This is a genomic window from Nocardioides sp. (assembly GCF_030019515.1).
Classification (GTDB): Bacteria; Actinomycetota; Actinomycetes; order Propionibacteriales; family Nocardioidaceae; genus Nocardioides.
The window spans coordinates 1-49,500 of record NZ_JASEEQ010000020.1; the positions used below are offsets into that span (position 1 = coordinate 1).

Annotated in this window: 44 protein-coding genes; 21 read left to right on the forward strand and 23 right to left on the reverse strand. The window is 73.6% G+C overall.

Annotation, left to right across the window (positions count from 1 at the left end; genetic code table 11):
* Window positions 1–190: 190 nt before the first annotated feature.
* Both QMC84_RS20755 and QMC84_RS20760 read right to left on the reverse strand, forming a co-directional pair.
* Window positions 191–1,429: a dihydrolipoamide acetyltransferase family protein gene (locus tag QMC84_RS20755; RefSeq protein WP_300378349.1), complete on the reverse strand. Its 1,239-nt coding sequence runs from the start codon at window positions 1,427–1,429 to the stop codon at window positions 191–193.
* Between the two features lie 19 nt (window positions 1,430–1,448).
* The gene (locus QMC84_RS20760; RefSeq protein ID WP_300378268.1) at window positions 1,449–3,629 is read right to left on the reverse strand and encodes an alpha-ketoacid dehydrogenase subunit alpha/beta; all 2,181 of its coding nucleotides are present in this window, start codon (window positions 3,627–3,629) and stop codon (window positions 1,449–1,451) included.
* A gap of 144 nt (window positions 3,630–3,773) precedes the next feature.
* Here QMC84_RS20760 and QMC84_RS20765 point away from each other — a divergent pair, with 144 nt between their 5' ends.
* From QMC84_RS20765 to QMC84_RS20785, 5 genes are all read left to right on the forward strand, one after another.
* Window positions 3,774–4,274 (forward strand): VOC family protein, encoded by a 501-nt coding sequence (locus tag QMC84_RS20765; protein ID WP_300378269.1) that lies wholly within the window; start codon window positions 3,774–3,776, stop codon window positions 4,272–4,274.
* Entirely contained in the window at window positions 4,267–4,908 is a 642-nt protein-coding gene (locus tag QMC84_RS20770) for a GntR family transcriptional regulator (RefSeq protein ID WP_300378270.1), read from the forward strand. Before QMC84_RS20765 ends, QMC84_RS20770 begins: the two co-directional genes overlap by 8 nt.
* Window positions 4,905–5,357, forward strand: coding sequence for a (2Fe-2S)-binding protein (locus tag QMC84_RS20775; protein ID WP_300378272.1), 453 nt, complete (start codon window positions 4,905–4,907; stop codon window positions 5,355–5,357). Before QMC84_RS20770 ends, QMC84_RS20775 begins: the two co-directional genes overlap by 4 nt.
* 22 nt (window positions 5,358–5,379) lie before the next feature.
* Window positions 5,380–7,392: a molybdopterin cofactor-binding domain-containing protein gene (locus QMC84_RS20780; protein WP_300378274.1), complete on the forward strand. Its 2,013-nt coding sequence runs from the start codon at window positions 5,380–5,382 to the stop codon at window positions 7,390–7,392.
* 62 nt (window positions 7,393–7,454) lie between these two features.
* Window positions 7,455–8,087, forward strand: a complete 633-nt coding sequence (locus QMC84_RS20785) for a carboxymuconolactone decarboxylase (protein ID WP_300378276.1) — start codon at window positions 7,455–7,457, stop codon at window positions 8,085–8,087.
* 221 nt (window positions 8,088–8,308) lie between these two features.
* Here QMC84_RS20785 and QMC84_RS20790 read toward each other — a convergent pair whose 3' ends face one another.
* Window positions 8,309–8,626, reverse strand: coding sequence for a dihydrofolate reductase family protein (locus QMC84_RS20790; RefSeq protein ID WP_300378278.1), 318 nt, complete (start codon window positions 8,624–8,626; stop codon window positions 8,309–8,311).
* A 26-nt stretch (window positions 8,627–8,652) separates the two neighbouring features.
* Here QMC84_RS20790 and QMC84_RS20795 point away from each other — a divergent pair, with 26 nt between their 5' ends.
* Window positions 8,653–8,814 carry a hypothetical protein gene (locus tag QMC84_RS20795; RefSeq protein ID WP_300378280.1) on the forward strand — a complete coding sequence of 54 codons (162 nt, stop codon included), beginning with the start codon at window positions 8,653–8,655 and terminating at the stop codon, window positions 8,812–8,814.
* Between the two features lie 192 nt (window positions 8,815–9,006).
* The gene (locus QMC84_RS20800; protein ID WP_300378282.1) at window positions 9,007–10,353 is read left to right on the forward strand and encodes an MFS transporter; all 1,347 of its coding nucleotides are present in this window, start codon (window positions 9,007–9,009) and stop codon (window positions 10,351–10,353) included.
* On the opposite strand, the gene QMC84_RS20805 is transcribed toward QMC84_RS20800, so the two are convergent.
* From QMC84_RS20805 to QMC84_RS20820, 4 genes are read right to left on the reverse strand one after another with little or no spacing between them, the layout of a single operon-like run.
* The gene (locus tag QMC84_RS20805; protein WP_300378285.1) at window positions 10,354–11,814 is read right to left on the reverse strand and encodes an NAD-dependent succinate-semialdehyde dehydrogenase; all 1,461 of its coding nucleotides are present in this window, start codon (window positions 11,812–11,814) and stop codon (window positions 10,354–10,356) included.
* Window positions 11,815–11,839: 25 nt separating this feature from the next.
* Window positions 11,840–13,087: a Xaa-Pro peptidase family protein gene (locus QMC84_RS20810; RefSeq protein ID WP_300378287.1), complete on the reverse strand. Its 1,248-nt coding sequence runs from the start codon at window positions 13,085–13,087 to the stop codon at window positions 11,840–11,842.
* Complete coding sequence (locus QMC84_RS20815) at window positions 13,084–14,046, reverse strand: NAD(P)-dependent oxidoreductase (RefSeq protein WP_300378289.1); 963 nt, start codon at window positions 14,044–14,046, stop codon at window positions 13,084–13,086. The genes QMC84_RS20810 and QMC84_RS20815 overlap by 4 nt, the downstream gene beginning before the upstream one ends.
* Window positions 14,043–15,146: a YqiA/YcfP family alpha/beta fold hydrolase gene (locus QMC84_RS20820; protein WP_300378291.1), complete on the reverse strand. Its 1,104-nt coding sequence runs from the start codon at window positions 15,144–15,146 to the stop codon at window positions 14,043–14,045. Before QMC84_RS20820 ends, QMC84_RS20815 begins: the two co-directional genes overlap by 4 nt.
* A 141-nt stretch (window positions 15,147–15,287) precedes the next feature.
* Between QMC84_RS20820 and QMC84_RS20825 the strand changes: the two genes are divergently transcribed.
* From QMC84_RS20825 to QMC84_RS20835, 3 genes are read left to right on the forward strand one after another with little or no spacing between them, the layout of a single operon-like run.
* Window positions 15,288–16,190: a hypothetical protein gene (locus tag QMC84_RS20825; protein WP_300378293.1), complete on the forward strand. Its 903-nt coding sequence runs from the start codon at window positions 15,288–15,290 to the stop codon at window positions 16,188–16,190.
* A gap of 20 nt (window positions 16,191–16,210) precedes the next feature.
* Window positions 16,211–17,383, forward strand: a complete 1,173-nt coding sequence (locus QMC84_RS20830; RefSeq protein WP_300378295.1) for an MFS transporter — start codon at window positions 16,211–16,213, stop codon at window positions 17,381–17,383.
* 1 nt (window position 17,384) lies between these two features.
* Window positions 17,385–18,425, forward strand: coding sequence for a LacI family DNA-binding transcriptional regulator (locus tag QMC84_RS20835; protein WP_300378297.1), 1,041 nt, complete (start codon window positions 17,385–17,387; stop codon window positions 18,423–18,425).
* A 55-nt stretch (window positions 18,426–18,480) separates the two neighbouring features.
* Here the strand turns inward: QMC84_RS20835 and QMC84_RS20840 are convergent, their stop codons facing one another.
* Complete coding sequence (locus QMC84_RS20840; RefSeq protein ID WP_300378299.1) at window positions 18,481–19,704, reverse strand: acyl-CoA desaturase; 1,224 nt, start codon at window positions 19,702–19,704, stop codon at window positions 18,481–18,483.
* A 21-nt stretch (window positions 19,705–19,725) separates the two neighbouring features.
* Window positions 19,726–20,844 (reverse strand): ferredoxin reductase, encoded by a 1,119-nt coding sequence (locus QMC84_RS20845; RefSeq protein WP_300378301.1) that lies wholly within the window; start codon window positions 20,842–20,844, stop codon window positions 19,726–19,728.
* Between the two features lie 105 nt (window positions 20,845–20,949).
* On the opposite strand from QMC84_RS20845, the gene QMC84_RS20850 reads away from it, so the two are divergent.
* Window positions 20,950–22,119: a PucR family transcriptional regulator gene (locus tag QMC84_RS20850; RefSeq protein WP_300378303.1), complete on the forward strand. Its 1,170-nt coding sequence runs from the start codon at window positions 20,950–20,952 to the stop codon at window positions 22,117–22,119.
* Window positions 22,120–22,146: 27 nt separating this feature from the next.
* Here the strand turns inward: QMC84_RS20850 and QMC84_RS20855 are convergent, their stop codons facing one another.
* The 10 genes from QMC84_RS20855 to QMC84_RS20900 all read right to left on the reverse strand — a co-directional run bounded on the left by QMC84_RS20855 (window position 22,147) and on the right by QMC84_RS20900 (window position 32,989).
* Window positions 22,147–23,166, reverse strand: coding sequence for a calcium-binding protein (locus QMC84_RS20855; RefSeq protein WP_300378305.1), 1,020 nt, complete (start codon window positions 23,164–23,166; stop codon window positions 22,147–22,149).
* A 239-nt stretch (window positions 23,167–23,405) separates the two neighbouring features.
* Window positions 23,406–24,191 (reverse strand): glucosamine-6-phosphate deaminase, encoded by a 786-nt coding sequence (locus QMC84_RS20860; RefSeq protein ID WP_300378307.1) that lies wholly within the window; start codon window positions 24,189–24,191, stop codon window positions 23,406–23,408.
* Window positions 24,191–25,144: an N-acetylglucosamine 6-phosphate deacetylase gene (locus QMC84_RS20865; protein WP_300378309.1), complete on the reverse strand. Its 954-nt coding sequence runs from the start codon at window positions 25,142–25,144 to the stop codon at window positions 24,191–24,193. The genes QMC84_RS20860 and QMC84_RS20865 overlap by 1 nt, the downstream gene beginning before the upstream one ends.
* Entirely contained in the window at window positions 25,144–26,073 is a 930-nt protein-coding gene (locus QMC84_RS20870) for an ROK family protein (RefSeq protein WP_300378311.1), read from the reverse strand. The genes QMC84_RS20865 and QMC84_RS20870 overlap by 1 nt, the downstream gene beginning before the upstream one ends.
* Window positions 26,070–27,464, reverse strand: a complete 1,395-nt coding sequence (locus QMC84_RS20875) for a glycoside hydrolase family 3 N-terminal domain-containing protein (protein ID WP_300378313.1) — start codon at window positions 27,462–27,464, stop codon at window positions 26,070–26,072. The genes QMC84_RS20870 and QMC84_RS20875 overlap by 4 nt, the downstream gene beginning before the upstream one ends.
* Entirely contained in the window at window positions 27,461–28,300 is an 840-nt protein-coding gene (locus QMC84_RS20880; RefSeq protein WP_300378315.1) for a carbohydrate ABC transporter permease, read from the reverse strand. Before QMC84_RS20880 ends, QMC84_RS20875 begins: the two co-directional genes overlap by 4 nt.
* Window positions 28,300–29,214: a sugar ABC transporter permease gene (locus tag QMC84_RS20885; protein ID WP_300378317.1), complete on the reverse strand. Its 915-nt coding sequence runs from the start codon at window positions 29,212–29,214 to the stop codon at window positions 28,300–28,302. The genes QMC84_RS20880 and QMC84_RS20885 overlap by 1 nt, the downstream gene beginning before the upstream one ends.
* Window positions 29,215–29,342: 128 nt before the next feature.
* A complete protein-coding gene (locus QMC84_RS20890; protein WP_300378319.1) occupies window positions 29,343–30,632 on the reverse strand; it encodes an extracellular solute-binding protein in 1,290 nt (429 codons plus the stop codon).
* Window positions 30,633–30,748: 116 nt separating this feature from the next.
* The gene (locus tag QMC84_RS20895) at window positions 30,749–31,882 is read right to left on the reverse strand and encodes an ROK family transcriptional regulator (protein ID WP_300378321.1); all 1,134 of its coding nucleotides are present in this window, start codon (window positions 31,880–31,882) and stop codon (window positions 30,749–30,751) included.
* Between the two features lie 150 nt (window positions 31,883–32,032).
* Window positions 32,033–32,989 carry a cation diffusion facilitator family transporter gene (locus tag QMC84_RS20900; protein WP_300378323.1) on the reverse strand — a complete coding sequence of 319 codons (957 nt, stop codon included), beginning with the start codon at window positions 32,987–32,989 and terminating at the stop codon, window positions 32,033–32,035.
* Between the two features lie 35 nt (window positions 32,990–33,024).
* Here QMC84_RS20900 and QMC84_RS20905 point away from each other — a divergent pair, with 35 nt between their 5' ends.
* Window positions 33,025–33,936 carry an SGNH/GDSL hydrolase family protein gene (locus tag QMC84_RS20905; protein WP_300378325.1) on the forward strand — a complete coding sequence of 304 codons (912 nt, stop codon included), beginning with the start codon at window positions 33,025–33,027 and terminating at the stop codon, window positions 33,934–33,936.
* Here QMC84_RS20905 and QMC84_RS20910 read toward each other — a convergent pair.
* The 3 genes from QMC84_RS20910 to paaN form a co-directional block, all read right to left on the reverse strand.
* A complete protein-coding gene (locus QMC84_RS20910) occupies window positions 33,919–35,445 on the reverse strand; it encodes an amidohydrolase family protein (protein ID WP_300378327.1) in 1,527 nt (508 codons plus the stop codon). The two genes, QMC84_RS20905 and QMC84_RS20910, sit on opposite strands and share 18 nt — an antisense overlap.
* Window positions 35,446–35,739: 294 nt before the next feature.
* A complete protein-coding gene (locus tag QMC84_RS20915) occupies window positions 35,740–37,221 on the reverse strand; it encodes a DHA2 family efflux MFS transporter permease subunit (RefSeq protein WP_300378329.1) in 1,482 nt (493 codons plus the stop codon).
* 91 nt (window positions 37,222–37,312) lie between these two features.
* On the reverse strand, window positions 37,313–39,001 hold the full coding sequence (gene paaN, locus QMC84_RS20920; protein ID WP_300378331.1) for a phenylacetic acid degradation protein PaaN: 1,689 nt from the start codon (window positions 38,999–39,001) through the stop codon (window positions 37,313–37,315).
* A gap of 86 nt (window positions 39,002–39,087) precedes the next feature.
* On the opposite strand from paaN, the gene QMC84_RS20925 reads away from it, so the two are divergent.
* Complete coding sequence (locus QMC84_RS20925; protein ID WP_300378333.1) at window positions 39,088–39,732, forward strand: hypothetical protein; 645 nt, start codon at window positions 39,088–39,090, stop codon at window positions 39,730–39,732.
* Window positions 39,733–39,784: 52 nt separating this feature from the next.
* Window positions 39,785–40,366: a TerD family protein gene (locus QMC84_RS20930; RefSeq protein WP_300378335.1), complete on the forward strand. Its 582-nt coding sequence runs from the start codon at window positions 39,785–39,787 to the stop codon at window positions 40,364–40,366.
* Window positions 40,367–40,495: 129 nt separating this feature from the next.
* Here QMC84_RS20930 and QMC84_RS20935 read toward each other — a convergent pair whose 3' ends face one another.
* Complete coding sequence (locus QMC84_RS20935) at window positions 40,496–41,968, reverse strand: serine/threonine-protein kinase (protein ID WP_300378337.1); 1,473 nt, start codon at window positions 41,966–41,968, stop codon at window positions 40,496–40,498.
* 115 nt (window positions 41,969–42,083) lie between these two features.
* On the opposite strand from QMC84_RS20935, the gene QMC84_RS20940 reads away from it, so the two are divergent.
* The 7 genes from QMC84_RS20940 (at window position 42,084) to QMC84_RS20970 (ending at window position 49,444) form a co-directional block, all read left to right on the forward strand.
* Window positions 42,084–43,004, forward strand: coding sequence for an ATP-binding cassette domain-containing protein (locus QMC84_RS20940; protein ID WP_300378339.1), 921 nt, complete (start codon window positions 42,084–42,086; stop codon window positions 43,002–43,004).
* Entirely contained in the window at window positions 43,001–43,828 is an 828-nt protein-coding gene (locus QMC84_RS20945; RefSeq protein ID WP_300378340.1) for an ABC transporter permease subunit, read from the forward strand. Before QMC84_RS20940 ends, QMC84_RS20945 begins: the two co-directional genes overlap by 4 nt.
* Window positions 43,829–43,889: 61 nt before the next feature.
* Window positions 43,890–44,456 carry an RNA polymerase sigma factor gene (locus QMC84_RS20950; protein ID WP_300378341.1) on the forward strand — a complete coding sequence of 189 codons (567 nt, stop codon included), beginning with the start codon at window positions 43,890–43,892 and terminating at the stop codon, window positions 44,454–44,456.
* Window positions 44,453–45,937, forward strand: coding sequence for a M1 family metallopeptidase (locus QMC84_RS20955; RefSeq protein WP_300378342.1), 1,485 nt, complete (start codon window positions 44,453–44,455; stop codon window positions 45,935–45,937). Before QMC84_RS20950 ends, QMC84_RS20955 begins: the two co-directional genes overlap by 4 nt.
* A gap of 58 nt (window positions 45,938–45,995) precedes the next feature.
* Window positions 45,996–46,988, forward strand: coding sequence for an NAD-dependent epimerase/dehydratase family protein (locus QMC84_RS20960; protein ID WP_300378343.1), 993 nt, complete (start codon window positions 45,996–45,998; stop codon window positions 46,986–46,988).
* Between the two features lie 90 nt (window positions 46,989–47,078).
* Complete coding sequence (locus QMC84_RS20965; protein WP_300378345.1) at window positions 47,079–48,572, forward strand: carboxyl transferase domain-containing protein; 1,494 nt, start codon at window positions 47,079–47,081, stop codon at window positions 48,570–48,572.
* Window positions 48,573–48,625: 53 nt separating this feature from the next.
* A complete protein-coding gene (locus QMC84_RS20970) occupies window positions 48,626–49,444 on the forward strand; it encodes an SDR family oxidoreductase (RefSeq protein ID WP_300378347.1) in 819 nt (272 codons plus the stop codon).
* Window positions 49,445–49,500 lie beyond the last annotated feature (56 nt).

The following is a 49,500-nucleotide window of genomic DNA, read 5'->3' on the forward strand; positions in this document are numbered from 1 at the left end:
ATCGTCGTACTCGGTCTTTCGGCGGTGACCACTGAAGGTCGACCACCGCCGACCGCGAGCCGGGCGCCGACCGTAGGCCACTGTCCCCTGTTACCACCGCCGACGGTGACCACGTCATCTCGTTCCCGCCACCGCAACCCGCCGCCGACCCGCAGGACGCAGGCGGTGTCGCCCGGGGCGATCAGCCTGCTCAGGCGAGGATGCGGGTGGGGTGCTCGAGCAGGTCGACGAGAGCGGCGAGCCAGCGGGCCGCGACGACGCCGTCGACGGGGCGGTGGTCGACGGAGAGGGTCACGGTCATCACCTGGCCGGGGACGACGGCGCCGTCCTCGACCACGGGCTCGTCGCGCACTGCGCCGACCGCGAGGATCGCGGCGTGCGGCGGGTTGATGATCGCGGCGAACTCCTCCACGCCGTACATCCCCAGGTTCGTGACGCTGATCGTGCCGCCCTCCAGCTCGTCCTGCTTGAGCCGGCCCTCGCGAGCGCGGGTGGCCAGGTCCTGGACCTTCGCCGCCACGGCGCTGACGGTCAGCGACGTCACGTCGCGCAGCACCGGGGTGACCAGGCCGCGGTCGGTCGCGACCGCCACCGCGACGTCGACCGAGGAGAACGACCGGACCGCGTCGGGGGTCCAGACGACGTTCATCTCCGGCACGCGAGCGTGCGCGGCGGCGACCGCCTTGACCACCAGGTCGTTGAGCGAGACCCGGGTCTCGGCGCCCTCGTTCAGCTCGGCGCGCAGCGCCACCAGGCGGTCGGCGCGCACCGTTGCGCGCAGGTAGAAGTGCGGCGCGGTCTGCTTGCTCTCCACCAGCCGGCTCGCGATCGCGCGCCGGAGGCGGGAGTGTGGGGTCTCGACCGGCTCGACCACCGGGCGGCCGCCCTGCGTCGGTGCGGGGGTCTCGACAGGCTCGACCACCGGGCGGGCCGCCACCGCGGCCTCGACGTCGCGGCGCAGGATCCGGCCGCGCGGGCCGGTGCCGGCGATCTGCTCGACCGGGATCTCCGCGAGGCGCGCGAGCTTGCGGGCCAGCGGGCTGGCGAAGATGCGGCCGTTCTGCGGCGTGGTTTCGAGGCTCGGCGCTGGCGCGCCTCGCACCTCAACCACCGGGTCCGGCACCGACCGCCGCTCGGGCACGACGTGCTCGACCGGTTCGGCGACCCCCAGCTCGGCGAGGACGGCGTCCAGGTCGCCGGCCGCCTCGCCGGGCACGCCCAGGACGGCGATCGGCGCACCGACCTCCACCAGCGCGCCGGGTGGCACCAGCGTCTTCAGCACGACGCCCGCGTCCTCGGCCTCGACGTCGACCAGCGCCTTCTCGGTCTCGACGGTGGCGATGGTGTCGAGGGCCGCGAACTCGGCGTTCTCGCCGACCAGCCACTCGGCCAGGACGGCCTCGGTCGCGTTCGCGGCGACCTCGGGCATGCGCAGCACCCGGGCCACGTCAGTACCTCGCGATCTCGGCGAGCTCGGCGATGACCTCGTCCTGCTGGGCGATCGCGGCCCGCTCGAGCACCTTGCTGATGCTCGGCGACGCCTCGGCGCCGGTGACCCGCCGCACCGGCGCGTCGAGCAGGTCGAAGAACCGGCGGTGGATCTCGTCGGCGAGCCAGCCGCCGTACGACGTCCCGACCGCGCCCTGCTCGGCGATCAGCACCTGGTTGGTCTTGGTGATGCTCGCCTCGATCGTGTCCCAGTCGATGCTCGCGCGGTCCAGCCAGCGCAGGTCGATCACCTCGGCGTCGACCTGCCCGAACTCCTCGACCGCGCCCAGCACGAACGACACCATCCCGAGGTAGGTGAGCACCGTGACGTCCGAGCCCTCCCGCCGGATCGCGGCCTTGCCGACCGGCAGGCAGTAGTCGTAGTCGTCGACCGGCCCCGGGCCGGTCGAGCCGTAGAGATCCACGTGCTCGAGCACGACCACCGGGTCCTCGCAGCGCAGGGCGGTGTTCATCAGGCCCACGTAGTCGTACGGCGTGGACGGCGCCACGATCCGCCAGCCCGGGTTCGTGGCGAAGATGCCGGCCGGGTCCATCGAGTGCTGCGACCCGTAGCCGGTGCCCATCGCCACCTTGCTGCGCAGCACCAGCGGCACGCCGGACTCCCCGCCGTACATGTGCCGGGCCTTGCCGATCTGGTTGAACAGCTGGTCGGCCGCGACCCACATGAAGTCGGCGTACATGAACTCCACGACCGGCGTGTACCGGCCGTCCAGGGCGATGCCGCCGGCCAGGCCGGTGAACGCGTTCTCGCTGATCGGGGTGCCGAGGATCCGCCCGGGGAACCGCTCGGTCAGGCCACGGGTGGCGCCGTTGGTCCCGCCGTTGAGCCGGTGCACGTCCTCGCCCATCACGACGATGGCGGGGTCGGTCTCCATCCGGCGACCCATCACGGCGGCGACGGCGTCGATGAACTTCGTCTCCTGCACGGGTACGGCGAAGCCGTCGGGCGCGACCACCGGGGCGCCGGCGAGCTCGCCGAGGTCGCCGCGGACGCCGACGTCGACCCAGTCCGGGTCGGGCCACTCCGCGGGCCGGATCCGTCGCTGCCCGGGCTTGCCGTCGGGCAGCGGCTCGACGAGCTCGTCGCCGATCTCGTCCAGCACGGCCTTGGCCCGGGCGACCGCCTCGGCCGTCTCGTCCGCGGTCATGATGCCGCGCCGCACGAGGTGGGCGGCGGTCCGGGTGAGCGGGTCGCGCTCGCGCCAGGCCCGCTCCTCCTCCTTGTCGCGGTAGCCGAACGCGCTGCCGGCGAAGCCGCCGTTCTGGTGGAAGAAGCGGTAGGTGTCGACCTCGACCACGGTCGCGCCACGGCCGCGGCGCATGTGCTCGACGGCCTCGGACATCGCGAGGTGGACGGCCAGCGGGTCCATCCCGTCGACCTTCCAGCTGGCGAGGTTGAAGCCGAGGCCGCGCGCGGAGAGCCGTGGCTCGGCGGTGGCCTCCTCGACCGACGTGGACACGGCGTACCGGTTGTTCTCGATGAAGAAGCAGACCGGGAGCGACCAGGCGCCGGCCAGGTTCATGGTCTCGAGCGTGGACCCGATGTTGACCGCGCCGTCACCGAAGTAGGTCACCGACACCGCGTCGGTGCCGGCCTGGCGGTGCGACCACGCGAAGCCGGCCGCCTGCGGGACGCCGCCGCCGACGATGGCGTTGGTGCCCATCGCGCCGGCCTCCTTCCACTGCAGGTGCATCGAGCCGCCGCGCCCGTGGCTCCAACCGCGGTCGAGGCCGCAGATCTCGGCGAGGGTGCGCACGAGCACGTCGCGGACCTGGTCCGAGGGCGCCTCGAGCGGGTCCATGCCCTTGGGCTCGACGTGGTGGAGCGCCTTGGCGAGGAACTGGTGGTGGCCGCGGTGCGACCCGTTGACCGAGTCCGCGCTGGTGAGCGCGAGCACCGACCCGACGGCGCCACCCTCCTGGCCGATGCTGGAGTGGGCGGGGCCGTGGATCAGCCCGGTCGCCGCCAGGTCGAGGACGTACTGCTCGAAGGTCCGGATCCAGACCAGCTGGGCGTAGATGGTCCGCAGCAGCTGCGGGTCGGCGGCGTCCCAGTCCGCCTCGGTCGCGACGAGCTCGACCCAGGGCGACGCGGGGGCGAGGGTGTAGTGCTCGGGCATCGGACGCTCCTTGACCGGCGGTTTGCTCCGGACCACGATGGCACAGGATTGGATCCAAAATCTACCCAATGAAGTGATGGACGCCACGTCGGTGGTCGTGCTTTGCTGACATCAGAAGGTGGATCGGATCCGAAAGGGGTGCTCATGGCGATGCCCGGCCTGCGCCGCCTGGACCACGTCGGCTTCACGGTGCCGGACCTGGAGGAGGCGCACCGCTTCCTGGTCGACGTGCTCGGCTGCGAGTACCTCTACTCCCTCGGCCCGTTCCGGCACGACGACGGCGAGTGGATGAGCGAGCACCTCAACGTGCACCCGCGCACCGTGATGGTCGAGAACCGGTGGTTCCGCTGCGGCGAGCAGGCCGTCTTCGAGGTCTTCCACTACACCGCGCCCGACCAGCGGCCGGCGATCCCGCGCAACAGCGACATCGGCGGGCACCACGTCGCGCTGTACGTCGACGACCTGGACGCTGCGGTCGAGCACCTGCGCGGCCACGGCGTACGCCTGCTGGCCGGGCCGACCGCGAGCCGGGGGCCGGCCGAGGGCAACCGGTGGATCTACTTCCTCAGCCCGTGGGGGATGCAGTTCGAGCTGGTCTCCTACCCCGACGGCAAGGCCTACGAGCGGGAGCAGGCCGATGGCTGACGTGAGCAGCGCCCGGGTGGCGGCGTACCTGCGCGAGGCCATCCTCGGCGGCGACCTGAAGCCGGGGATGCGGATCCGCCAGGAGGAGATCGCTGCGAAGCTCGGCGCCAGCCGGCTCCCCGTGCGCGAGGCGCTGCGGACCCTCGAGGCGGAGGGGCTCACCGAGAGCGAGCCGCACAAGGGGGCCCGGGTGCCGCGGCTGAGCCAGCACGAGGTCGAGGTGATCTACCGGATGCGCGAGCGGCTCGAGCCGTTGGCCCTGCTCGAGAGCCTGCCCCTCCTCGGCGCGACCGACCACGAGCGGCTGGAGGAGGTACAGCGCCAGATCGAGGCCAACGACGACCTGGAGAAGTTCCTCGACCTGGACCGCGAGTTCCACATGCTCACCTACAGCGGCTGCGCGATCGAGCCGCTCAACCAGAACGTCGTACGGCTCTGGAACTCCACCCAGCACTACCGCCGGGCCTACGTGGCGCTGGGCGGGCAGAACCGAATGTGGGTGGTCAACGCCGAGCACCGGCTGATCCTCGACGCCGTCGTGCGCCGCGACGCGACCGACGCCGAGCGCTTCCTCGAGGGCCACATCCGGCGCACCCGCAACGAGCTGGCGCACCACCCCGAGGTGTTCGAGTGAACCTCACGGTCAACGGCTCGCCCGTCTCGCTCACCAGCGACGGCGAGACCCCGCTGCTCACCGCGCTGCGCGACGAGCTCGGACTGGTCGGCACCCGGTTCGGGTGCGGCCAGGGACTGTGCGGCGCCTGCCACGTCAACGTCGACGGCGCCGTGCTGCCGTCCTGCCAGACGCCGCTGTGGCAGGTCGAGGGCCGGTCGGTGACCACCGTCGAGGGCCTCGGCCGCGACGGCGCGCCGCACCCGGTGCAGCAGGCGATCGTCGACCACCAGGCCGCGCAGTGCGGGTTCTGCATCTCCGGGATCGTCGTCACCGCCGCCGCGCTGCTCGAGCAGGAGCCGGACGCCGACGCCGACCGGGTCGCCGAGGCGCTGGACCGCAACCTGTGCCGCTGCGGCGCGCAGCGCCGGATCGTCGGGGCCGTGCTCGCGGCGAGGAGGCCGACATGAGGGCGAGCATGAGGACGGCGGCATGAGTGACCTGCCCGCCCACGTCGTCGCGAACCCGCGGCTCGGCACCTGGGTCACCGCGGCTCCCGACCGGCTCCACGTGGAGGTCCACGTCGGCAAGGTCGAGCTCGGCCAGGGCATCGTCACCGCCCTCGCGCAGATCGCCGCGGACGCGCTCGGCCTTCCGTTGAGCCGGATCCGGATGGTGCCTGCCCACACGACCCACGGCCCGGACCAGGGCCTGACCGCCGGCAGCCTGTCGGTGACCCAGACCGGCCCCGCGCTGCGCCACGTCGGCGCCGTCGTGCGCGCGCTGGCCGACCCGTCCGCGGAGGGGTACGTCGAGCGCATCGCGGCGCTCGACCCCGACACGGACTTGCGCGTCGCCCCGACCGCAGGCTCCGTCACGTCCGCGGCGGTCGGGTGCAGCACACCCCGGCTGGACCTTCCCGACAAGGTGCTCGGCCGGCCGCGCTACCTCGCCGACCTGCGCCCCGAGGGGCTGCTGCACGGACGGGTGCTCCGCCCGCCGTCGGTGGGCGCGACGCTCGCCGAGCTCGACCCGGACTGGAAGGCGCCGGGCGTCGAGCTGGTGCGCGACGGCTCGTTCGTCGGCGTGGTCGGCGAGCGCGAGGTCGACGTCGACCGGGCCCTGGAGCAGCTGCGCCGGGACTGCCGGTGGGACGAGCAGGACCTGCTCCCCGACGAGGACGACCTGCCCGCGTGGCTGCGGACCGGCCCGCACGAGGAGATCGCCGTACTCGACGAGGGCGGCCCGGAGACGGTCGCCCTGACCGCGTCGTACTCCAAGCCGTTCCTGGTGCACGCCTCGATCGCGCCCAGCGTCGGCCTCGCCCGGTGGGGCGACGGGACGCTGCGCGCGTGGAGCCACAGCCAGGGCATCCACCCGCTGCGCGCGGCGATCGCGCAGGCGCTCGCGCTCGACCCAGCGGCGGTCGAGGTGGAGCACGTCGAGAACGCCGGCTGCTACGGGCACAACGCCGCGGACGACGCCGCGTTCGACGCCGTGCTGCTCGCGCGGGCGGTGCCCGGCCGGCCGGTGCTCGCCCGCTGGACCCGCCCCGACGAGCTGGCCTGGGCGCCGCTGTCCTCGGCGATGACCGTCACCGTGTCGGCGGGTCTGGTCGACGGCCGGATCACCGGCTGGTGCTACGACGTGTGGAGCCAGGGGCACACCTCCCGGCCCGGGTTCCGCGGCACGCCGGGGCTGCTCGCCGGCGCCTCGCTCGCGACCCCGGTCCCGCTGCCGCCGCCGAGCGACCCGCCGCTCGCGACCGGGGGCGGCACCACCCGCAACGCCGTCCCGATCTACGACGTCGGCCCGCGCCGGATCGTCGGCCACCGCAAGGCCGAGACGCCGCTGCGCACCTCGGCGATGCGCGCGCTGGGCTCCTACCTCAACGTGTTCGCGATCGAGAGCTTCGTCGACGAGCTGGCGGACGCCGCCGGCGCCGACCCCGTCGAGTTCCGGCTCGCGCACCTCTCCGACCCGCGCGCCGCGCACGTGGTCGCGACCGCGGCCGAGCTGGCCGGCTGGTCCGACCCGCTGCCCGAGGACGTCGGCCGCGGCCTGGGCTTCGCCCGCTACAAGGACCGGGGCGCCTACTGCGCGGTGGTCGCCGAGGTCGCGGCCGCCTCGACCGTGGCGGTACGCCGGCTCACCGTCGTCGCCGACCTCGGCCTGGTGGTGAACCCCGACGGCGCCCGCAACCAGCTCGAGGGCGGTGCCACCCAGGCGACCAGCTGGACCACCACCGAGCGGGTCCGCTTCGACCGGCGCCGGATCACCAGCGACGACTGGGAGAGCTACCCGATCCTCCGCTTCGCACAGGCGCCCGCCGTCGACGTGCACCTCGTCGAGAGCACCGCACCGTCGCTGGGCTCGGGCGAGGCCGCACAGGGCCCGACCGCGGCCGCGATCGCGAACGCGGTCCAGCGCGCGCTCGGCGTACGCGTGCGCGACCTGCCGCTGGACGCCGACGCCGTCGTCCGAGCCATCGACCAGTCCGCATGACCAACTCCGCATGACCAAGCCCGCATGACCAAGCCCGCAGTGAACCAAGAGAGGGAACGACCATGACAAAGAAGCCCCGGATCTCCTACGTCCCGTTCGAGGACATGGACGAGCAGATGCAGGCCGAGATGCACCGATCCGCCCGCGAGGGCACTCCGCGCCCGGAGAGCAACGCGGTGCGCGCGCACGTGCCCGCGGCGTTCTGGGCGTTCGCCAAGCCGTGGGAGGAGATGTTCCGCAACGGCGTGTGCGACCACGCGATCAAGGAGCTGTGCCGGGTCTACATCTCGCGCACGGTGACCTGCGAGTTCTGCGGCAACCAGCGCTCGATCAAGGGCGGCCAGGAGGGCCTCGTCGAGGGGCAGTACGACGACCTGCTGAACTTCGAGACCTCCGACAAGTTCGACGAGCGGCAGAAGGCCGCGCTCGCCTACGCCCAGGCGATCGCCTGGAACGAGCAGGACCGCGACGGGCTCTGGGCACGGCTGCACGCGCACTTCAGCGAGCCCGAGCTGGTCGAGCTCGGCTGCTGCATCGCGCTGACCTTCGGCCAGCAGAGCTGGATCCGGCTGCTGGACATCGACCACCACCAGTACATGGCCGGCACCGACGGCTCGATGGCCCCCGGCTTCGAGAACGCCGAGGCGCTCGCCGAGTCGAAGTCGCGCGAGGACTACTGGGCCACGGCGAAGTAGCGCCCGGCTCGGGTCGGCGGGGACGTCATACGGACAGTGTGTCCGCCTGCACCGTCCGTATGACGTCCCGCGATCAGGTGGCGCATAGCCTCGGCGGCATGGACCTGCACTGGATCGCCACCGCGCCCGCCCACTACGTGGCCAAGGTGGAGAGGAAGGTGCGCACCCGGGCGGAGCTCGCCAAGGGCCGGCCGATGGAGAAGGTCCTGCGCGCCTGAGCGTCAGCCCCGCTTGACGGCGTACCGCACGTGGGTCGCGTACGGCGAGCTCCACGTCCCGAGCACCTCGAGGTCGAGGTCGTGCGCGAAGCCGTCGAACAGGCGCTTGCCGCCCCCGAGCACGACCGGCGCCGTGGAGATCGCGAGCTCGTCGACCACGCCGGCGGCGAGGCCCTGGCGGATCAGGTCTCCCCCACCGCCGAGCGAGACGGCGCCGTCGCCGGCGAGCTCGCGCGCCGTGGTCAGGGCGGCGTCGAAGCCGTCGACAAACACGAAGCCGGCGCTCGGGTCGGGCTGGTCCCCGGTGCGGTGGGTGAGCACGATCAGCGGGCCGGGGAACGGGGTTCGTGCCGCCCCAGGCGCCGGCGGCCTCGTACATGTTCCGGCCGACGATGCCGCAGCCCAAGTCCGCGGTGAGCGCCTCGAAGAACGCCCGGTCGGCGCCCTGCATCCCGTCGGTGTCGCGGCCGTCGTCGGCGTACGTCCAGGGCCCGCCCATCACCCAGTAGTGCAGCCGCTCTCCCCCGACCCCGAGGCCCTGCCCCGGCCGATCGTCCGGCCCGACGAGGTAGCCGTCCACCGAGGTGGTGATCGCTGCGATGACCTTGCCCATGTCAGGTGGACCCGACGCCGGTCGCGGACTCATCGGAGCCGGAAACTCGGACGACAGGTGTCGGTTCGGCGGGGGAGGATCTCCGGTGATGTTCACCGCCCTGAAGCGCCACGCCGAGCCGCCCACGCCGCTGGCCGGCCGGCTCGCCGTCCAGTCCCTGCTGTTCGCCCTCGGCGAGGGCACCTTCATGACCGGGTCCGCGGTGTTCTTCACCCAGATCGTCGGGCTGTCCGCGGCCCAGGTCGGGCTCGGCCTGACCCTCGCGGGTGCGGCCGCGTTCCTGGCCGCACTGCCGATGGGCAAGCTGGTCGACCGGTTCGGCCCGAAGCGGATGTGGGCGGTCAGCGCCACCGGGCAGGCGGCGATGTTCTCCCTCTGGCCGTTCATCACCGACTTCCGGGGCTACGTCCTGATGGCGGTCGGGATGGAGGTGATCGGCTCGCTCGGCGGCGCCGCGCACGGGGCGTACACGATCGACGTGCTCGCGGCCGACGAGCGGGTCCGCTCGCGGGCGTACATGTACTCCGCGCTCAACGTCGGGTTCACCCTCGGCTCGCTGCTCGGCGGCATCGCGCTGGCGTTCCACTCCAACCAGGTCCTGCACGCGCTGCCGTGGTTCACCGCGGCCGTCTTCCTCGTCAACGCCACCGCGATCAGCCGGCTGCCGCGGGCACCGCACGACGAGCGCACGCCTGAGGACCGCCGGACGAAGGTCCCCGGGCCCGGGCCGCTGCGCAACCCGGGCTGGCTCCTGACGATGTTCTTCACCGGCGTGTTCTGGACCAACCAGGTGCTGCTCAACATCGTGATCCCGCTGTGGCTGGTCGAGGAGACCGACGCCCCGCGGGTGCTGCTGGCCTTCCTGTTCGGCACCAACACGGTGATGTGCATCTTCCTGCCGATGGCCGCGGCCCGGGGGGTCAAGGACGTCCCGACCGCACTGCGAGCGGTCCGGATCTCGTCCACGTTCTTCGTGGTCTCCTGCCTGATCACGCTGGCGACCCACGACACCATCGGCTGGACCACGATCGCGCTGGTCTGGCTGGGGCACGTGACGGTCACCGGGGCCGAGCTCTACCTGTCGGCGGCCAGCTGGGCGTTCGAGGCCGAGCTGATGGACCCGCGCCAGCGCGGCGCGTACAACGGCGCCGCGGAGCTCAGTGGCACGCTGGGCCGGGTGTGGGCGCCGGCCGTCTACACGTTCCTCGCGATGAGCTGGGGCGCCGCCGGCTGGCTGGTCATCGCCGCCATCATCGTGGTGGCCACGCTCGCCATCCACCCGTCGACCCGGCTGGCCCGGCGCTTCCTGGAGCAGCACGTCCCGGCGGACGTGCTGGCCGACGCCCGGGCCTCCACCCCCGAGGCCGAGGACGCGATCGCCACGGCGCCGCCCTCGCTCATCGACACCGACGAGCCGGTCACCCGGCTCTCGTGACTACCAGGTGACGGCGACGTACTTCGACTCCAGGTAGTCGAGCATCCCCTCATGGCCACCCTCGCGGCCGACGCCGGACTGCTTGGTGCCGCCGAACGGCGCGGCGGGGTCGGAGACCAGGCCGCGGTTGAGGCCGACCATGCCGGCGTCGAGCCGCTCGCTGACCCGCATCCCCCGGGCCAGGTCGCGGGTGTAGACGTAGGAGACCAGGCCGTACTCGGTGTCGTTGGCCATCCGGACCGCGTCGTCCTCGTCGGTGAACGTCACGACCGGGGCGACCGGGCCGAAGATCTCCTCGCCCAGGATGTCCGCGTCGACCGGTACGTCGAGCAGCACGGTCGGCTCGTAGTAGAAGCCCTCCCGCTCCGGGCGGCGGCCGCCGGTCACGACCCGCGCGCCGGCGGTGACCGCACCCCGGACCAGCTCGTCGACCTTGGCGGCCGACTCGTCGTTGACGAGCGGGCCGACCTCGGTGTCGTCGGCCGTGCCGGGGCCGACCCGCAGCGCGGCCATCCGCTCCGCGAGCCGGCGGCTGAACTCGTCGGCCACGTCGGCGTGGACGTAGAACCGGTTCGCGGCGGTGCAGGCCTCGCCGGCGTTGCGCATCTTCGCGATCATCGCGCCGTCGACCGCGGCGTCCAGGTCGGCGTCGTCGAGGACGATGAACGGGGCGTTGCCACCGAGCTCCATCGAGCAGTTGACGACCTGGTCCGCGGCCTCGCGCAGCAGCACCCGGCCGACCTCGGTCGAGCCGGTGAACGAGAGCTTGCGGACCCGCGGGTCGTGCAGCATCGCCGACACGACCGCCCCGGAGCGGCGGGCCGGCAGCACGTTGACGACGCCCGCGGGCACGCCTGCGTCGGCGAGGATCTTGGCCATCAGCAGGGCGGTGAGCGGGGTGTCACTGGCGGGCTTCAGTACGACGGTGCAGCCGGCGGCGAGCGCCGGACCGATCTTGCGGGTCGCCATCGCGGCCGGGAAGTTCCACGGCGTGACCAGCACGCAGATGCCGACCGGCTGCTGGAGCACGACGATCCGGTTCGCCCCCGACGGCGCGGTCATCACCGAGCCGGCCGCGCGGACCGCCTCCTCGGCGTACCAGCGGAAGAACTCGGCGGCGTACGCGACCTCGCCGCGGGCGTCGGCCAGGGCCTTGCCGTTCTCCAGCGAGATCAGGTGCGCCAGCTCGTCGGCGCGCTCTCGCATCAGCTCGAACGCCCTGCGCAGGATCTCCGAGCGCTCCCGCGGCGCGGTCGCCGCCCAGGCGGCCGCGGCCGCGTCGGCCGCGTCGACACAGGCGAGGCCGTCCTCGACGGTGCCGTCGGCCACCGAGGTGAGGACGGCGCCGGTGGCCGGGTCGAGCACGTCGAAGCGGCCCCCGTCGGACGCGGGCACGACCTTGCCGCCGACGCACAGGTCGAGCGGCAGGTCGGGGATCTGCTCGAGGGAGAAGTCAGCCATGGGGTTGCCTTTCGGGTGCTGCGGGTCAGTAGGGGTTGGCGACGACCAGGTCCTGCGCGGGGAACAGGGTGAGCACCCGGGGGCCGTCCTCGGTGATCACGATCTCCTCCTCGATCCGGGCCGCGGAGACGCCGTCGGAGGCCGGGCAGTAAGTCTCCAGCGCGAAGACCATGCCGACCTGGAGCTCGACCGGCTCCTTCATCGAGTTCAGCCGGGAGATGATCGGCCGCTCGTGCAGGCCGAGGCCGAGCCCGTGGGCGAACTGGAGGCCGAACGCCTCCATCTCCGAGCCGAAGCCGAACTCCTCGGCCTTCGGCAGCAGCGCCGCGACCTCGTCGGTGCCGACGCCGGCGCGGATGCCGTCAATGCCGCGGTCCATCCACTCCCGCGCCTGGGTGTAGGCGTCGCGCTGGGCCGGGGTCGCGCTGCCGACCGAGAACGTGCGGTAGTAGCAGGTCCGGTAGCCGTTGAAGGAGTGGATGATGTCGAAGAACGCCTGGTCGCCCGGGCGGATCAGCCGGTCGGTGAAGTTGTGCGGGTGCGGGTTGCAGCGCTCGCCGGAGATCGCGTTGACGGCCTCGACCTGGTCCGAGCCCATCTCGTAGAGCCGCTTGTTGGCGAGCGCGACGATCTCGTTCTCGCGCACGCCCGGCTTGAGCGCCTCGACGATGTCCTGGTAGACGCCGTCGACCATCGCGGCGGCCTGGTTGAGCAGCACGATCTCGTCGTGGGACTTGATGCAGCGGGCGTCGAGCATCAGCTGCTGGGCGTCGACCACGGTCAGGCCCTGGCGCTGCATCTCGAAGAGGAACGGCGGCTCCACGATGTCCACGCCGACCGGGAGGTCCGCGACGCCGGCCTCGACCAGCAGCGACTTGATCTCCGCGACCGCGGTCTCCATCAGCCCGACGCTCGGGGCGACCGCGCCGCGGAAGCCCAGGAACCCGGCCCGGTAGTTCTCCTCCGGAACCCACTTCGAGTAGATCTTGTGGTGCTTGACCGCCGACCCGAAGTCCCAGAGCACCGGCTCCTTGCCGCGCGCGACCAGCGCGTAGCGGATCATCTTGTCGCCGAGCGCCCCGCCGATCCAGGTGTGCGTGGTGTAGCGGATGTTGTAGAAGTCGAAGAGCAGGAAGGCACCGCACTCGCTGCCCTCCAGCGCGGCCTGGGCCCGGCCGAGCCGGTAGTGGCGCAGCCGGTCGAAGTCGACCCGCTCCTCGTAGTCGACCGCCATGTGCCCCGGTGCCGGCAGCGGCCGCGGCGGCGTGCTCACTGGTCCGGCCCTCCGCCGAGCCCGTCGTCGACCTGGACGTTCTCGGGCTTGAGCGTGATGCCGGAGTTGTGCGCCTGGAGGTCGAGCAGGATCGCGAAGTCCTCCTCGACCCGGCCGCTGCTCACGCTGGCCTGGACGGCGGCGTTGGTGGCCGCGGCGACCGGCATCGGCACGTCGAGCTGGCGGGCGGCCGCGAGGCCGAGGTCGAAGTCCTTGCGCAGCAGGATCGGCGTGAACGTCGGGGTGTAGTCGAGGTTCACGAACGCCGGGGTCTTGTAGGTGGTGAACACCGAGCCCATCACCGACTTGTTGAGGAACTCCAGGAACGCGGCGCGCGACATCCCGCCCTTCTCGGCGAGCACGGTGATCTCGGCCAGGCACTGGGTGACCACGCCCAGCATCACGTTGTGGCAGATCTTCGCGAGCCGGGCGAGCTCGCCCTCCCCGACGTACGTCGCGCCCTTGCCGAGGTGGTCGAGCAGGTGGGCGACCCGCTCGTAGGTCTCCTCGGGCCCGGAGACCACGAGGCTGAGCCCGCCGGCCCGGACCACCTTGCCGTTGCCGCTGACCGGCGCGGCGAGGAACGCCACCCCGCGCTCGCTGCAGGCGGCCCGCATCGCGGCCGAGGACTCCGTGGAGACCGTGGAGCAGTCCACGACGACGGCCGGGACCCGGGCCGGGTCCGCGAGCAGGCCGCCCTCGCCGACGAGCACCTGCTCGAGGTCGGCGGGGGTCGAGACCATCGTGAAGACCACGTCGTGGCCGCGCAGGTCGGCGATCGTGTCCGCGACCGCGCAGCCGACCTCGGTGAGCGCCTCGGCCTTGGCCCGGGTTCGGTTCCAGACGGTGACGTCCTCGCCGGCCCGCGCCAGACGGCTCGCCATCGCGGCACCCATCCTGCCGGCGCCGATCCAGCCGACCTTCAACGAGCCGGGCCGGGGAGCGGTGGTGTCCATCATGATCCTGCCTTCGTCAGTAGTGCGGGTACGGCGAGCCGGGTGGCCAGCCAGTCGGCGGTGCGGGGCCGGTGCCACGGCGCGACGTTCGCGCAGCCGTGGTTGCCGTCCTCGAGCATCAGCAGCTCGACCGGTCCCGAGACGGCGTCGCGCAGGCGTTCGGCGTGCTCCCAGGGGATCAGCCGGTCCTGGCGACCGAAGACGATCAGCAACGGGGCGACCACGTCGCGCGCGGTCTCCTCGAGGCCGAGGGTCAGCGCGACCCGCCGGGCCTCCTCGTCGCCGGCGGCGCCGGAGCGGACCCGGAACGTGTCGCGGGTCAGCCGCGGCAGCCCCTCCCAGCACTCGCCGAAGTTGAACGGCCCGGCCAGCGCCACGCACGCCCGGGCCCGCTCGCCGAGGGCGGCCGCGACCCGCGGCGCGTAGTAGCCGCCGAGGCTGACGCCCCAGACGCCGAGCCGGTTGCGGTCCAGGTCGGGCACCTCGCCGAGGGCCTCCCAGAGGGCCTCGGCGACCGGCGCCCAGTCGCCGCGGATCGGCAGGTCGTACTCCGCCTCGCCCTGGCCGGGGCCGTCCAGGCTCAGCGTCGCCAGCCCGCGGTCCAGGAACGTCTGCTCGGTCGAGCGCAGCTCCTCCTTGGCCGAGTCCAGCCCGGAGAGCAGCACGACGACCGGGTGCGGGCCGGGGCGGAGTGCTGCTGTCTGGGCTGGCACCCGGAGCACGCCGACCAGCCGGCTGTGCTCGAACGGGATCTCGAGGCGGCGGCCCGGCGGGTCGAGGTGGGGCAGGGCGTCGGTGAGGCAGGCGACCGCGCGGGCGTGGGCGGCGCGCATCTGGTCGAGGTCGCGGACGAAGACGAACTTCGCGAAGTGGTGGTAGACGGCCGCCTGGGCCAGGTGCTCGCCGGCGGAGCGGGTCCGGCCCTCCGCGAGCGCGTCGCGCCCGAGGACCTCGTGCTCGGCACCGGCGGCCACCCAGGCGGCGCACCAGTCCTCCCAGCGCCGGATCCCGGCGGTCACCCGGTCGAAGTCGGCGACCGTCACGCCGTTGACCGTGAACCGCGGGCCCCAGTGGGACACCGCGGAGTCGACGAGATCGTCCACCTGTACCCCCTCCGCGCGGGACCGTTGCCGATGCGACTGCAATCGAGTGCAGCCTCTCCGCTGCGCCGTACGATGTCAAGTAGCGCTGGCCTGCGTTGGACATTGCTGCAATCGACTGCACAAACCGCTAGAGTGCGCGACGTGCAGCAGATCGCGGTCGGCTCGTTCACCCCCTCGGTGCTCCTCGACCTGGCCGGCTCGACCGGGCGGCTGGCCGACCGCGGCCTCGCGGTGACCGAGGTCCCGGTGACCTCGTCCCCGGCCCAGTTCCGCTCGCTGCTCGACGACGAGCTCGCGGTCGCGCTGACCAGCCCCGACAACGTGCTCGCCTACCGGTTCAACCCGGGCAATCCGCTCGGCGGGCTGGCCGACGTCCGGATCGTGGCCGCGATCGACCGCGGCCTGGGCCTGGGCCTCTACGGCGCCGCGGGCATGGTGGCCGCGGACCTGCGTGGGGCCCGGGTCGGCGTCGACGTGGCGACGTCGGGGTTCGCGCTCGCGCTCTACGCGCTGGCCGACTCGCTGGGCGTCGGGCGCGACGAGTACGAGCTGGTCACGCTCGGCTCGACCCCGCGTCGCCTCGAGGCCCTGCTCGCCGGCGAGTGCGCCGCCACCATGCTCAACGCCGGCAACGAGCTGGTCGCGGAGGCCCGCGGCTGCGTCCGCCTGGCCGGCGTGGCCGAGTCGCTGGCGCCGTACCTCGGCACGGTCGTGGCCGTCGCCGGGGAGCGCCACCTCGACGTCGCGAGCCGGCTCGCGGACGCGCTGCTCGACACGACGGCCGGGATCGCCGGCGGCGGGCTGAGCGAGGAGGCGGCCGAGGCCGCGGCCCGCCGGCTCGGTCTCGACGACGAGCTCGCGCGCCGGTACGTCGAGCGGCTGCGCGACCCCGTCGACGGGCTGGTCCCCGGCGGCGAGGTGGACCCGGGCGCGCTCGCGACCCTGGTGCGGCTGCGCACGACGTACCTCCCCACGATCGTCGACGGCGTGGAGGTCCTCGACGCCGCGCTCGCGCCGGGCTCCGGCCTGGTCCACGGCGCGTGAGGCCGCGCCGGGCCCCGGGCGTGGAGCGGCCACCGGTCGCGCCGATCCGGCTGCTCCAGCTCGGTGCCCTCGTCAGCACCCTCGACCGGTTCGCGCTGCCGCCGATGCTGGTCGCGATCGCGCACGACCTGGGCGCCCCGCTGAGCGAGATCGTCACCGCCGCGGGCGCCTACTTCCTGGTCTACGGCCTGAGCCAGCCGGTCTGGGGCACGGTGAGCGACCGGCTCGGCCGGGTCCGGACGATGCGGGTGACCCTGCTGCTGGCGGGGGTCTTCACGCTCGTCTCCGCGCTGAGCTGGTCGCCGCTGTCGCTCGGGGTGACCCGCGGCCTCGCGGGCGGGTTCTTCGGTGCGGCGTACCCCTCGAGCCTGATCTACCTCGGCGACACCGTGCCGGCCGCCTCCCGCCAGCGCGACATCGCCCGGCTGATGGTCGGGGTGGCGATGGGCACGGCGCTCGCGTCGGTCGGCGCGGGCGTGCTCGCCGACGCCGTGAGCTGGCGGGTGGCGTTCGTCGTGACCGGCGTGGCCTCCCTGCTGATGACTTGGGCGCTGCGCGGCCTGCCGGAGCCCGAGGCGCACGGCCGGCCGGCGTCGGCCATGGACGGGCTGCGCACGATCGGCGGCTCGCGGATCGCGCTGCTGATGCTGCTGTTCGCGTTCACCGAGGGCGCGGTGCTGCTCGGCGCCCTGACCCTGCTGCCGCCCGCCGTCGAGAACGCGGGCGCCACCGCCGCGCTCGCCGGCGGGGTGACCGCGGTCTACGGGGTCTCGGTGTTCGCCAGCTCGCAGCTGGTCGGGCGGCTCGCCGCGACCTGGCACCCGTGGCGGCTGATCGCGATGGGCGCGACCGCCGCGGTCGCGGGGTGCGGCCTGCTCGCGGTCTCGCAGGAGCCGGCGTCCGCCGTGGTCGTGGCGCTGCTGCTCGGCCTGGCGTGGACCTCGATGCACTCCTCGCTGCAGACCTGGGCGACCGAGGTGCTGCCGGGGGCCCGGGCGACCGTGGTCTCGTTCTTCGCCGGGTCGCTGTTCGTGGGCAGCGCGCTGGCGGCGGTGCTGGTCGCCGGCCTCGCGGACGCCGGCCGCTACGCGCTGATCTACGCGGTGTACGGCGCGCTCGCGGTCCCGCTCGGCATCGCGGCCGGTCTGGCGCGGCGGCGCTGGGTGCGTCCGGCGCCGGAGACGGGAACCTAGGATGCCGGGTGTGCAGACTCCGACGCTCCGCGACGTCGCCGACGCCGCGGGCGTCCATCCCGCGACCGCCTCGCGCGCGCTGAACCCCGCCACCCGCGGCCTGGTCAACGCCGACACCGCGCGCCGGGTGATCAAGGTCGCCGAGTCGCTGGGGTACCGGCCGAACCCGATCGCGCGCGGCCTGAAGACCGCCAAGTCCGGGACGGTCGGGCTGGTGATCCCCGACCTCACCAACCCGCTGTTCCCGCCGATCGTGCGCGGCATCGAGGACGTGCTCGAGCCGGCCGGCTACAGCGGCCTGATCGTCAACACCGACAACGACCCCAGCCGCGAGCGGGCCCAGATCGAGACGCTGCGCTCGCGGCAGGTCGAGGGCTTCATCGTCGCCACCGCGCTGCTGGACCACCCGCTGCTCGACCAGCTGCGCCGCGAGGGCGTGCCGATGGTGATGGTCAACCGCCGGCCCGACGGCCTCGACGTCCCCTCGATCACCCCCGACGACGCTGCCGGCGTGGAGCTCGCCGTACGCCACCTCGCCGAGCTCGGGCACCGCCGCATCGCGCACCTGGCCGGCCCGGCGAACACCTCCACCGGCGTGATCCGGGCCCGGTCGTTCCGCAACACGGTGCGCGACCTCGGGCTCGACGAGGACCCGGCGCTGACCGCGACCTGCTCGTACTGGAGCGAGGCGGCCGGCGCCGCGGCGCTGCGCTCGCTGCTCGACTCGGGCGCGGAGTTCACCGCCGTCGTCGCCGGCAACGACCTGATCGCACTGGGCTGCTACGACGTGTTCGCCGAGCGCTCGATCGAGTGCCCGCGCGACGTCAGCGTGGTGGGCTTCAACGACATGCCGTTCCTCGACAAGCTGCGCCCGCCCCTGACGACCCTCGCCGTCCCACACCAGCAGATCGGCGCCGAGGCGGCGCGGATGCTGCTGGACGCGATCCGGGACCCCTCGCGCCCGGCGCGGTCGGTGCTGCTGCCGCTCTCGCTCGTGGTGCGCGGGTCGACTGCTCCGCCGGGCGCATCAGCCGTCGAGTGACGCGAACTGGCTGTGATCCGGGCCCCGTGGGAGCCACCCCACGTCACTCGACGGATCAGGCGGCGGCCTTCCGGGCCTGCTGGGTCAGCCGGGCCTGGGCGGCGCGGCGGACCTTCGGGCCGCCGGTGGCCATCTTGTAGAGCAGCGCCAGCTGCCGGGGCGCGTTCCTGGCGTTGGTGGTGGCCAGCCAGCCGTTCGGAAGCGAGAGCCGGACCACCTTGTGCCAGGCGGAGTAGACCTGCTTCGGCAGCGGCGCGGCGTGGTAGTTCAGGTCGTACTTCTCGAACAGGGCCTGCACCTGCGGCGCGATCTCGGCGTACCGGTTCGAGGGCAGGTCCGGGAACAGGTGGTGCTCGATCTGGTGGGAGAGGTTGCCGGTCATCACGTGCATCGCCTTCGACCCGGAGATGTTGGCCGAGCCGAGCATCTGGCGCAGGTACCACTCGCCGCGGGTCTCGCCGTCGATCGAGCGCTTCTCGAAGGTCTCGACGCCCTCGGGGAAGTGGCCGCACATGATCACCGAGTGGCTCCACAGGTTGCGCACCACGTTGGCGGTGAAGTTCGCGGCCAGGGTCGCCAGGAACGAGCCGGTCGGGATCGAGAGCGCGGGGTGCACCAGGTAGTCCTTGGTGGCCTGGCGGCGGATCTTGGTGAGCACGCCCTTCAGGCGGCGCTGGAAGTCCGGGTCCTTGGTCTGCTTCCGCTTCACGGTGGCGCCGAGCTCGAGGTCGTACGCCGCGATGCCGTACTCGAAGAAGCAGGCGTTGATGAAGTTCCACAGCGGCTGCACGAGGAAGAACGGGTGCCAGGGCTGGTCCTCGTCGACGCGCATGATGCCGAAGCCGAGGTCGTTGTCCTTGCCGACCACGTTCGTGTAGGTGTGGTGCAGCTCGTTGTGCGAGTGCTGCCACTGCTTGGCCGGGGTGGCCATGTCCCACTCCCAGGTCGTGGAGTGGATCTTCGGGTCCCGCATCCAGTCCCACTGGCCGTGCAGGATGTTGTGGCCGATCTCCATGTTGTCGAGGATCTTGGCGACGCTGAGGCCCGCCGTCCCGACCAGCCAGGCCGGCGGGAAGGCGGAGAACAGGAGCACGGCGCGGCTGCCCAGCTCGAGGCGGCGCTGGACGTCGATGACCCGCCGGATGTACCTCGCGTCGCCCTCGCCCCGGCTGTCGAGGACGTCCTGGCGGATGGCGTCGAGCTCGATGCCGATCTGCTCGACGTCCTCGGGGGTCAGGTGGGCGGTGGGGTTGACGGGCTTCTTCTGGATCGCGGTCACATGGGTCTCCTCGGATCTCGGTCAGGCGTGGTCGAGGTGGCACTCGCCGGCGACGGCGTTGATGCAGGTCTGGATGCTGACGCCGTCCCCGGGGGCGGCGGTGGTGAGCTGGCCGTTGCGCAGGTCGCGGACCGAGCCCTCGCGCAGCGGCAGGACGCAGCCGAAGCACACGCCCATCCGACAGCCGCTCGGCATCAGGACGCCCGCGGACTCCGCGGCATCCAGGATCGGCGTCGCGCCGTCGGCCTCGACGGTGACGCCGGAGGTGAAGGTGAGGGTGCCACCCTCGCCCGTGGCGGCCATCGGCGCGCGGAACCGCTCGACGTTGAGCGTGAGGCCGCGCTCGTCGTAGTACCCCTGCAGCGCGTCGAGCAGCCCCGCCGGCCCGCAGGCGTACGCCGTGCGCTCGGCCAGGTCGGGGACGATCCGGTCCAAGCCAGACTCAGGGTCGGCGACCTGCAGCAGGCCGTGCGTGTCGGTGTGCAGCTCGACCAGGCGCAGCCAGCCGGCCGCGCCGTACCTGCGCAGCTCCTCGCCGAAGATCACCTCCGAGCGCGACAGCGCGGAGTGCAGCAGCACGATGTCGGTGGCGGGCCGCTCGGCGCGGGAGAACAGGTTGCGCAGCATCCCGATCACCGGCGTGATGCCGGAGCCGGCGGTCACCAGCAGCAGCTTCGCGGGGATCGGCTGGGGCAGCACGAACTCGCCCGCGGCCTGGCCGAGCTGGATCATCTGGCCGGGCCGGACCCGGCCGACCAGGTGGTTGGAGACGACGCCGTCGGGGATCGCCTTGACGGTGATGCTGATGCACCGGTCGGCGCGCGGGCCGTGCGTCAGCGAGTAGGTGCGCCACAGGCGCACGCCGTCGACGTCGACGCCGACGCGGACGTACTGGCCGGGCACGTGCCCGGCCCAGTCCCGGCCCGGCTTGATCACCAGCGTGGCGGAGGCCGCGGTCTCGGGCCGGACCTCGACGACCCGGCCACGCAGGTCGGTGCCGCGCCGCAGCGGGTGGAAGTGGTCGAGCACGTCCCCGAGGTCGCGCGGGGTGACCGCGGCCTCGGCGACCTGGCGCAGCGTGGTGCGCAGGGACCATCCCGACCCGGACCGGGCCGCACCGGAGGGGACAGCGATGCTCATGCTTCGAGTGTGCTGGCATCCGAGCGTAAGATCATGACCGCTGGACGTGAAGATCCACGTCTCAATTGTCATCTCCGCACAATTCAACGCGAGCCAGGAGACGCCATGGTCCGACGAACGGTCCGACGCACCGCCGACCATGGGCTGCGCCTGAGCGCCGAGGCCGTCGGCGAGATGCGCGCCGAGCTGCCCCGGGTCGCCGAGCACGTGGTGGCGGCGATCATCGACGAGGTGCCCAGCTACACCGACGCGTTCAGCGGGCCGATGGGCGAGACGATCCGCAACGCCGTGCAGCTCGCGCTCGGCGGCTTCCTCTCGCTGGCCAGCGGCAGCCGCGGGGCGGACCGGTCCACCCCGGCCGCGCCCGCGGTCGAGGGCGCCTACCAGCTCGGTCGCGGCGAGGCGCGCAGCGGCCGGACGACCGACGCGCTGCTGGCGGCGTACCGGATCGGCGCCCGGGTCTCCTGGCGCGAGATGTCCACGGTGGCGGTGCGCAACGGCGTCGCCGGCGAGACGCTGGTGGCGTTCGCGGAGCTGGTGTTCGCCTACATCGACGAGCTGTCCGCGGCCAGCGTCGCGGGGCACACCGACGAGCTGGCCACGAGCGGGCGGGTGCGGCAGCGGCTGCTCGAGCGGGTCTCGCACCACCTGCTGACCGGGGCGCCGGTCGACCAGGTGGTCGCCGCCGCCGAACGCGCCGGGTGGGAGCCGCCGCAGACGCTGACCGCGGTGCTCGTGCCGGAGGCCCAGGTGCGGCCGGTGCTGGCGGCGCTCTCCCCCGCGACCCTGCAGGTCACCGATCCGCCGGGGCTCGACGACGGCGCGCTGCTGCTGGTCCCCGACGCGCACGACCACCGCCGCAAGGCGCTGCTGCGGACGCTCGGCGGCCGGGGCGCGCTCGCGGGGCCGGCGCGGCCCTGGCTGGAGGTGCGCGCGTCGTACGACCGCGCGCTGCGCGCCCGCGCGGCCGGCGTCGAGCTCGACACCGAGGCGCACCTGGTCGGGCTGGTGCTCGAGGCCGACGCGGCGGCCCGCGCGGACCTGCGCGCGCAGGTGCTCGCCCCGCTCGCGGCGCTGCGCCCGGGCACCGCCGAGAAGCTCACCGACACCCTGCGCTCGTGGCTGCTGCACCAGGGACGGCGCGAGGCCGTCGCCGCCGAGCTGTTCGTGCACCCGCAGACGGTGCGCTACCGGATGGGCCAGCTGCGCGAGCTGTACGGCGAGCGGCTCGACGACCCCGAGACCGTGCTCGCGCTCGTGGTCGCGCTGGGCTGACGGCTGGTCGAGGTCACCAGACGGCTGTCAGTAGGGCCAATCGGCGGGTGCGCTGGCGACAACCTCCACCACTTCACACGGCCCCGCGCCCTGGGGCAGGTCGTGAATGACGTCCAGCCGGTCTCGACTTCCCACGAAGTAGACGCGGTCGTACCCGCCCTGGCAGTAGATGTCGTCTCGTACCCCGTCGTCGAGGACGTAATACACATCGTCGCCCTCCTCGGAGTAGGACTCATCTCGGCCGGGGCCGAGATAGATCACGTCATTGTCCTCGTCGGCAGTGAGCTGGTCGTCGCCCTCACCGTCGACGAGCAGGTCGTCGCCGGAGCCGCCGTCCAGCTCGTCGTCGCCGGACCCACCGTCCACGTAGTCGTTGCCCATGCCGCCGGAGACGTGGTCGCCGCCTTCCTCACCGTAGACGAAGTCGTCGCCCGCGGCGCCGAGGAGTCCTCCGACTCCGGACTGGGTGCGCACGTCGTCGTCGCCCGCGCCACCGTAGATCAGGTCGCTCCCGCCGTCTCCGCGAACCGTGTCCCGACCGTCCTCGCCGTAGAGGTGGTCGTCGCCGGCCGACCCCTCGAGCTGATCGTCGTCCGGTCCACCCCAGAGGCGGTCGGCGTCGCCCTCTCCGCGAAGGAAGTCGAGGCCCGGGCCGCCATAGAGCTCATCGAGGCCAGGCCCGCCGAAGAGACCGTCGTCCCCGAGCTCGCCGTACAGGAGGTCATTGCCACGCGAGGCCTTGAGCAGGTCGTTGCCACCGCCGCCGTGGACCTCGTCGTTGCCCCGGGAGCTGCTGACCCTGTCCGGGCCGACCCCTCCCCACACCTGGTCCTTTCCGGGGCCGGAGAGGACGGCGTCGGCACCGCCGCGGCCCTTGACGACATCGGCGCCAGCGAGGCTACGGATGCTGTCGTCGTTCCTCGTGCCGATGATGCGGTCCGTGCCCGGGCTGCCCTCCAGCGTTGCCGCGTGCGCGGGGGCGAGCGCGAGGGCCAACACCAGAGAACCGACGAGCACGGCCAGGGCTCTGCCTATGAGGTTGTTCATCGAGACACCACCAATTCGAGGGGGCGGCCATATCGAGACATCGTGCGACCGATGCATGTCGGTATCACCGCGGGATTCATCAACATCCGGTTCAGCCCGACAGGGCTGTCTAGCTCTTGCCCAGGCGCACGGCTGGGGCGTGTGGTCAACCCACCGCGCTCGGACGTAAAGTAAAGACTATAGACCATGGTTTTGATCTCCGGCACCACGCGCCTGGACGCTGATCGAACTCCGCAGGGTCAGGGCCGCTGCCAGTCGGGCTTGTGGTCGAACACCTCGCGGTAGTAGTCGCGGCGGGCGAGCCCGGCCGCGGCGGCCTCGTCGAGCAGCACGGTGGCGTGCGGGTGCAGCTGGAGCACCGAGCCCGGGCAGGACGCCGAGAGCGGACCCTCGACCGCGGCCGCGACCGCGTCGGCCTTGCCGGCTCCCGAGGCCACCACCAGCAGGTGCCGGGCCCGCAGGATGGTGCCGAGGCCCTGGGTGAGCACGTGCCGCGGCACCTCGTCGACGGAGTCGAAGAACCGGGCGTTGTCGGCGCGGGTCTGGGCGGTGAGCGTCTTGAGCCGGGTGACGGACCCGAGCGAGGACCCCGGCTCGTTGAACGCGAGGTGGCCGTCGCCGCCGATGCCGAGCACCTGCAGGTCGACCCCGCCGGCGGCGCGGATCGCCTCCTCGTAGCGCTCCCCCGCCCCGGGCAGCAGGTCCGGCGACGGGTCCGGGCTCGCGACCCGGTCGCGGTCGACGCCGAGGGCGTCGGTGAGCTCGCGGAAGATCGTCTCCCGGTAGGTCTGCGGGTGGCCGGCCGGGAGACCGACGTACTCGTCGAGCAGGAAGGCGCGCACGCCGGCGTACGACGGGCCGGTGCCGGCGCGGTGCCGGCGGACCAGCTCCTGGTACGCCGGCAGTGGGCTCGACCCGGTGGCCAGGCCGAGCACGGCCTCGGGGTGGGAGCGGACCAGCGCCTCGATCGTGTCGGCGGCGAGCGCTCCGACCTCGGCCACGGTGGCGAGCGGGACGACCTCCATCAGTCCACCTCCAGTCGCAGGTCCTCGGAGAGCCGGATCCGCTCCTCGCGAGGCGGCCGGCCGAGCAGGCCCAGCGGGGTGGTGGTGGCGGTGGCCACCGCCTCCCCGAGGGTACAGCCGGTCTGCGCGACCAGGATCCGCAGGCAGTCCAGCAGCGAGGCGGCCGAGCCGGCCAGGGTGCCGTCGGCCAGGCGCACGGTGCCGTCGGCGACCACGACGTCCTGGTCGCCGAGGCGCGCCGGGCCGTCGGGCAGCCCGAGGCCGGCAGTGGTGTCGGACACCGACAGGAACCGGTCCGGCCCCAGGGCCCGCCAGGCGGTGCGCACGAACAGCGGGTCGAGATGGTGGCCGTCCACGATCAGGCCGGCGACCGGGCCGGTCACGGGGTCGCCGCCGAACGCCGCGCCGACCGGCCCCGGCTCGCGGGCCCGGAGCGGCGGCATCGCGTTGCCGATGTGGGTCAGGCAGCGGGCGCCGGCCTCGAGGGCGGCGGCGACCTCGGCGCCGGATGCAGCCGTGTGGCCGACCGACACCACGACGCCACGGTCCGTGAGCCGCTCGATCACCTCGAGCGCTCCGGGGAGCTCGGGGGCGATCGTCGCGATCGCGACGCCGGCCTCCCGCGACCAGCCGTCGACCAGGTCCAGCGCGGGCGCCCGCAGCCAGCGCTCGGGGTGCGCGCCCCGGCGGGTCGGCGCGATCATCGGGCCCTCGAAGTGCAGCCCGAGCGGCTCGGCCCCCGACCACCCGGCGGGCGGCCCGGCGGCGAGGGTGACGAGCGCCTGGTCGCGCGCGGCGGGGTCGGAGCTGATCACGGTCGGGACGAACGCGACGACGCCGTACGCCGGCAGCGCGGCCGCCACCTCCCACAGCCGGTGCGGCTCGGCGGTCAGGTCGATGCCGGCGGCGCCGTTGACCTGGGCGTCGACGAGGCCGGAGACGACGGTGCTCATCACGACCGCCCGAGCAGGGCGGCCCCGACGGCGGCCACCGGGTAGTGCGTGGGCACCACGCGGAGCCGGCCGGCCAGGTCCAGGGAGGTGAGGAACGGCGAGGTCCGGGCCTGCTCGCGCAGGGCGTCGGCCACGGCGGCGCGCAACGGCTCGCCGAGCTGGGCGACGCCGCCGCCGAGCACGAAGGTGCGCGGGTCGACGGCCAGGCTGAGCACGCGGACGGCGCTGGCGACGCCCGCGGCGAACCGGTCCCGCGCCGCGACGGCGGCGGGGTCTCCGGCCAGCGCCGCGGCGAACAGCGCCTGCGCCGGCGGGACGTCGGCCGACGGCCAGGCGGCGGCCAGCGCCGACCCGGACGCGATCGTCTCCAGGCAGCCGCGCTGGCCGCACTGGCACAGCGCGCCGCCCGGGTCGACCGGCACGTGGCCGATCTCGCCGGCCGCGCCGTGGTCGCCGCGGCGCAGCCGGCCCCCCAGCACCAGGCCGGCCGCCAGGCCGGTGCCGATGCTCAGGTACACCAGGTCGTCCTCACCGCTCATCGCGACCGCGCCGAGGCTGGCGACGTTGACGTCGTTCTCGACCACCACGCGCGTGCCGAGCCGTTCGCCGAGCAGGTCCCCGAGGGGCAGCCAGTCGCCGTTGACCCCGAGGTTGACCGCGTGCTTGACCGCGCCGCGCTCGACGTCGACCAGCCCGGGCATCCCGACGCCGACGGTGCCTGCGAGCCGATCACCGGTGGCCGCGCGGAGCGCCTCGACGACGCGCGCGGCCGTCCGCACCACGCCCTCGGCGCCCGGCTCGGTAGCCTCCCGCACCGTCGCCCGGATCCCGCCGTCCGCGTCGACGACCAGACCGAGGGTCTTGGTCGCGCCGATGTCGAGCCCCACGCTCAGCCCGTTGCTCGAACCCCTGCTGGGCTCGTTGCTCACCGGTCCCACCCCGCCTTCCTCAACAGCTCGGTCACCGCGGCCGCTCCCGGGCGGGAGTAGCCACGCGTGCAGATCCGGGGCGGCCCCCCGGCGTACGGACCCGGCCAGCCCCACTCGACCACGACCGCGGCCCCCTCGACCAGCACCTCGGGTCGCCGGTGCGCGTCGCGCACCTGCAGCACGACCGGCCGGTCGCCGCCCGGCGGCTGGCCCGGCCGTACGGTCCGGTCCGGTCGCAGGCCCCACGGGACCTCCCCGATCGCGATGTTCGCGGCCGTCGCGACGCTGACGACCTCGGCACCGCGCAGGTCGGGCAGCGCGCCGTCGACCATCACGGCGCGCCGGGCGCCGGCGAGCTGGCGGGCGTCGTCCACGGCGGTGGCGCGGCCGGTGCCGCGCGGCATCCGGGCGATCCGGTCCACCGCCTCGACCAGTCGCCCCTCGGAGAGGCGGCCGGCGCGGACGGCGGCCACGATCGCCGCCTGGATCTCGCGGACCAGGGCGACGTCCTTGTCGGCGCCGATGCACAGCAGGTCGGCGCCGGCGGCCAGGGACAGCACCGCGGCCTCGGGGATCCCCCGGCCGGCCGAGGCGCCGGCCATGTCCAGGGCGTCGGTGACCAGGACGCCGTCGTACCCCAGGTGGTCGCGCAGCAGCCCCAGCACCGGTCGGCTCAGGGTCGCGGGCAGCGTCGGGTCGACCGCCGGCACCAGGATGTGGGAGGTCATCACCGACGCGACGCGGGCCTCGACGGCGGCAGCGAACGGCGCCAGCTCGCGGGCCAGCAGCGTCGGCAGGTCGACGTCGACCGTGGGCAGCGCGAGGTGGCTGTCCTGGGCGGTGTCGCCGTGGCCCGGGAAGTGCTTGGCACAGGCGGCGACGCCGGCCCCCTGGAGCCCCGCGACCCAGGCCGCGGTGTGCGCGGCGGCCGCCGCGGCGTCGGTGCCGAAGCTGCGGGTGCCGATCACCGGGTTGTCCGGGTCGGAGTTCACGTCGGCCACCGGGCCGAGGTCGAGGTCGATGCCGGCCGCGGCCAGCTCGGTACCGATCGCCGCGCCGGTCTCGCGGGTCAGCTCGAGGTCGCCGGCGGCGCCGAGGGCGGCGGGCCCGAGCACCGGGCTGCCCTGGAGCGCGTGCAGCCGGGTGACGTCCCCGCCCTCCTCGTCGACGGCGACGACGGCGTACGGCGCGGCCGCGTGGATCGCGGCGGTGAGCCCGGCGACCGCGTCCGGCCCGTCGGCGGTGTTGCTGCCGAACAGGCAGACCCCGCCCAGGCCCTCTACGAGCAGGTCGGCGACCTCGCGGGCCAGCGTGGTGCCGGGGAAGGCCGGCAGCAGCACGCGCAGGGCGAGCCGATCGAGGCTCTGCTGGTTGCCGGTGAGGTCGCTCATCCCTTCACCGCCCCGGAGGTGATGCCGGCGACCATCCGGCCCTGGACGAGCAGGAAGAAGATCACGACCGGGATCGCGATCAGCGTGGAGCCGGCCATGATGCCGCCCCAGTCGGTGCCGCGGTTGACGTCGGTGAAGATGCTCAGCCACAGCGGCAGTGTCTTCTTGTCCCCCTGCGACATCACGACCACCGCGAGGGTGAACTCGTTCCAGGCCTGGATGAACCCGAAGACGCCGGTGGCGACCAGGCCGGGCGCGAGCAGCGGGAAGGTGACCCGGAAGAACGCCTGCACCCGTGAGCAGCCGTCGATCATCGCGGCCTCCTCGAGCTCGAAGGGCACGCCGGCGACGAAGCCGCGCAGCGTCCAGATGGTGAAGGGCAGCACCGAGGCGACGTAGACCAGGCTGAGGCCGACCACGGAGTTGAGCAGGTTCATGCCCTCGAGCATCTTGTACTGGGAGATGAACAGGCCCTCGACCGGGATCATCTGGATCACCAGCAGCGCCACGATGAACGACCTGCGGCCGCGGAACTTGAACCGCGCGACCGCGACCGCCGCCAGGAACGCGAACGTCAGCGCGACGCCGATCGTCAGCAGGGTGACCATCAGGCTCATCCTCAGCGCGTCGAGGAACTGGCTGCCGTCGAAGACCGTGCGGTAGTTGTCCAGCGTGCCCCCGAACGGGACCCAGGTCGGGTCGGGGTTGCGGATCTTGTTGCGCGGCAGCAGCGAGCTGTTGACCATCCAGTAGACCGGGAAGACGCACATCAGGAAGGCGACCACGCCGACCACGTTGGCGAGCAGCCGCACCGGGCGGCGGGCGGGCCGGGGCATCAGTCCTCCCCTTCCTGGCGCAGCATCGCCCAGATGTACGGCGCGGTCAGCAGCACGGTCAGCACGAGCATGAAGATCGCGACCGCGCTGGCCATGCCGAAGTCGCCGCCGCCGATGCCGAGCCGGTAGATGTAGGTGCCGAGCAGGTTCGTGTCGCGGGTGGTGCCGCCGGCCTGCTGGAGCACGAAGATCTGGGTGAACACCCGCAGGTCCCAGATCACCTGGAGCAGGCCGACGACGAGCAGCACCGGGCGGATGCTCGGCAGGACCACCGCGCGCAGCCGCTGCGCGGACCCGGCGCCGTCGATCTCGGCGGCCTCGAGGAGGTCCTCGGAGACCTGGGTGAGCGCGGCGTACACGGTGAACGCGACGAACGGCACGCTCATCCACACGACGATCACGGTGGCGACGAAGAAGAAGGACAGCGGGTCGAGCAGCCACGAGTGCCCGGCGTAGTCGATGCCGGCCTCGGTGAGCAGCCAGTTGATCACGCCGTACTGGGTGTCGAAGAGCCACTGCCACACGGTCAGGGTCGCGACCACCGGCATCGCCCAGGCGAGCAGCATCCCGCTCTGCAGCAGGATCCGCACCGGCTTGGCCATGTGCTGCATGAGCAGCGCCAGGCCGACGCCGATCGCCAGGGTCACCACTGCGTTGACGAGGCAGAACACCAGCGAGCGCAGGGCGACGGTCCACAGGTAGGGGTCGCGGAGCAGCTCGCGGAAGTTGGCCAGGCCGACCCACTCCGGCGGGTTGCCGAACTGCTGGGCCAGGCCGAAGTCCTGGAAGGCCAGCACCACCTCGCGGGCCAGTGGGTAGCCCAGGGCGACGAGCAGCGCGGCGAGCGCGGGGACCAGCAGGCCATAGGGCAACGGGGTACGTCGCGGGCGCGGCGGGCCGATCGTCGTGCTCATCGGGTCCTCCTTCCCTCGGTGGTCGCAGTGGTCGCAGTGGTCGGGACCATGATGGCCGCGGGCAGGCCACGGCCGGGGCGGCGACGCAGTGCGCCGCCCCGGCCGGGTGTGTGACGTGCGGGCGTGGCTCAGCCGTTGAGCTGCGGGTTCATCTGCTCGTCGGCCTTGGCGGCGAGCTCGGCGACGTCGCCGCCCTGGGCGATCGCGCTGAACAGGTCCTCCAGGACGCGCGAGCCCTCGACGGTCGCCCAGCCGGGAGCGGCCGGGGTCAGCTTGGCGTTCGAGGCGGCCGCGATGGTGGCCTGGGCGAACGCGTCGTCACCGAGCAGCGAGGTCAGCGAGTTCTTGGCGGGCGTCAGGCCGTTCTGCGCCAGGATCGTCTGGTAGTCGTCGCTGAGCATCAGGGCGATCGCCTTCTGGGCGAGGTCCTGGTTCGGGGACTTCGCGGAGATCGCGATGTCCGAGCCGCCGAGCAGCACCGGTGCGGGCTGGCCGTCGGTGCCGGGCAGCGCGAAGACGCCGATCTTCTCGGCCAGGTCCGGGCAGCCGGTCTTCGGGTCGTTGAGCAGGCCCATGACCCAGCCCGGCGCCGACATCATGCCGACCTCGCCGGCGCAGAACGGCGTCTGCGGGTCGGCCTCGTTGCCGTCCTTGGGCGCACCCGACGCCTCGGTGAAGAGCCTCTGCGCGGTCTCGAGGCCGGCGATCGACTCCGGGGACTCCAGCGCGCCGGTCCACTCGCCGCCGTCGTCGGTCGCCAGGTCGCCGCCGGCGTCCCACACGAACGCGACGCCGTTACGCCAGTCCTGGCCCGGGAGCCAGAAGCCGGAGAAGTTCGCCGGCTCGGGGTTGGCCTGCTTGAGCGCGACCGCGGTGTCGACGAACTCGGACATCGTGGTGGGCACCGACAGGCCGGCCTGGTCCATCAGGTCGGTGCGGTAGAAGACGTACTTCGACCCGGCGTAGTAGGGCACCGCGTAGGCCGTGCCGTCGACGGTCGCGCCGTCCACGAAGCCCTGGAGCAGGTCGTCGCCGCCGAGGTCGGCCAGCTGGCCGCTCAGGTCGCTGAAGGCGCCGGCGGACGTGAACGTCGGGGCCTGGGTGTTGCCGATCTCCACGACGTCCGGGGTCTCGGACTCGCTGGACAGCGCGGTGGTCAGCTTCTCCACCAGGCCGTCCCACTGCTGCTCCTCGATGGTGAGCGTGGAGCCGGGGTTCTGGTCCTCGAAGGTCGTCTTCAGCCAGTCCCGGGCCTCCTGCGGGGTGTCCGCGCCGTTGAGCCAGACCCGGATGTCGGCGGTCGCGGGGCCGCCCTCGCTCTTCGTGTCTCCGCTGTCGCTGTCGCTCCCGCACGCGCTCAGCGCGGTCAGGGCCAAGGTGGCCAGGGCTGCGCCGGCCAGTGTCTTCTTGATGCGCACCGCAGCGTTCCTCTCTTGCGATTACCCGTTGTGGTGACTGGCCCAGGTGCGGCGCAGAGCCGGGTCCTGGGTGGCGACGGGCCCCGTTGGCCCGCCGTACGAGATCGGGGACGTGCTCACGACACGCCCAGCTGTCCCGCGAGGACGAGGACCGCGGCGCCGATCAGCACCACGTCCGCGCCGAGGGTGGAGGTGCGGACCGTCAGGGCCGCGGAGCTGACCGGCATGGTCCGCTCGCGCACGACCCGGTCGGCCGCCTCGCGCAACGGCCCGTCGAGCAGCTCGGTCGGGCCGCTCAGCACCAGCTCGTGGATGTTCAGGGTGCCGACCACCGGGGCGAGGGTGACGCCGAGCAGCTCGCCGACCTCGGTGAGCACGGCGGCCCGGTCGGTGCCCGGCTCGGCGAGCCGGCGACGCAGCCGGGGCGCTGCCAGGATCGTCTCCAGGCAGCCGCGCCGCCCGCAGGCGCACACGTCCCCATCGGGGTCGACGGTGACATGGCCGATCTCGCCGGCGGCGCCGAGGTGGCCGTGCAGGAGCGAGCCTCCGAGCACCAGGCCGGCGCCGACGCCGATGCCGACCCGGAGCACCATCAGGCCGCCGTCGCCGGTCTGGCCGAAGGTGTGCTCGCCGAGCACCGCGGTGTTGGCGTCGTTCGCGACGAAGACCGGCACGCCGAGTGCGGTCGCCAGGCTGGTGGACAGCGGGGTGTCGGTCCAGGCGAAGTTGGGGGCGTCGATCACGGTGCCGGCGGCGTCGACCACGCCCGGGCTGCCGACGCCGACGCCGAGCACCGGCCGGTCGGTCATCGCGATCAGCTCGGCGGCCAGCCGGTGCACGAGCCGGACGGCGGCCTCGCCCCGCGCGTCGCCGATCTCGATCTCGTGGCGGGCCCGGACCTGCCCGAGGAGGTTGACCACGGCGCCGGTCATCCGGTCGTCGGCCGAGAGGTCCAGCCCGATGATGTGGGTGGCGTCCGGCGCCAGCCCGACCAGGGTCGGCGGCTTGCCGACGCGCGCCTCGGCCGGGGCGCCGAGCTCCTCGACCAGGCCCTCGCCCACCAGCTCGCCGACCAGGTCGGAGACCGTGACCCGGGTCAGGCGGGTGGTCCGCGCCAGGTCCGCGCGGCTGGCCGGCCCCTCCCGGAACAGCTGCTGGAGCAGCAGCGAGCGGTGGTGGCGCCGCGCGTCCTCCTGCAGGAGCTTGCCGCGGGGCCGGAGCGGTCGGCCGACCGGGGACGTCGTCGTCATATTTGTTAGTTCAGCGCACTTACATATTCCTGTCAAGGGCTTCCGGCGAAATGGCCGCGGGTTTCGGCGCTCGCGCCCTGCGGGAAACCGGACCCGCCACGGACCGCCGGGTCGGCCGCCGTCCTGGCCCGCGGCGAGGCGAGCGCCGGCTCACGGGGTGAGTGCCGGCTCGTCGGGCGGGGCGAGGGTGAGGATCGCGTCCTCGATCAGCGGGTTGCGCTCGATCTCGGCCTCGACCGTGCGCAGGCGTACGGCGAGGTCGCCCTCCCGGTCGTCGCCGGTCAGGTCCACGGCGGCGACCACGAACAGCCGCTGCGGGCCGACGTACTCCACGTGCAGGTAGGTGAGCCGCTCGATCTGCGGGTGCTCGAGCAGCTGCGCGATCACCCCCGAGCGCAGCTCGGGGGTGAGCCCCTCCCCCAGCAGGTACTCCATGTTCCGGTGCATCAGGAACACCGCGACGAAGGCCAACAGCACGCCGACCGCGATCGAGCCGAGCGCGTCGAAGACCGCCTCGCCGGTCAGCTGGTGCAGGGCGATGCCCGCGCCGGCGAGCAGGATCCCGAGCAGCGCGGCGGCGTCCTCCAGGAACACTGCCCGCAGGGTCGGGTTGGACGTGCGCGAGACGAAGCGCAGCGGATGCAGTCCGAAGTGGCGTGCCGCCCCGTGCACCTGCCGGGTCGCCTGCGCGAACGAGACCCCTTCCAGCACGAAGGCGACCCCGAGCACGATGTAGTTCACCGTGTAGCTCGGCGCCGCCTCCTCGCCGGTGAGCTCGGTGACGCCGTGCCAGAGCGAGACGACGGCGCCGGCCGAGAACAGGCCGAAGGCAGCGAAGAGCGACCAGATGTAGGTCGAGCGCCCGTAGCCGCGCGGGTGCTCCTCGTCCCGCGGTCGCCGCCCGGTGCGCTCGGCGACCAGCAGGAACACCTCGTTGCCGGTGTCGGCCCACGAGTGCGCCGCCTCGGCGACCATCGACGCCGAGCCGGTCGCCACGGCCGCGGCCGACTTCGCGGCCGCGAGCAGGCCGTTCGCGACGAGAGCCACGAGCACCGTCAGCAGAGACTCGCCGCCGGTGGACTCCGAGGGGATGGTGGGGGACGTCATGTTTGCGCAGTACCCGATCGACGTACCGTCTCTCCATGCTCCGCCCGATCGTCTCCGCGCTCGCCCCCGCGCTCGCCCCCGCGCTGGCCCTCGCCCTGGGCCTGTCCGGCTGCACGGGCTCGGACGAGCCGGTCGCGGCGCCGGCGCGGTCGACCGGCTCGCCGACGGCGGCGCCGACGCAGTACGACCAGTACGTCGCGCTCGGCGACTCCTACACCGCGGCGCCGCTCGTGCCGCCCACCGACGGCAGCTCGATCTGCCTGCGCTCGGGGGTGAACTACCCGGCCCTGGTCGCCCGGGCGCTGCCCGGCACCGAGCTCACCGACGTCAGCTGCAGCGGCGCGCGCACCGCGAACGTGACGAGTCCCCAGGCTGGGCAGCACGGCAGCCGGGTCCCGCCGCAGCTCGCCGCGCTGCGGCCCGGCACCGACCTGGTGACGATCGGCCTGGGCGGCAACGACGACCACCTCTTCGGCGGCGTCCTCGGGCGGTGCGTCCAGCTGGCGTCCTCCGACCCGACCGGGGCACCGTGCCGGGCCGCGGTCGACGAGTCGTCGCTCACCCGGACCTTCGAGCACATCCGCGACAACCTGGCCGGCGTCGTCGAGACGGTCCGCGGCCGGTCGCCGCACGCGCGCATCCTCCTGGTCGGCTACCCGCAGGTGGTGCCCGGGTCAGGCAGCTGCGACCTGCTGCCGCTCGCCGACGGGGACTACGCGTTCGCCCGGTCGGTGACCGCGCACCTCAACGACGCCGTACGCCGCGCCGCGGACGAGACGAGCGTCGAGTACGTCGACCTGTGGGGGCCGAGCGCGGGTCACGACATCTGCGCCGACGACCCGTGGGTCAACGGCCGGGTCACCTCGGCCGAGACCGCGCTCGCCTACCACCCGCTGGCCGCCGGGCAGCGTGCGGCCGCCGAGCAGGTGCTAGCCCAGCTCCGCTGACCGGTGCACCGGCACCCCGGCGACGACCGTGAGCGCGGAGCCCATCGACCGCAGCGCCGCCCCGAGCACGTCGGTGTCCCCGGCGTCGAGGTCGCGCAGGAGCGGGTCGCGGTCGAGCAGCACCAGGTCCCCACGCGAGCCCACGCCCACGGTCGGCTGTTCGTCGACCGAGGCCGCCAGCGCCTCCCGCACGGTCAGCGCCTGCTCGCCGTGCCACGGGTCGCGGTCGTCGGCGCTGCGGTGCACCGCCGCGGCCATCGCCAGCCAGGGGTCCAGCGGCGAGACCGGCGCGTCGGAGCCGAGCGCGATCCGCACGCCGTCCTCCACCATCCACCGGAACGCGAAGCAGCGCTCGGCGCGCTCGCCCCAGATCCGCTCGGTGAGGTCGCGGTCGTCGAGCAGGTGCGCCGGCTGCACGCTGGCCCGCAGGCCGAGCCGCGCCAGCGTGCGCAGGTCCTCGCGGCGCGCCATCTGGACGTGCTCGACGGAGCCGCGGGCGCCGGTCTCGTCGTACGCCGCCAGCGCCTCCGCCACGGCCGCGTCGCCGATCGCGTGGGTGGCGACCTCGAGGCCGCCGGCGTGCGCGCGGGCGAGCAGGCCGCGCAGCTCGGTGCCGTCCAGGTTGGGCTGGCCGGCGGGGTACTCCAGCCGGTGCGCGTCGCCGTACGGCTCGCAGCACCAGGCGGTCCGCGTGTTCAGCGACCCGTCGCTGATGATCTTCAGCGGCCCCATCGTGGCGCGGTCGTCGCAGCCGGGCAGCGGGTCGCCGGTGCGCAGCCCGGCGGCGATCACGTCGTCGAGGGTGTCGGCATACGTCGCCCACCGGATCCGCAGCCGGTCGCACCCGTGCGCCCACCGCTCGGCCCACTCCTCGCGGCCCCCGCCGAACTCGAAGTCGCCCATGCCGACCACGCCCTGGGCCGCCGCGGCGTCGAGCGTGCGCCGGTAGGCCTCCGGGGAGGTGCCGTCGTTGCCGACCAGCGTCGCCAGCCGCGGGTAGGCCGCGAACCACTCGGTCTCGCGGACCACGGAGTCCCGCACCGGCATCGCGAGGTGCATCAGGGCGGTGGTGTTGAGCCAGGCGTGGTGGGCGTCGCCGCTGATCAGCACCACCGGGGTCTCGCCGGAGACCGCGTCCAGCTCGGACACCGTGACCTCGCGGTCCCACCCCGCCGAGCGGTGGCCCCAGCCGATGACCGGCAGGCCGGGGTACGTCGCGATCCACTCGGCGACCGCCCGGGTCGCGTCCTCGGGCGAGCGCGCGCCACCGAGGTCGAGGCGCTGCGAGGCGAGCGTCCACTGGGCCAGGTGCACGTGCTGGTCCCACAGCCCGGGCATCAGCCACCGTCCGGCCGCGTCGACGACCTCGGCGCCTGCGGGCCGATCCGTCCCCGGCCCGACCCCCGTGACGACACCGCCCTCGACGGCCACGTCCACCGGTGCGTCGGGCACCCGGTCCCCGTCCCCGATCGGGACCAGCCGGGCGTTGCGGATCAGGATGCTCCTCACCCCCGGAACGCTAGGCCATCACCGACGCGGCGCATGGGTGCCCACCCGGCAACGCCGACTCGGCGCGTCTTGCCCGCCCGACAACGCCGAGTCGGCGCATTGTGCCCGCCCGGCAACGCCGAGTCGGCGCATCTTGCCCGCTTTCTCCACAGCCGGGTGTGGACAGGGCGAGCACAATGCGCCGACTCGACCCTCCTGGGCGGGCACAATGCGCCGACTCGACCCTCCTGGGCGAGCACAATGCGCCGACTCGGGCCTCCTGGGCGAGCACAATGCGCCGACTCGGCGAGCCGGTCAGGCGATCTCCAGGTTCGCGCCGAGGTCCGCTTCCAGGTCCGCATCCAGGTCCGCATCCAGGTCCGCGTCGAGGGTGGCGCCCAGCGGCTTGGGGCGCAGGAGCAGGCCACCGACCAGGGCGGCGGCGAGGGCGGCCAGCGCGCCGGCGGCGAAGGCGAGCCGGAAGCCGCCGTTGAGCGCCTCGAGGTGGGCCGCGCCGCCGGCGGCCAGCGCCTCGGTGCGCCAGGTGGAGAGGCTGACCAGGACCGCCAGCCCGAGCGCCCCGCCCATCATGAACGAGGTGTTCACGACGCCGGAGGCCAGGCCGGACTCGTGCGGCTCCACGTCGCCCATCGCCGCGAGCAGCACCGGGTTGAACGCGATGCCGGCACCGGCGCCGAGCAGCAGCATCGAGGGGAGTACGTCGGTCCCGAAGCTGCCGTCCACCGGGGCCCGGCTGAACAGTGCCAGGCTGGCGGCCGCCAGCGCGAGCCCGGCCATCAGCGGCCGCCGGATGCCGAAGCGCAGCACCAGCCGGTCCGAGACCCGCAGCGAGCAGAACGCCATCACCACGCTGGTCGGGACGAACGCCAGGCCGACCTCGAGGGCGTCGTACCCGAGCACCTGCTGGAGGTAGAGCGCGGCGAGGAAGAACCACGCGAACATCGCGGCCGCCCACAGCATCCCGACCACCTGGGACACGGTGACGTTGCGCAGCGCGAACAGGCGCAGCGGGACCAGCGGGCTGGCGGCCCGCGACTCGCGGAGCACCAACGCGGCGAGCAGCACCGCGCCGGTGCCGAGCAGGCCGAGCGTCCGCCCGGAGGTCCAGCCCGCCTCATTGCCGCCGACGATGCCGTACACGCTCAGCATCAGCGCCGCGGTCACCAGCACCGCGCCGGGTACGTCGAGGCGGCCGGCACCCGGCACGGTCTCGTCGGCGGGCAGCACCCGGCGGGCGGCGAGCCAGACCCCGATGCCGATCGGCACGTTCACCAGGAAGATCCAGTGCCACGAGAACAATCCGGTCAGGACGCCGCCGAGCAGCACGCCGACGGCGCCGCCGCCGGACATCACGAACCCGAAGAACCCCATCGCCCGGGCCCGCTCCGCCGGGTCGGAGAACAATCCCATGATCAGCGAGAGCGCGACCGCCGAGACCGCGGCGCCGCCGAGGCCCTGCACGGCCCGGCCCGCGACCAGCAGCCCGGCCGACGGCGCGAGCCCGCAGGCGACCGACGCCACGGTGAAGGACACCACGCCGCCGAGGAAGACCCGCCGGTTGCCCAGCAGGTCGCCCAGGCGACCGGAGAGCAGCAGGAAGCCGCCGAACGTGAGCAGGTAGGCGTTGACCACCCACGCCAGGGCCGACTGGGTGAACGCCAGGTCGGACTGGATGGACGGCAGCGCGACGTTCACGATGCTGGAGTCCAGGACGATCATCAGGTCGCCCAGGCAGAGCACGTACAGCGCGAGCCAGCGGCTCCTCGGGTCGGTCATCTCGGTCTCCTCGGTGGGTCGGGGGTCACCCTCTCCACGAACGGGGGGCTACGAGTTCGACAGACCCGGCGAGACTTCCTTCCTCATCGGATCAGATGTGCCGGCGGGACTGGACGACGCGGAACCGGGAGGCGACGTAGGCGCCGTCGGTGTACGCCGCATTCGCGGCCGGGTTCGCGCCGGTGCCGTGGAAGTCGGAGAACGCCGCGGACTGGTTGACGAAGACCCCGCCCAGGAGGTTCTCCGAGAGCGCCACCCCGGCGTCGAGCGCGGCCTCGCGGACCTGGTCGACGACCTCGGGGGACGTCGAGTAGACCGCCGCGGTCATGGCGCCGTGGCGCTGCACGGTGTCACGGAACAGCGCGACCGACTCGTCGGTGCCGGCGGTCTCGATGAGGTAGGCGACCGGGCCGAAGCACTCGGACTCGTAGACGTCGGCGTCGGCCGCGGTGAGCCCGACGATCGTGGGCGTGCGGACCGTCGCGTCGTCGTACGTAGGGTGGCGGACCGTGCGGCTGGCGACGAGCACCGCACCGCGCCGCCCGGCCGCCTCCAGCCGGCGCACGACCGGCTCGTTGACGATGCCGCCGAGCAGCTCCACCGCGCGCGCGTCGTCCCCGAGCAGCCGGTCGAGGGCGGCGCCGATCCCGGCGCCCACCTCGGCGGGCGAGCGCACCCCGTCCTCGGTCGCGACCCCGGCGGCGGGCACGTACACGTTCTGCGGCGCGGTGCACATCTGGCCGGAGTACAGCGCGAAGGAGAACGCGAGGTTCTGGCACATCGCCGCGAAGTCGGAGGTCGAGTCGACCACGACCGTGTTCACGCCGGCCTTCTCGGTGAAGACCACGGCCTGGCGGGCGTTGGCCTCGAGCCAGTCGCCGAACGCGTTGCCGCCGGTGAAGTCGACCAGGCGCACCTCGGGCCGGACCGCGAGCGCCGCGGCCAGGTGGTCGTCGGGCTCCTCGGCCGCGAGCGTCACCAGGTCCGGGTCGAAGCCCGCGTCGGCCAGCACCTCGCGGCACACCTGGACGGTGATCGCGAGGGGCAGCACCGCCGCCGGGTGCGGCTTGACCACGACGGGGTTGCCGGTGACCAGCGACGCGAACAACCCCGGCCAGGAGTTCCAGGTGGGGAAGGTGTTGCAGCCGATCACCAGCGCCACGCCGCGCGGCACCACCGTGAACGTCTTCTCCATCCGCAGCGGCCCGCCGCGACCGGGCTTCTCCCAGATCGCGGTCGCGGGGGTGCGCGTCATCTCGGTCCATGCGTAGGCGAGCGCCTCCAGGGCGCGGTCGAGCGCGTGCGCGCCCCCGGCCTGGAACGCCATCACGAACGCCTGGCCGCTCGTGTGCTGCACCGCCCCGGCCAGCTCGAAGATGCGCGCGTGCAGCCGGTCGAGGATCTCCAGGCACACCCCCGTCCGTCCGTCCGGGCCCGCGTCCCGCCACGGCCTTATGCCGGCACGCGCCGCCGCCATCAGCGCGTCGACGTCGACGGCGCGCGGGTAGGAGACGCCGAGGTCGAAGCCGTACGGCGACCGCTCGGTCGCCACGGTGCCCGCGGCACCCGGGGTCTCGAGCGGGAACGCCGTGCCGAGCCGGGCCTCGAACGCCGCCTTGCCCTCGGCGGCCGCGGTCTCGCCGTACACGCGCGGCGACGGGGACTCGTCGAACGCCGAGTAGTACTCCCGGCTGGCGCAGGCGGCGACCGCGGCGTCGAGCCGGGCCCGGTGGCGGTCGAGGAGGGACGCAGCGGACGGGTGAGTGGTCGTCTCGGTCATGCGGCGCTCCTGGATGGCTGTGACAGGTCGCGGCCACTGTCGCACAGATCTGTCACAGCGCCGAGGGACGACTACGCTCGTGCGCCATGAGGGTGCGGTGGATCGGGCTCACGCTCGCCCTCGTCCTGGTGGGCGCTGCCGGGGGGTACGCCCTGGCGTCGCTGGACCGCCACGAGCCGGCCGTGATCGCCCTCCCGGAGCCGGTGCCGGCGCAGTCGCCGTCGATCCCGGTCGACCCGCCCCCGACGTTCGCGCCGGACGTCGACTACCCGGCGCTGGCCACCGACCAGCGCTACCAGACCCACCGGATCGGGGACCCGCCGTTCTTCCAGTGGGCGTACGACGCTCCCCGCGGCTGGGTGCGCACCACGACGGACCAGCCCGACGAGTACCGCTGGCGCCCGGCGGACGAGCCGCCGATCGGCGGGTACAGCCTGCGGGTCAAGATCGTCACCCAGCGGCTCACGCCGCAGCAGATGGTCGAGCAGAAGCTCGCGGCGGTCGAGTCGATCTACGGCGACGTCGAGGTCGTCGACCAGGACGAGGACCAGCTGTACTTCACCTACCGCGACGGCCTGGACCACCAGCGGCACAACCTGTTCTGGTGGTTCGCGGCCCCCGGCCAGACGGCCGCGAGCTTCGAGATGAGCGTCGCCGGCCGCGGCGTCGACCTGCCCGGCCTCGAGGCGCTCGAGGCCCACGTCGCCGCGAGCGTGCGCAAGCTCCCCTGAGCATCGATGCTGAGCCTGCTGCCCGCCAGGCCCGGCGAGTAGGTTCGGAGCCGTGATCGAACTCCACCCGGGCGACGAGCTCGACCTGGCCACCGCGGACGGCACGCCGCTGACCGAGCTGCGGATGGGCGTGGGCTGGGACAAGGAGCGCACCGCCGGGTTCATCGGCACCGGCGCCCCGGACATCGACCTCGACGCCTCCGCCATCCAGTTCGCCGAGGGCCAGCTCTTCGACCTGGCCTTCTACAACAACCTCAGCACGCGCGACGGCTCGGTCGTGCACCTCGGGGACAACAAGACCGGCAGCGGCGCGGGCGACGACGAGACGATCGCCGTCGACCTCGCGAAGGTCTACTCCAAGGTCGACGCGGTCGTGTTCCTGGTCAGCAGCTACCAGGGCCACACCCTGGAGTGGGTCAACAACGCCTACTGCCGCCTGCTCGCCGGCGACCCCGATGACCCGGATGACACCGAGCTGGCCCGGCTCACCCTCACCGCCGGCGTACCCGAGACCGGCGTGGCGCTCGCGAAGCTCTACCGCTCCGGCGAGGGCTGGCGGCTGCGGGCGATCGGCCAGGGCATCAAGGTCACCGTCCCCACCCAGGGTCTCGACGCGCTACGCCCGTTCCTGTAGGCCGCTGCCCGCCCGGACGGTTTCCCCGGCTAGCCGGGGAAGCTGCCACTTGATGGCCGAAACTTCCCCCGACAAGTGCCGGTTTCCCCGGCCGGCCGGGGAAACCGACCCGTCGGCCGCCCGGTCCGCTCAGTACCCGTGGGCCTCGACGTCGTCGAGGACGGCGGTGGCGGTGGCCCGGTCGGCGCTGCGCACCTGGACCCACAGCAGCCGGTTCGAGGCGAGCTGGACGATCCGCTCGACGGTGACGCCGCCGGGGCAGCGGGTGTAGACGACGGTGCGGGTGGCGTTGTCGTCGATGGTGTCGTCGACCGGCTCGTCGGCGCCGTCGCACTCGGGGTGCTGCGGCACCTGCTCGGGCAGCTCGTCGCCGGGGAGGATGCCGAGGAAGACCCCCTGGGCGGTGGTCGCGACATCGGTCCAGTCCGCGGTGGTGCCGACCGACAGCGCCGGGAACTCCCCGCCGCCGTCGGGCGCCTGCCACATCCGCGGGGAGCGGGCCCGGTCCCAGTCGCTGGGCACGGTCACGGAGAGCGTGCCGGTGTCGTCGGTGATCGAGATCTCGGCGTCGCGGCGCTGCTCGACCGCGTACCCGATCCCCAGCCCGACCGCGAGCGCCAGCAGCCCGGCCACGGCACCGAGGACCCGGCGACGGGTCCGCCGTGGTGGCACCGGCTCGGCCAGCGGCCGCGACGGCGGCAGCGGACTGGGCCGGGCGCCGGGCTGGGTGAGCTCCGGGTCCAGCGGCAGCCACGGCCCGCTCGGGCCGGCGTCCGCGTCGGGTCCGAGCGCCGCCGCGAGCGCCTCGACGTACGCCGCCACGTCCGGCCAGCGGTCCTCGCGGTCGGGGGCGAGCCCGCGGCGCACGACCGCATCGACCTCGGGCGGGAAGTCCCGGTCGGGCGTCGACAGGGCCGGCGGCGCCCCGGGCGCCGCGGCGGCGGCCAGCGACGCGTGGGAGTACGGCGCCCGGCCGCAGAGCATCAGGTAGGTCAGCGCGGCCAGGGAGTACTGGTCGGCGCGCGGGTCCAGGGGCTCCCCCTGCGCCTGCTCGGGCGCCACGAAGGACGGGGTCCCGGCGATCATCGTCAGCCGCGAGGACATGTCCAGCGCCTTGCCGAGCCCGAGGTCGGCGACCATCGCGCGGACCTCGGTGCGGCCGCCCTCCTCGACGGTCCGGAACAGCACGTTCGCCGGCTTCACGTCGCGGTGCAGCACGCCGCGCACGTGCAGCGCCTGGAGCCCGGCCCCGACCTGGCGCACCACCTCCAGCGCCTGCCCCGACGTCAGGGCGAGCACCTCGAGCCGGTCGGCCAGGGTGCCCTGGTCGGCGTACGACATCACCAGGTAGGGGCGCCCGTCCTCGAGCTCGCCGGCGTCGTAGACGCTGACGACGTACGGCGACTCCACCTTGCGCAGGAACCGCCCCTCCTCGAGGAAGCGCTGCCGGACGGCCTGGTCCTCGGTCCAGTTGTCCGCGAGCACCTTGACCGCGACCGGGGAGTCCAGCTGCTCGTCGTAGGCCAGCCAGACGGTCGCGAAGCCGCCCGACCCGATCCGCCGGCGCACGGCGTACCGGCCGAGACGGGAGGGCATGGGCATCCCCGCATCATGTCAGGGCCGGGGTCGGACCCTGAGGTTGTTCGGGGTCGGCTCAGGGGCGCGGGGTGCCGCTTCCCCGATGTGGCGGCGGCCGGCCGGGCCCCAGGCTGGACACATGATCACAGTCGAGTCCCTGACCAAGACGTACGGCGGCTTCACCGCCGTGGACGGCGTCACCTTCACCGCCCGCGCCGGACGGGTCACCGGCTTCCTGGGCCCGAACGGCGCCGGCAAGTCCACCACGATGCGGATCATGGTCGGGCTGACCCCCGCCACCTCCGGCACCGCGCACATCGACGGCCGCCGGTTCGCCGAGCTGCCGAACCCCGGTCTCGAGGTCGGCGTCCTCCTCGACGCCTCCGCGCAGCACGCGGGCCGCACCGGCCGCGAGATCCTCACCATCGCCCAGCGCACCATGGGCCTGCCGGCCCGCCGGGTCGACGAGCTGCTCGACCTGGTCAGCCTGACCCCGGAGGAGGCCGGCCGCCGGGTGCGCAACTACTCCCTCGGCATGCGCCAGCGGCTCGGCATCGCCACGGCCCTGCTCGGCGACCCCGAGGTGCTGATCCTCGACGAGCCGGCCAACGGGCTCGACCCGGCCGGCATCCGGTGGATGCGCGACCTGCTGCGCGGCTACGCCGACCAGGGTGGCACCGTGCTGCTCTCCTCGCACCTGCTGCACGAGATCGAGGTGATCGCCGACGACCTGGTCGTCATCGGCCAGGGCCGGATCGTCGCGCAGGGCACCAAGGCCGAGCTCCTCGCGGCCGCGGGCACCCTGGTGCGCACCCCCGACGTCTCGACCCTCGCCCGAGCGCTCATGGACGCGGACGTCGAGTTCGGCCACGCCGCCGACGCCCTGCGCGTCGAGGCGGACCCCGACCTGGTCGGCCGGATCGCGCTCGCGGCGGGCGTCGCCCTCACCGAGCTGCGCGCCGCCGACGGCGCCGGGCTCGAGGAGATGTTCCTCGAGCTCACCTCTGACACCCAGCGCGACACCCAGCGCGACGCGACCAGCGAAGGAGCAGCAGCATGACCACCCTGACCCTCGAGCACGAGCACGAGCACGAGCGCGAGCAGGCACCGGTGCGCGTCGAGCGCGCGGCTCCGGCCCCGATCCCGATGTCGCGGATCGTCGCGGTCGAGGCCCGCAAGTCCTTCGACACCCGGTCCGGGTTCTGGCTGCTGGCGAGCATCGCCATCACCGCGGTGATCGCCACCGCCGCGGTGATCCTCTGGGCGCCGGACGACGAGCTCACCTATGCGAGCTTCGGGGCGGCGGTCGGCTTCCCGATGGCGGTGATCCTGCCGATGATCGCAATCCTCTCGGTCACCTCGGAGTGGAGCCAGCGCAGCGGGTTGACCAGCTTCACGCTGGTCCCGCACCGCGGCCGCGTGGTCACCGCGAAGGCCGTGGTCGCGGTGGGCATCGCGGTCGCCTCGATGGTCCTGGCATTCGCGATCGGCGCGGTCGGCAACCTGGTCGGTACGACGATCGCCGGCACCGACGTGGTCTGGGACATGGGCCTGGACGACTTCCTTTACATCGTCGGCGCGAACGTCCTCGGCCTGCTGATGGGCTTCATGCTCGGCGTGCTGATCCGCAACTCGGCGGGCGCGATCGTGGCGTACTTCGTGTACTCCCTGGTGCTGCCCTCACTCTCGGAGGTGCTCGCCGCCAGCCAGTCCTGGTGGGGCGACCTGAGGCCGTGGGTCGACTTCAACTACACCCAGAGCTTCCTCTTCGAGGGCGGCTTCACCGGTGAGCAGTGGGCCAACCTGGCCGTCTCCGGCGGACTGTGGCTGGTCGTGCCGCTCACGATCGGCCTCTGGGCGGTCCTGCGCAGCGAGGTCAAGTAATCATTCGCCACCCTTCCCCGTCCCCTGACTATCGTGCAGGCGACGGGGAAGGGTGATCTGCGTGACGACCGAGGCACTGACGCCGGACGAGATCGACGAGCTCGCCCGGCGCGCCCAGGCGGGCGAGCGGGACGCGCTCGAGACGCTGCTGGCCGCGGTCCGGCCGCGCGCGCTCAACGTGTGCCGGGGGGTGCTCCCGCACCTGCCCGATGCCGAGGACGCCTGCCAGGAGGCGCTGATCAACATCGCCGGCAAGATCGGCACGTGGGGCGGGCGCGGCCGGTTCACCACCTGGATGCACGTGGTCGCGGTCAACTCCGCGCGCTCGACGTACCGCCGCCTGAAGAACCAGGCCACTGCCGCCGACCCGCTCGACCACGGCCCGCTGGAGCGTCCGGACCCGCGCACCACCAGCGTCATCGCCGGCACCCGCCTGGACCTGCTCGAGGCGATGGAGACCCTCGAGAAGGACCATCCGCAGTTCGTCGAGCCGCTGCTGCTGCGCGACGTCTACGGCCTGTCCTACGAGGAGATCGCCCAGCAGGTCGGCGCCCCGCTGGGCACCGTCAAGGCCCAGATCCACCACGGCCGCCGGCTGGCGCGCCCGCTGCTGCGGGGCAGTGAGTGAGGACCGCTGCGGAGCAGCGAACGCGGAGGGCGGTCGCCGTCCTCGCGTCGGGGCTGCTGGCCGCGGCGCTGGTGGCCGGCTGCACGTCGGAGGACGACCAGCCGTCGCCGCCCTCGGCGCAGGCCTCGCCGTCGCCGTCGACGACAGCCGGAGACCCGGCGCAGGGCTTCAGCACCCCGGTCGAGGACCGGGTCTACCCCGACGTCGGGGACCCCGGGGTCGATGCGCTGCACTACGACCTGCGGCTGGCGTGGGACCCGGGCAGCCGCACCCTGGACGGGGTGGAGACCGTCGAGCTGCGGGCGACCACGGACGCCGACCACCTCCAGCTCGACCTCGCCCGGCCGCTCGAGGTCACCCGGCTCACGCTCGACGGCGCGGACGCGCCGTACCGGCACCGCGGCAAGGACCTGGTCGTCGACGCGGCGGTCACCCGGGACAGCCGGCACACGCTGGTGATCCGCTACTCCGGCGAGCCGGGGCCGGTGCCGGCGCCGGTGCAGCGCAAGGACTTCAGCGAGACCGGCTGGACGGTCACCGACGACGGCGGTGCCTGGACGATGCAGGAGCCGTACGGCGCCTACTCGTGGTACGCCGTCAACGACCAGCCCTCCGACAAGGCACTCTACGACTTCACGCTGCGGGTCCCGGCTCCGTTCGTCGGCGTCGCCAACGGCGAGCTGCTCGACCGCGAGCAGGTGCGCGGCGGCCCGGTGACCTACACGGTGACCCGGTGGCGGCTGGACGCGCCGGCGTCGTCGTACCTCGTCACGGTCGCGTTCGGCGACTTCACGACCGTGACCGACGAGTCGTCGACCGGCGTCTCGATCAGCTACTGGACGCCGGCCGGCCGGCCCGACCTGCTGAAGCGGGTCCGGCGCGCCCCGGAGGCGCTGGCCTGGCTCGAGGACCGGCTCGGGCCCTACCCGTTCGACACCCTCGGGATCCTGGTCGTCGACTCGCAGAGCGGCATGGAGACCCAGACCATGATCACCCTCGGCGACACCCGCTACGCCACCTCGCCGGAGGTGCTGGTGCACGAGATCGCCCACCAGTGGTACGGCGACCTGGTCACCCCGGTCGACTGGCGCGACATGTGGATGAACGAGGGCATGGCCACCTACCTCCAGGGCGTGTGGATGGCCGAGGACCAGGGCGTGGCGATCACCGACGTGATGGACTACTGGGCCACCTTCGAGGACGACGAGCGCGCCAAGGCCGGCCCGCCCGCCGACTACGACCCCGCGTTCTTCGGGTCCTCGAACGTCTACTACGGCCCGGCGCTGATGTGGGACGAGCTGCGCCAGCGGCTCGGCGACGACGAGTTCTGGGCGCTGGTGCGCGACTGGCCGGGCGTGCACGCCGACGGCAACGCCGACTACGACGACATCACCTCGTGGTGGTCGGAGCGGTCCGGCGAGGACCTGTCCGGGTTCTTCGACTCCTGGCTGCTCGGCGAGACCACCCCGGACCGCGGCTGACGTCTGCCCTCAGCAGAAGCCCTTGCCCGCGGCGCCGGGAGCCGCGACGGTGGCGTGCGTGAAGCTCCTGGTGCTGGGTGGGTCGGTGTTCCTCTCCCGGGCGGTCGCCGCCGAGGCGGTCGCGCGCGGCCACGACGTGACGTGCGCCAACCGGGGCACGTCGGGGCGGGTGCCCGACGGCGCGGCGCCGGCCGTGTGGGACCGCGCGGACCCGGTGCCGGCCGGGCTGGCGGGGACGCCGTACGACGTGGTGGTGGACGTGGCGCGCCGCCCGTCCTGGGTCCGGGCGGCCGTGGCGGCCTGGCCGGAGGCCCACCACGTGTTCGTGTCCACGGTGAGCGTGTACGCCGACGAGTCGACGCCGGGCGGGCGGCCCGGCACGCTGCCGCTGCGCGAGCCGCTGCACGAGGACGTCGACCTGGGCGCGGACCCGGAGGCCTACGGGCCGATGAAGGTCGGGTGCGAGGAGGCGGTGCGGGCGGGCGCCGCCTCGTGGACGGTCGTGCGGCCGGGCCTGATCGTCGGGCCGGGCGATCCGACCGGGCGGTTCACCTACTGGCCGGCGCGGCTGGGCGACGCCGGCCCCGGCGAGGAGGTGCTCGCGCCCGGGCGGCCCGAGGACCGGACCCAGGTGATCGACGTGCGCGACCTGGCGGCGTGGCTCGTCGCCGCTGCGCAGGCCCGGACCACCAGCGACTTCGACGGGGTCGGCGAGGTGCTGGCGCTGTCCGAGGTGCTCGCGCACGTGGCCGCGGGCTGCGGGGCGGACGTGCGACCGACCTGGGTGCCGCAGGAGTTCCTCACCGAGCAGGGCGTGCAGCCGTGGGCGGGACCGGACTCGCTGCCGCTGTGGCTGCCCCGGCCCGAGTACGACGGGATGTGCGCCCACGACCCGACCCCGTCGTACGCCGCCGGGCTGGCGCTGCGCCCGCTCGAGGAGACCGCCCGGGACACGCTCGCCTGGCTGCGGGCGACGCCGGACGCGACCCGCACCGGCCTGAGCCGCGACCGCGAGGCCGCCCTGCTCGCGGCCTGGCACGCGCGCGGGTGATCCGGGAGGCGCAGGTCCTGCCAATCCGGCGCCCCAGGGACGGCAACAGATGACGTCCGCGGGCGGACGGCGGCGCACTAGCCTCGGAGGATGACGACCGCGCCGCGCCCCGCTCGCCTCTCGGCCGCCGAGCTGATCGACCTGGTCCTCGACGAGGGGTCGTGGGTCTCCTGGGACGCCCCGCCGGACCGCACCGGCGTGTCCGAGGAGTACGCCGCCGACCTGGCCGCGGCGTTCGAGAGGAGCGGCGCCGACGAGTCGGTGCTGACCGGCGAGGGCCGGATGCGGGGCCGCCGGGTGGCGGTGCTGATGGGCGAGTTCGCGTTCCTGGCGGGCTCGATCGGGCGCGCCGCGGCCGACCGGCTGGTGGGCTCGATCGAGCGCGCGACCCGCGAGGGGCTGCCGCTGCTCGCCGGCCCGGTCAGCGGCGGCACCCGGATGCAGGAGGGCACGCCCGCGTTCGTGCAGATGGTGCGGATCACCGAGGCGGTCGCGGCGCACAAGGCCGCGGGCCTGCCCTACCTCGTCTACCTGCGCCACCCCACGACCGGCGGCGTGATGGCCTCCTGGGGCTCGCTGGGGCACGTGACGGTCGCCGAGCCCGGCGCCCTCGTCGGGTTCCTCGGGCCGCGGGTCTACGAGGCGCTCTACGGCAGGCCGTTCCCGGACGGCATCCAGACCTCGGAGAACCTCTACGCCCACGGCATCATCGACGCCGTCCTACCTCCCGAGGAGATCGCCGGGATCCTCGACCGGGCGCTGGAGATCCTGCTGGCGCCCCGGCACGGCATCCGGCCGGTGCCGGCGCCGGTCCCGCTCACGCCGCTGCCCGAGGTCGAGACGTGGGACGCGGTCACCCGCTCGCGACGCCCGGACCGGCCAGGCGTGCGCCGGCTGCTCAAGTACGCCGCCAGCGACGTGATCCCGCTCAACGGCACCGGCCAGGGCGAGCAGGACCCCGGGCTGCTGCTGGCGCTGGCGCGGTTCGGGCAGGCGCCGTGCGTGTTCCTCGGGCAGGACCGGCGCGGCCAGACCGCCGAGCACCCGATGGGCCCCGAGGCGCTCCGGGAGGCGCAGCGCGGGATGCGGCTCGCCTCCGACCTCGGCCTGCCGCTGCTCACCGTCATCGACACCCAGGGTGCGGCGCTCTCGCCGGAGGCCGAGAACGGCGGCATGGCCGGCGAGATCGCGCGCTGCCTCAACGAGCTGATCGCTGTCACCGCACCGACCCTGTGCCTGATGCTCGGCGAGGGCAACGGCGGCGGCGCGCTGGCGTTCCTGCCGGCCGACCGGGTGATCGCCGCCCAGCACGCCTGGCTCTCGCCGCTGCCGCCGGAGGGCGCGAGCGCGATCGTGTACCGCGACCTCGACCACGCCCCGGAGATGGCGCGCAGCCAGCAGGTCCGCGCCCTCGACCTGCTCCGGCTCGGCATCGTCGACCGGATCGTCGCCGAGCTCCCCGACGCCGCCGACGAGCCCGAGGCGTTCTGCCGCCGGGTCGGCGCCGTCCTGGAGCACGAGCTGGCCGCGCTGCTCGACGCCGGCCCCGGCACCCCCGCCGACCGGGCCCGCCGCTACGCCTGAGCCGCCCGCGCCAGCGGTCACGCCCGGCGGTAGAACGCGTTACAGTCCGGCGGGTGAGGACGTACGTCGTGAGCGGGGCCGCATCGGGGATCGGAGCGGCCACGGCCGGGATGCTGCGTGGGCGGGGGCACCGGGTGATCGGCGTGGACCGGGTCGCTGCGGACGGCGTGGACGTGACCGCCGACCTGTCGACCGCGGCCGGGCGGGCCGAGGCGGTGGCCGGGGTGCGAGCGCTGACCGACCGGGTGCACGGGCTGGTGCCGGCGGCCGGCATCGCCGGGCGCACCGGGGTGGACTCGCAGCTCGTGGTGTCGGTGAACTTCTTCGGCGCGGTCGCTCTCGTGACCGGGCTGCACGCCGAGCTCACCGCCGGCGCCGAGGACGGCGGCGCGGGCGTCGTGCTGCTCGCCTCCAACTCGATCACCGGCATGCCGGGCTGGAACGCGCCGGTCGCCCAGGCCTGCCTGCGCGACGACGAGGCGACGGCCCGCGAGGAGGCCGGCCGGGTCGACTCGGTGCTGGTCTACCCGTCCACCAAGGCGGCGCTGGCCTGGTGGGCCCGCCGCGAGGGCGTCAAGCCGGAGTGGGCCGGCGCGGGGATCCGCCTCAACTCCGTGGCCCCCGGCGCGACCGAGACCCCGATGGTCGACCAGATGCGCTCCGACCCCCTGCTCGGCCCGGCGATCGACGCCTACCCGACCGCGATCGGCCGGACCGGCCGGCCGGAGGAGGTCGCCGCGGCGATCTGCTTCCTGCTCTCCGAGGAGGCCGCGAACATCGTCGGCGCGGTGCTGTTCGTGGACGGCGGCACCGACGCGATGCTGCACCCGATCTCCCCTCCCGGCTGGGAGGTCGGCCCGATCGAGCCCTAGGTGTACCCGGCCAGGACGTTGGTAGCGGCGAGCCTGGTTGAACGAACGAGAACCTC

Bases quoted from the DNA above. Each gene is read 5' to 3' on its own strand.
- QMC84_RS20850 (WP_300378303.1), top strand. From the start codon at position 20,950: ATGGTCCGACGAACGGTCCGACGCACCGCCGACCATGGGCTGCGCCTG.
- QMC84_RS20900 (WP_300378323.1), bottom strand. From the start codon at position 32,989: ATGACGTCCCCCACCATCCCCTCGGAGTCCACCGGCGGCGAGTCTCTG.
- QMC84_RS20785 (WP_300378276.1), top strand. From the start codon at position 7,455: ATGACAAAGAAGCCCCGGATCTCCTACGTCCCGTTCGAGGACATGGAC.
- QMC84_RS20755 (WP_300378349.1), bottom strand. From the start codon at position 1,429: ATGCCCGAGGTCGCCGCGAACGCGACCGAGGCCGTCCTGGCCGAGTGG.
- QMC84_RS20880 (WP_300378315.1), bottom strand. From the start codon at position 28,300: ATGCCCCGGCCCGCCCGCCGCCCGGTGCGGCTGCTCGCCAACGTGGTC.
- QMC84_RS20770 (WP_300378270.1), top strand. From the start codon at position 4,267: ATGGCTGACGTGAGCAGCGCCCGGGTGGCGGCGTACCTGCGCGAGGCC.
- QMC84_RS20815 (WP_300378289.1), bottom strand. From the start codon at position 14,046: ATGATGGACACCACCGCTCCCCGGCCCGGCTCGTTGAAGGTCGGCTGG.
- QMC84_RS20855 (WP_300378305.1), bottom strand. From the start codon at position 23,166: ATGAACAACCTCATAGGCAGAGCCCTGGCCGTGCTCGTCGGTTCTCTG.
- QMC84_RS20965 (WP_300378345.1), top strand. From the start codon at position 47,079: ATGACGACCGCGCCGCGCCCCGCTCGCCTCTCGGCCGCCGAGCTGATC.
- QMC84_RS20885 (WP_300378317.1), bottom strand. From the start codon at position 29,214: ATGAGCACGACGATCGGCCCGCCGCGCCCGCGACGTACCCCGTTGCCC.
- QMC84_RS20895 (WP_300378321.1), bottom strand. From the start codon at position 31,882: ATGACGACGACGTCCCCGGTCGGCCGACCGCTCCGGCCCCGCGGCAAG.
- QMC84_RS20915 (WP_300378329.1), bottom strand. From the start codon at position 37,221: ATGACCGACCCGAGGAGCCGCTGGCTCGCGCTGTACGTGCTCTGCCTG.
- QMC84_RS20835 (WP_300378297.1), top strand. From the start codon at position 17,385: ATGCCGGGTGTGCAGACTCCGACGCTCCGCGACGTCGCCGACGCCGCG.
- QMC84_RS20860 (WP_300378307.1), bottom strand. From the start codon at position 24,191: ATGGAGGTCGTCCCGCTCGCCACCGTGGCCGAGGTCGGAGCGCTCGCC.
- QMC84_RS20805 (WP_300378285.1), bottom strand. From the start codon at position 11,814: ATGGCTGACTTCTCCCTCGAGCAGATCCCCGACCTGCCGCTCGACCTG.
- QMC84_RS20845 (WP_300378301.1), bottom strand. From the start codon at position 20,844: ATGAGCATCGCTGTCCCCTCCGGTGCGGCCCGGTCCGGGTCGGGATGG.
- QMC84_RS20800 (WP_300378282.1), top strand. From the start codon at position 9,007: ATGTTCACCGCCCTGAAGCGCCACGCCGAGCCGCCCACGCCGCTGGCC.
- QMC84_RS20865 (WP_300378309.1), bottom strand. From the start codon at position 25,144: ATGAGCACCGTCGTCTCCGGCCTCGTCGACGCCCAGGTCAACGGCGCC.
- QMC84_RS20760 (WP_300378268.1), bottom strand. From the start codon at position 3,629: ATGCCCGAGCACTACACCCTCGCCCCCGCGTCGCCCTGGGTCGAGCTC.
- QMC84_RS20765 (WP_300378269.1), top strand. From the start codon at position 3,774: ATGGCGATGCCCGGCCTGCGCCGCCTGGACCACGTCGGCTTCACGGTG.
- QMC84_RS20780 (WP_300378274.1), top strand. From the start codon at position 5,380: ATGAGTGACCTGCCCGCCCACGTCGTCGCGAACCCGCGGCTCGGCACC.
- QMC84_RS20945 (WP_300378340.1), top strand. From the start codon at position 43,001: ATGACCACCCTGACCCTCGAGCACGAGCACGAGCACGAGCGCGAGCAG.
- QMC84_RS20875 (WP_300378313.1), bottom strand. From the start codon at position 27,464: ATGAGCGACCTCACCGGCAACCAGCAGAGCCTCGATCGGCTCGCCCTG.
- paaN (WP_300378331.1), bottom strand. From the start codon at position 39,001: ATGACCGAGACGACCACTCACCCGTCCGCTGCGTCCCTCCTCGACCGC.
- QMC84_RS20935 (WP_300378337.1), bottom strand. From the start codon at position 41,968: ATGCCCATGCCCTCCCGTCTCGGCCGGTACGCCGTGCGCCGGCGGATC.
- QMC84_RS20905 (WP_300378325.1), top strand. From the start codon at position 33,025: ATGCTCCGCCCGATCGTCTCCGCGCTCGCCCCCGCGCTCGCCCCCGCG.
- QMC84_RS20925 (WP_300378333.1), top strand. From the start codon at position 39,088: ATGAGGGTGCGGTGGATCGGGCTCACGCTCGCCCTCGTCCTGGTGGGC.
- QMC84_RS20940 (WP_300378339.1), top strand. From the start codon at position 42,084: ATGATCACAGTCGAGTCCCTGACCAAGACGTACGGCGGCTTCACCGCC.